This is a genomic window from Nocardia sp. CC227C (assembly GCF_030767025.1).
Classification (GTDB): Bacteria; Actinomycetota; Actinomycetes; order Mycobacteriales; family Mycobacteriaceae; genus Nocardia.
The window spans coordinates 1-52,444 of sequence record NZ_JASITE010000026.1 but is presented as its reverse complement, the minus strand read 5'-3'; the positions used below and the strand labels follow the sequence as shown (position 1 = coordinate 52,444).

The following is a 52,444-nucleotide window of genomic DNA, read 5'->3' as shown; positions in this document are numbered from 1 at the left end:
TACCTGAGATCCGCTGCTCGAACGACAAACACGGCGACACCATTCCACGCGCTGACTGGTGGTACGACCAACATGGATGCGCCGACCGACTGTTCTGCAACGCATGCGTCGAGAAGATCCGCGCTCGATTCGAGCGGTGCCTTGGCTCTGGACTCTTTCGCGCCCTCGAATGTGGCATCTGCCGCCAGGACTTCACCTCGATCGACGATCTGTATCGGGTGGTGCCGTTATGACCGCCGTTCCGGGCGTTCGACGACTGGGCCACGGCGGAGCCGCTGCGACCGTCAATTTCGGGGGCGTCGTCGGCCTCGACATCTCCCTCACCGCAACAGGATTCGCCAGCACCCACCCCGGCAACCCGCGCGTATGGACCGAACTCATCGAATCCAAAGGCTCACGCACCGACACGTGGGACGACCGCTGGAAACGTCTCAACCACCTCGTCGCGCAGATCATCAGCCTCATCCCCGAAGACGACTACCCACTCATCATCACCGAAGCACCTGCCTACTCGTCCACCACCGGCTCCGCCATGGACCGGCACGGACTGTGGTGGCTCACCTACGACGCCCTCACGAGTGAGGGCTACTGGATCGTCCCTGTCCCACCCAACACCCTCAAGAAATACGTCACCGGCACCGGTAACGCGCACAAAGACGCAGTCCTCGCCGCCACGGTCCGGCAGTTCCCGGACCTCGACATCAACGACAACAACATCGCCGACGCCGTGGGACTCGCGCGCATCGGCTGCCGACTTCTCGGAGCACCCATCGATGATCCGCATCCCGCACTTCGCGTTTCCGCCCTGGACAGGCTCGCCCTCCCCGAAGGGTTCGCCGATGCCGTCGCGTGACGACATTCCGCGCAGCAGTCTCGCCGAATGGCGCATCACCTACCGGACCCCCGGCGCCGACGACGCCTACACGACCCGCACCCGCGGCAGCGACTGGGAAGAACAGCGGTACGCGCTTTACAAGGCCGGATACCACGTCACCACCGAAGCGCGCGCCGACGCTGACAGCCCGTGGAAGGTCATCGACGTCATGGGAGCCGCCGCATGAGCACAGCTGTCCATTGCGACCGAGGCGACTGCGACACCTGGGCGCGCACCAAAACCGACCTCGCTGGCTGGCTGATCCTCCGCTTCCCCGGCTGGGACGACGAACACCACTTCTGCTCCATGCCCTGCCTCGCCGAATGGGCGGTACAGCACAACCGCGGCATTGAGACCTTCGAGATAGGAGACCGCACGTGAGCAGACTCGTCATCATCGAATCGCCATACGCAGGGGACATCGACGCGAACCTGCGATACGCCCGAGAGGCGCTGCTCGACTCGCTCAACCGCGGGGAGTTCCCAATCGCGTCACATCTGCTGTACACGCAAGTCCTGGACGATCTCGATCCTGTGATGCGCCGACAAGGGATCGAAGCCGGGCTCGCCTGGGGCAGTCACGCCGACCTAACCGTCATCTATGCCGACCTGGGTGTTTCGGAAGGTATGCGGTACGGCATCGAGCGGGCGGAATCGGAAGGGCGAGAAGTGGAATGGCGGTTCATTCGTTGAAGCGGCCATCATGACCAGCCAGAAAGAAGCACGGGAACTCATCGCCCGCGCACAGGCAGTCGGGTGGGAATACCTCGGTCGATCCGGCACCTCCCATCATCGGGTCAGGTGGCCGGCGACCGGACAGGTATTGACGGTGCCGTCGTCACCGAGCTTCCCCCTGATCAACACCGAATCCGACCTGGCCCGTATCTCCGGGCCGCTGCGCCCGAAACCGGGGGAAGGGACGCAGCAAATCCGAGCGGGCCGCCGCCCGTAAACGCCGCCAGGCCAGACGCCCGCTGGTCGTGCCTGCGGATAACCCGCCGCTAGCGCCGCCGACGTGGCGAGACCAGTTGGCCGACATCAAATCCCGTCTTGAGGACAGTGACAACGATGGATGAGATCACCCCGTATCAGGCACGCCTGTACAACGCCGTGCTGTTCGGTGAGCGGCACGCCCGGACCCGCGCGAACAAGGTGCTGCGAGTCGTGTGGAGTTCGCGGCGCTGGTGGCAGGGTCGCGCGCTCGACAGCGAATCCGAGCTGGGCGCTATCAAGAAGCGGCGCGACGCCAACCGCAACGCGCGCGTGAAACAGTCGAAGGTAATTCGGCGCCTGTGGGATTCGCGCAGACACTGGCAGACGCGAGCCCTCCACGCGGAGGACCGGTTGAAGCTGATCGAAGACCTGTGCCTCTACGAACAGGCCAAGAATCGCGCCGTGGTCGTCCAGATGAGCAGTGACGTCATCACCTACGCGATCGACCCGGACTTTTTCAACAAGCCCGCCGGATGGGACGGGAAGATCGCGACCCTGAAGCGGGCCTCGAACCGCGGCGGACCCGACGGCATCTCTGTCTGACCGCGACTGATTGGCTATTCCTGAATTCTGGTGACTCCTTTTCGCCTTTGACGCTGTCGATACTCTGAGTTCAAACGCGGCAAGGAGTCAGCAAATGCCCGAATCTGATTCGAATCCGGAGCGTCCACCCTCCGACGACTACAGCCCGTGGGAATTCCTGGAGGAGGACGAACCCGATGAACCGGATTGCGATTAGTGTCGCCGCCGTTCTCGCACTGGTGGCGGCATACGTTGGGGCGCTTACTGCGATGGCTCGCACAGTTCGTCAGGCCGGAGACATCAACGATGCCTAAACCGACCGTGCCGAAAGTCATCACCTGCGTCGCGTACGGGTGCGAAATCTGGAACGGGCCACTACCCGCCGACGACGACATCCGCGCCCTCATGCACGCGCACGCGCTCGTGCACTACAACCGGCCCATCACCATCGCCAACCTCTTCGGCGAAGACACAGGGAGTTCCGAGGAATGACAGCCGTCGACGCCGTCACGCTGATCCTGCTGGCCGCCATACTGGCGTGCGGCGCCGCGACCGTCTGGTACCTGAGGCGGGCAGATCACGAACGGACGAGAACCATTACTGCACAAGCGGTGACGGTGAAGGCGAAGCGTCCGCTGGAAGAAATCGACGCGGAGTTCGGGAAGCTGCGGACGGCATTCGGGAGCGGATTCGGCGGGCGTCGATGATGCGACTGAACCCCTGGCGGAAACGTAACCGCGAACACCGCACCAAACCGGCACCGTTCGACGTAGGCGGGATCCGTGGCGGATGGTTCCCCGCCGTGTTGCGGCCAGACGAATGCGTCTTCGACCGCCAAACACGCTGCATCCGGGAAGAACACGACCACGGAGCTACCCCCGATGAGTGACCGCACGATCTATGCCTACGACACCGAATTCCTCGAGGACGGCCGGACGATCGAGCTGATCTCCATCGGCATCGTCTCCGACACCGGCCGCGAGTACTACGCGGTGAACTCCGATATGCCAGTTGACCGGATCAAAGCAGATCCCTGGCTGTTGCAGAACGTGTGGTCGCAGCTTCCGCTGAGAGGCCACAAGTCCAGGCTTCAGTACACCGGCCAGGGCGACAGCAAGCACGGGGTGCGCCTGACCGCACCTGGCGTGCTCGATACGTCCTCGGTGCTGGTGAAGCCGAAATGGGTGATAGCCAACGAGGTGCGTGAATTCCTCCTCGCCGAGGGCACGCCGTCGCTGTGGGCCGACTACGGCGCATACGACCATGTTGTCCTCGCACAGCTGTGGGGCCGCATGATCCGTCTGCCCAAGGGGCTGCCGATGTTCACCAACGAGCTTCAGCAGGCCCTGGAGAAGGCTCCGGAGGAATTCACACCACCCGAACAAACCGAAGGCATCCACAACGCTCTGGAAGACGCCCGCCACACCATGCGGGTGCTCAAAGCGCTGCTGAAGGCGACATCGCATGGGTGAAGTCGTTGAACTAGTACACGGCGCGCACGCTGCCCTCACCGACGCCGTCCACGCACTCGTCGGCCTGCGCCCCGACACCATCCAACGAGACGACGGCCCCGAAGCGATCGTCCGCGAAAGCCTCTACACCGAACTGCTCGAGGCGCGGCATGGTGAGGACAACGGCGATACTTTCGTCCGATCGGCGCCCGCATCTTCGGTACCGGGTTGGACCGATGCACTGTCCCTGCAAGTCCGCATCGACATGCGCACCGCCACCTGGTGGCCCGCCACGCCCGCGGAACCAGCAAGCCAACCCGTCACCGTGCGGCGCCTGTACGCGCTGTCGGATCACCCGTGGCGGCCGGAAGATGTCGCCCTGCTGCGGACGATGACTCGCGAAATCGACGCATGGGTCGAACGAGCCCGCACGCTCCTGCCCACCGAAATTGCCCACACCTACGAACTACGTGCCGCCTGCCCCGCCTGCGGAGAAACCACCATGCTCGTCGACGGGGGAGCGGGGGAGCTGGTACGCCGGTACGTACTGCAAGCGACCCAAACCGCTGCCTGGTGCATAGCCTGCGAAACCAGCTGGCCCCCAGCACAGTTCGCGCTACTCGGGCGACTGATCGGCGCACCACCCATCACCGCTACCCAGCAGGAGGCGGCGTGAGCTACATCGATGACGACGAGGATTACACGATGACAGGTAGGGCGCTGAAAGAGCTGTTGAGGATCGCGTACATGGCGGGCGTCAACGCCTTCGACGACTGGGCCGACGCCTTCGAAATCGACGTGATCGAGAGTGAGCCGTCTGATGAATCCCGGTGATCGCGTTCGCGCCTTGGTCGGTCGCCGCATGGTCGAAGCTGTGACCAGCTGGCGGTCAATCCAACGGTCGATCCGTGGCCGAATCTGGATCGACTACATGGGCATGCCAAGCCGCGGGCGATGGCGCTACTACCTGTTCCCATGGTTTGGCGGCGACGAGTACCACCGGAAGACGCTCGTCCTCCCGGCCGGGCTCCACATAGTCGTCATCGCGCTCTGGGAGCACCGCGACCGCGCCGAACCAGGCTGCGATCCATACGTCAGCGACCCGATCTGGATGCGCTGGAAGGCTGTCCGTGCTCACGGAAGGCTCGAACGATGACCGACTGGGACGGGCTCAATCCCGAACGGCTCGCGTTCGTCGGCGATTGGCACGCGAACCAGCACCATGCGCGCCGCGCGATCCGCTACGCCGCTGAAGAAGGCGCACAAGCGATCCTGCATGTCGGCGACTTCGCGTTCGACATGCGACCGAACTTCTTCAAAGCCGTCCAGACGGAGCTGAAGAAGACCGGCCTCATGCTCGGCTGGGTCGACGGCAACCATGACCATCATGATCGACTCCGCGACCTTGTCGCCGAACACGGCTGCACTGCGATCCCGCTGCGCCCCAACATCTTCTACCTACCCCGCACATACCGGTGGGAATGGTCAGGTGTGCGGTTCCTGGCGCTCGGTGGCGCCCACTCCGTCGACCGGCCCTGGCGCACACCAGGTCGCGAATGGTGGCCCGGCGAAACCATCAGCATCGCTCAAGCACAAAAAGCGTCCGACGACGGACGTATTGATGTGATGCTCTGCCACGACGTGCCCGCGGGCGTGCGCATCCCCTGCATCGAAGGCAACCCACTCGGCTTCCCCCAGCAAGAGATCGACACCGCCGAACGGCATCGCGAACTCCTGCGCCGGGTCGTCGACCAGACCATGCCCCGAAGGCTGTTCGCCGGCCACTACCACTGCCGCCTCACCGCGGAACTGGACCGCGGCCACTACCGGACCGTCGTCGACATCCTCGCCGACGACTCCGCACCAGTCAGCGACAACACCACCCTCGTCGACCTCACCGACCTGTAGGAGGCTCCCTTGCCGACATGCACTGAATGCGGGCAGCTGCTGTCCATCGACGGACCCGTGACCGCCGACCAGATGGAAGAACATCGGCTGTGGCGGCATCCCACCGACACCGACATCGCTGTCGTCATGCACGAAATCCAGGCGCTCGGGCAGCAAGTCCAGGTCGCCTACGACGCCCGGGATTGGCTCTCCACCTACATGCTGCTCGAAGACCTGCACGACAAGGTGTCGCGGGCGAGAGCGTACACGCGCGGACACGCGGACGAAGGAATCGCGGCATGACCACAATCTTCAGCGACGTCGCCTCCTTCAACCGCGCCTGCGGTGTTGCCCTGCGCGACGAACCCGGCTGGCCCAGCGACGAAGAACTTGCACTGGCATTGCGGCTCATCAGCGAAGAAGTCGACGAACTCCGGGGAGCGCTCGAAGCCCGCGACATGATCGCCACCGCCGATGGCATCGCCGACGTCCTCTACGTGACCGCCGGCCTTGCCCTCCGGGTCGGTGTCGCGCGTCAGCTGGAAGGCGAGACATCCGTCCTGCGGGACGTGATCTTTTCGCCGTCGTGGGACACCTACGACCGCGAAGCGCCGAACTCGTGGCCGCGTCGCTTCGACCTCTACCGCAACCGTCTCGCCGCGGCTGTCGACGATCGCAATCTTCGGCTCACGACCGCCTACCTCGACGTGCTGATCAGCGCGACCGCGGCGTTGGGGGCGTTGCTGCACCTACCGATGAAGTCGGTGTGGGAAGCGGTTCAAACCTCGAACCTCGCGAAACTGGTGGACGGCAAGGTGATTCGACGCGACGACGGCAAGATCATCAAACCCGACGGATGGCAGCCACCCGACATCGCTGGTGCTCTCGGCAGCTACGGATGGAAGACGGCGGCGTGAAGGCCAAAGTTGTGTACGTCCTGTTTTCGCGCTTCCCGATCGACACATGCGGCTGCCACTACTGCCATGAGGAATGGCGGCGGGCAGTCGCGGCCCTCGACCCGGACGCGAGCGAGTTGCGCTTCATGCCGTTCATCGTGTGCCCGGACTGCGGCAACAAACGGTGCCCGCGCGCCGCCTACCACGACCACGAATGCACCCGCAGCAACGAACCCGGCCAAGAAGGCTCGGTGTACGGCGGATTCACCGGGGAGTGTGGCGCTTAATAACCCGCAGGATCGAACGAGATCAAATCGTTATAATCGACGGCGAGATGCGACCAGCGGTTTTGCTACTTTTTTCAGCGGAGCCTCATGCCCAAGGTAAGAAACGCCTCCGGCACTCTCCCCACAACTTCATAACGGTATCCCCGCTAGCTCAACGGCAGAGCAGCCGCGTAATCGGCAGGAACCGCGTTCGACTCGCGGACGGGGAGCAAAGCACAGCCTAGCTAGCTGTGCTGGTGGTGACAGAGTGAGCGGCTACCTGCGTGGTCGGGCCGCGAATGTGTGCGATGTCGGGAACCTGACGGCCAAGTGGCTGGTACGGGAAGGCTCAGCGGCCGGAAACCGATGCCTCAGCGGGCAAATCGCAGCACCGGGAACTACATGCCTTACGGCCCGTGCCCCGGTCGGAGCCTAGGAAACTCCCCACCCTCAGCTTCGCCGCAACCCCTAGGTTGCGGAAGTGACCCGGCAGCCACCCGGACGGTTGGCGAGCCGGGATTCGCGTAACCGCACGTCGGAAAATCAGTTGCAGCACTTCAGCGCTCCTGCGAATCTAGTTGCACCGCACGCTGAAACGGCGGCGGTGATGGAAGGTTCCGGCCTGTGGAGGCCAGCCGGTTTCGAAAGCCGGAGGCGGGCATTGAGTCCCGGGGGTTCGACTCCTCAGCTTTCCGCGCTATGAACGGTTCCGCTCTTCGAGTCCAGGGCCGTTCTTCAGTGGAAGACAAATCGGCCATGGAGGTCGAGCCGCGTTGCTAGCGCGTTCGTGCTCGTTTGGGCATGGGGTTCGAGTCCTCTGTCTTCCGCAGCGTTTCGCCGCACGGCGGAACCGAATGGGCGTAGCTCAGTGGCAGAGCAGCGGTCTCCAAAACCGCGTGTCGGGAGTTCGATTCTCTCCGCCCGTGCGAGCGCAGTCCGGCGCATGTCGGCTGCGTCGTTGCGGTGTAGTGCAGTTCGGTCGCACGCCAGCCTCATAAGCTGGAATGACGTCGGTTCAAATCCGACCACCGCATCGATCGTTTGGCCCGAACTCGCGCGTGGGAGCGGGCCGGATAATCCGGTTGAGCACATGGTGTGCACGGAGGCTGTAACCCTCCCGCCCTCGGGCACAGGTGGTTCGATTCCATCCAGCCGGACGATGGCGTAGTTGCTCTGTCGGTATGGGCAGCCTGACTTTCAATCAGGACCCTCGTCGGTTCGACTCCGATCTACGTCACTGCGACTTCGTGCTGTGCTGGTTCGGCACCCTGACTCTCACTCAGGGCGACGTGGGTTCGATTCCCACCGAGGTCACGAAGCCTCCGTAGCTCAGTTGGCAGCAGCAGCCGCCTTTTAAGCGGCGGGTCGTCCGTTCGAGCCGGACCGGGGGCACGCCTTCGTAGCTCAGTGGGAGAGCTGCCGCCTCTTAAGCGGTAGGTCGCTGGTTCAATCCCAGCCGAGGGCACGAGATGCCTTTGTAGCTCAGTGGTGAGAGCACCGCCCTGATAAGGCGGGGGTCGGAAGTTCGATTCTTCCTGAAGGCACTGTGGTCGAAGCCGAAGCGGTCGAGGCACCGGGTTGTGATCCCGGAGGAAACGGGTTCAAGACCCGTCGATCACCCCAATGGCTCGTAGCTCAGTCGGCAGAGCACCCGCCTGTTAAGCGGGGGAGCGCAGGTTCGAACCCTGCCGAGCCAGCAAACGATCCGTAGCTTAATCGGCTAGAGCACCGCCCTGTCACGGCGGAAGATGCGGGTTCGACTCCCGTCGGGTCGACGATGGGTCTTGCACTAGGTAAGAGCGGTCGCAGGGTCAGGAAACCGGGCACGCCCGGAAGTACCCAGTGGAGTGACTAGACCGGGCCGCCACCCCATACCAAGCGGCGAAGCGGAAATGTGCGCACATTTCTTCCGTGGAGCGACCCCCGCCAAGGCTCGAGCACCAGCTTCCTCAAATCGGCGGGGCTTTCGGTCTGTAGCTCAGCGGTGAGAGCGCTGCCCTGATAAGGCAGAGGCCGCAGGTTCAAATCCTGCTGGACCGACAACCCGCCCGTTGCCTTCGGCTTCGGGCTTAACTCGTCCGGATGGATGTTCCGGCACCACTTTTCAGGAGCATCCATGCGCAACATCAACATTGAACGCTACGAGCATTCGTCCATCACGAAGGACTGGTCCGGGCTGATCGAGGGCATCCGCGACGACGGCACCTCCTGGATTCTGTTCCTCAACGCGGATGGCTCCCCGGAACTGTTCTGGGGGCGACGTGACGAGGGCGGCGGCGTGATCGGCGAACCGACCGTGCTGACATAGCCACCGAGGAGTATCCCGTTGATCCGTCCGGAATCCTTCTCGGCAGAGGTTCGGGCCGTCGCTGACCGTCTCAGCGCATGTCTCGGCATGCCGTCTTTCGCCGACGCGGTGGACGCAGCGCTGTGGCCCGTCTACGAGGACGCCACTGCGGCACTATTCTTTGCGATGCATCCGGAAGTGCCCAACAAGTGACGCCCTGACCTGCGGGTTTCTATTTGCGATGTAAATGGCGGTGCGTATGGCGATGATGGTTCGCTCGAACTGCCGGTACGGATGCTGCCACCCTGATCCGCATCGGGCGGTACGCGCGCGCGAGAAGCGATCGTTGCGTGACTGGGCCGACGAGTACGAGAACCGTCCCGAGGACGAGGCGCGTGGCTGTCCCAAAGGCGGGCTCGAATGCCGCTGTCACCTCAACGACGAACCCGAGGTCGGCGACCTTCCGGATGAGGGGGTGTACAGCCTTGGTTGACCCCGACGGAAAGACCGGCGCGAGTCGAGAACTCAACGAGTACTGGACCAAAGGCGAAGGTCTCGCCAAATGGGCCAACTCCGAGCATCCCTTCCGGACTCTGCAAACACTGCTGCTGCAACACATGTCGCTACGCGAAGCGTCAGGGCTCGCTGCCCGCTACTACCGCATGGTGTTCGGCCGCTGGCCAGGCGGTGGTACACGCAAATCTTGACCACCAAGCCAGGGAGAACGAATTGCCCAGGGACCTTCCCGACTGCGCTGACATCGAGATCATCGAGCCCACACAGAACGAAAGCCGTGACGGCGCGAACGGAATCGTGATCCCGCGCGAAGTCCGCATCAACGGCAAGCCCGTCCTGATGCCGAAGGACCATCCACCGAAGTTCCACGAGATCGAAATCGGCTCCGGTTCACCGGTGCTCGTCACCTTGACCGTGTTCGCGCGCTCGGTGGTCATCCGCCACGAACATGAACCCTACGACGACGATACGCGCGAGAAGCGCTGGTCGGTATGGGATCTCACCGACAGCACGATGGTGGCGACGCTCTCCGCCCGCGAGAACCCATTCGAGTCCGTCCCGTGCACCGACTATCTCGCAGGACAGCTGCTCAAGGCGGACGACCCGGGCACCTACATGCTGACCGAGGACGACGGACCGGCACGGGTCAACTACAGCCTCGGGTCCTACACGGTCGAGAACACACCAGACGGCAAGCAGATGAAGCTTGTGTGGGCACCGATGTAGCGCATCAAGTCCAGTCTTAACTGCGCGTATCGCGTAGTGCGACCTCGATATTCGAGGTAACGCAAGTGGTAGTGGCGGTGCTGCCCAGAGAACACCTACCGCACAAGTTTCGCCACCACCCTCGTGCCCCATTCGCACCAGGGGCCGCCCGATCTCACGCGGGTCAGAGGGCATCTAGGTGGCGTCCGGTCGCGCAGCAGCCCTCGTGTGCGCCGCGACCCCAGCCCGCCGCGCCCCGGCCCTCGCTACCTCCCGGGCGCGCGGCGGGCTCACAAATTTCCCCCTATTAGTTCGGCCTGCCAGGAGGCCCCCATGTCCCGTCGTCTCCGTGCAGGCGCACTCACCGTCTCCGCTATCGGTGTCGTCTACCTCGGCCCGCTCGGCTTCCCCGCCGCCACACCCGTAGCATCCGCTGAACCAGATTGCCGCCCTTACGTTCTCGGCATCGGCGGCACCGGACAGCGCGCCGCCGAACAAACCGCCCAGCCGACCATGCTCGGTGACCACCTCGCCGCCTACGGCGACGGCTACCGCACCGAATCGCTCGACTACCCGTCCTCCATCTGGCCGACCGGCCCTTACACCAAGGACGAAAGCGTCCGCGACGGCCAGACCGCAGCGACAGCGAAGATCGCCGCCTACCGCGCCGAATGCCCGACCGGGCACGTGACCGTCCTCGGGCATTCTCTCGGTGCCGAAGTCGCCGGCAACATCCAGGACCAGGCCGATCACACCATCCTCTACGGTGACCCGCGCGCCGAAGGTGGCATCTACGACGCCCTGCCCGGCATCATCCCAGGCATCTCCTCGCCCGGCGAACGCGAACTCGGCCCGAACACGGTCAGCGTGTGCCACGAATACGACGTCGTGTGTGACGCTCCCGCCCCGTGGGTGGACCCTGTTCACTTCGTGCTCGCGGTGCAGGGCTACCTGACCGGCTGGCACGGGTACGCGCCCGGCGAAGCCAACGGCTTGGCGCCCGGCCAGCATCTCGTGGAAACACCGTCGCCGAATCCCGCGCTGCCCGAGCACACCCCGACCGGTCTACCACCGATCGAACAGACGTTGCCGCTGCCGGAGTGGACGCCCGGCCCGCTGCCATCTCTCCAAGACTTCGACAACGCCGTCGCTGCCCTCGACCCCGGCCCGTACGTGCCGACACCTGTCGCCGCGTATGTGCCCGACGAGCTGGAGCAGTACATCCCGCCCGAGGCGTTGGCGTACGTTCCGCCGCCGCTGCCCGAGATTATCCTCCCACCACTGCCCGACCTGGGGATTCGCCTGCCTTGACCTCGACACCAGAGATCACCGTCTACTCGCGCCCCAACTGTCAGCCGTGCAAGGCAACCATCAAGAAACTCGAACTTCTCGGCACGGCATACAAGAAGGTGGATGTCACCGAAGACGACCAGGCACGTGAACAGATGCTCGAACTGGGCTACAAGACAGCACCGGTCGTCGTTGTCGGCGACGTGCACTGGGGCGGATTCTCGCCCGACAAGCTCGAATGGGCCGCACAGCATGTCGCGGACGCCTGAGCAAATCGCGGCCGACAATGCCCTCACCGAAGCGATCGACGCGGTATGGCGCGCCTACGACGACGACCCTGACCCCGGCTTGCTGCTCGACTACACGATCGTCGCCACACGCCGCGGCATCGACAACGACGGCGACACCTGGACTTCGGTGGGCGCGTTCTCCCGCGACGACAGGGTGCCCGTCCATGTCCAGATGGGGTTACTGCTGCAACGCCTCACCCGCCTGAAGCAACAACTCGCCGACGAGGACTGATCGGCGCTCGACCTGGAGTGACACATGAAATTTCGACTGAAACTCTGGGTATTCGAGATCGCCATCGAGACCCCCGAACCGGTGCAGGTGTCTCCGTCGGATGTCGCTGCCGCGATGTGGTCGGCTATGACCAACACGGGAATGGTGGAGCACGTCATGGTTGTCGACGGCGACGACAGCGACGAATAACGAGTCCCCCCATGCGATCCCGCATCAAAGCGTGGCATCTGTGGCTGTTCGTCGGTGCCGCGGTCGTTGTCGCGGAGGTCGTTGCCCCCGAAGGCGAACTGCTGTCGGAGGGCGTCGACAAAGCGATGGAACACCATCCGGTCCTCACGCGCGCCGCCATCGAGATCACCGCACGGCACCTCACCAACGACCTGCCCGCCAACCTCGACCCGTTCACCTGGATCGCGCGCCTAGCGACCAGCCTCGCCCGCACATAACCCCCGCACTATCGGAGGTCAGGCCATGGCCCTCACGGTCGGCGACATCGTCACCCGCCCAGGCACCGAGACCCCATACCGAATCGCCGCGATCCGGCAAGGCCGGGCGCTGATTCTGCCGCTCACCGGCAGCGGGGCACGCGTCGTCCCTCTCAATCGGCTCGCCCAGGTGGCAGCCGACCCCATCACCACCTGATCGCGGACCGGCCAGGAGCCGCCGTGTATGGAGGTTCCGCCCAATGGCACGCAAGAAATCCAAGCCCGTCGAAGAATCGCTCGAGGTTCAACAGCGCCGCAAACGCGCCCTCGAACTACGCCTCGCCGGCAAGAAACAGTACGAAATCGCAGAGATCATGGGCCTGCACAAGTCCACCATCTCCAGCTACATCCAAGACGCGCTCGCCGACGTCACCCGCGAAAAGGCCGAGGAGTACCTAGAACTCGAACTCCAGCGCCTCGACGCGATGCTCGCCGCGATCTGGCCCGACATCGTCTCAGGTGAGCGGGGCGCGGAATGGAAAATCGACCGGGCGTTGGCGATCATGGACCAGCGCGCGAAACTCACCGGCACCTATAAGGCCGCCGAACTCAAGGCCATCGCCGATGCCAGAGGCACTGTGTCGACGGAGACCTCGTCGATGGTCGGCCGATTCTTCGACCTTCTCGAGAAAGCCTACGACGTCGACGAAGCCAGCGCGGACGCAGGCGACGACGAGTGAACCTCGACGCGCTCCCGCTCTCGCGCAAGCAGATCGCCTCCATCGTCGAATCCAGCCGACACCGCATCAGCATCTGGTCCGGCGCCGTCCGCTCCGGCAAGACCATCGCCTCGATCCTTGCCTTCTATGTGGCCGTGGTCGAAGCACCCAACACCGGGCTCATTCTGATCTGCGGACGCACCCTGCAAACCATCGAGAGAAACATCCTCGAACCCATGCAGGACGAGGCCGTGTTCGGTCCCTGGGCGCGCGAAGTCCACCACACCCGCGGCTCCAACATCGCCGTCATCTTCGGCCGCACCGTCCACTTGATCGGTGCCTCCGACGTTCGCGCGGAAGGCAAACTCCGCGGCCTCACTGCTTGCTTGGCGCTCGTCGACGAAGCGACGCTGCTGCCGGAAAATTTCTGGAACCAGCTCCTCGCCCGCCTGTCTGTTCCCGGCGCCCGCTGTCTAGCGACGACGAACCCGGACAACCCGCAGCACTATCTGAAGGTCAACTTCATCGACCGCGCGGGCGAGGCCGACATGCGGTTGGGTGCCTGGGACTTCACCCTGGACGACAACCCGTCACTACATCCGGATTATGTCGCGTCGCTGAAGGCTGAAAACCAGGGCCTGTTTTACCTCCGCAACATCCTGGGTCAATGGGTCGCCGCCGACGGCGCCGTCTACGACTGCTTCGACCAGTCCCGTCACGTCGTTCCGTGGGCGGATCTGCCGGAGATGCAGTGGTACATCGGTGTCGGCGTCGACCACGGCACCACCAACCCGACCGCGGCGACAATGCTGGGGCTCGGTGTCGACAACGTGCTGTACGCGGTCGACGAATGGCGGTACGAGCCATCGAATCGGGAAGCCCGCCGCACCAACGTGCAACTCTCGGAGGGGCTGCGTGAGTGGCTGGCTGGCCCGCACCACCCCAGCGAAGACCCCAGCAACCCGCCACGTGTGACCTGTCCCGTCGCCGTCGACCCGGCCGCCGCCGACTACCGCGTCCAACTGAAGCAGGACGGACTCAGCACTGTCCCGGCCATGAACGACGTGCTCTACGGAATCCGCACGGTATCAGCGCTTTTCAGCGTCGACAAACTCAAGATCGCCGACCGGTGCACGACCTTGTTGAGAGAGATCCCCGGCTACGTGTGGGACACCAAAGCCACCGAAGAGGGCAAAGACCAGCCGATCAAGCTCAACGACCACTCCTGCGACAGCCTCCGCTACAGCATCACCACGACCGAACGGAAGTGGCGACGCCGCATAAAACTCGCCGGAACATCGAAAGCGGATCTGGTCGCGGCATGATCAGCTGAATCGTCTTTGACCACCAGCAATACGATAGTTACTAGGCACAATGATCTAGGAGACGATCGTATGTCCCTCGCCGAAGACCTTATTCACGCTGAACAGGACGACAACGCAGCCCGACCCTGCAAGACAGCGCTGTGGCTGCAAACCCTCAGCAGTGAGGATCGTGCCGCGTTCGACGCTTATGTGGGCGCCGGCAAGCCGATCGCCATCCTGCATCGTGCCGCGATCCGTAACGGCTGCCCCGCAGCCGAGACCCGCTTCCGGCTGCACTGCCGTCACCGCTGCTCCTGCTACGGTGCTGCCGCACCCTCCAGCTTGGAGTCCGCCGCGTGAGCCTCGCTGACGACCTCGCACAGCAGCCGACCGCAACCGAGGCCGAATACCAGCCGCGCACCGAGTTCGACGGCACCGCCGGCTACGTACAAACCGGCCCACTCGACGAGCCCCCTGCCTCCTACACCGAGCTGCTGCGGCAATTCGGGTACGACCCGGATGAGGTGCAAATCGTCGGGAACCCGCGGGTCAGTCGGTGGCAGACCTACGATGAGCGCTGGTTGGCGGCGTACAGGTTCCGGATCGCGCCCCGCCGCGCCGAAGCGAACACCGACGACCTTCTCGCGCGCATCGACACCTGGCAGGCACATCAGCCGGCCGCGGCTGCCGGTCCGCACGTGTTCAACCTCCAATGCTCGGACCTCCAGATCGCCAAGGTCGACAACGGCGGCACCGACACGATCATCGACAAGTTCCTCGACACCGTCGACCGCGCAGTCCGCGAGTATCGGGTCCTCCAGATCCGCGGCGTTGCGGGCGTACACGTCTTGTTCCCCGGTGACTGCATCGAAGGCAACCAGTCCCAGGACGGTCGCAACTGGTGGCGCACCGAATACGGCGTCACCACCCAAACCCGCATCCTGCGCCGCCTGATGCTGCACACCATCGAACAGTTCGCGCCCCTCACCGACCGAATGTGGCTGTCGGTCGTCAACGGCAACCACGACCAGGCGCAGCGTTTCCAGAACACCAACCCCGGCGACGGGTGGGCCACCGAATGCGCCATCAGCGTCGCCGACGCGTTGAAAATGAACGAGGCCGCGTTCGGGCACGTCCGCGTCGAAGTGCCCGACCCTGAGCAAGGGTTCATGACCGTCGCCCGCGGCGACACCGTCTTCACCATCGCCCACGGCCACCAGTGGAAGGGCGGCGCTACCGCTAAACACTCCCACGCGTTCACCTGGTGGTCGGATCAAGCGTTCCATCAACAGAATCCGGCGGGCTCGCACATCCTCGCGCACGGGCACTTCCATTCGTGGGCGGTCGAAACCGCGAAGACCCGCACTCGTATCTGCTCACCGACCTTCGACGGCGGCAGCAACTACTACCGAGACCTCACCGGCGCCGAAGCGAAACGCGGCGGCCTGGTTTACCTCACCCGCACGGGCGAAATCTCCGCGATGAGCCTGGTTTAGCCATACGACCGCGAGGCCGTCAGCTTCCAGACCTGGCTCTGCAACTCCGGCGGAACCGGGATCTCGTATCGCTCGGAGAGCATCGCCACCGTCTTCATGATCTTCGTTCGCGTGATCGCCAGTAGAACCTCTGCCTCGGCAGGCTCAGTCTCTGGTGCGCGGAAGTCCTCGACCTGGACCTCTGCCATGAACTTCCGAGCAGCGCTCGTGATTCGACGAAGCTCCTGCTTCAGGCGATCATCGTCCTGGACGTCCTTCAACGAGGCAGTCACCTCGTCACGAAGCTGCCCGAACGCCTTCCTGACCTGCCACCACGTTTCAAGGTCGGGGTACTCGTGGAGTGAACGCTTATTCGCCAGTAGCTCGAACACGTGCTGGACGACATCAGCGTTCTGTGTTTGCGACAGGAGCTTCGTCAATACCGACTTGCGTCGGCTGGTAAGAAGTTCGCGGACCTGCCGGGTGTGTGCCGTCTTCCAGGATCTCAAGAGTTCGGCAGAATAGCCCGGCCCGCCATTGCTGTCGATGAGCTTGTGGCAGACCCGGCACAGGAGTAGCGCATTGTCGGGGCTCGCGCGTTGCTCGTCGGTCAAGGTTTCGTCATAGCGAGCCGAATTCAGCCTGCGTCCACTGATATGGGCGAATTCGCCGATGTTGGTGGACAGGTACTCCTCCGTCTCGTCGAGGAGGCCGGTGACCTCCGGCCCCACAACGAGCCTGTTGCAGTCCGGATTCGTGCACATGTAGCCAGCTCTTGCCGCGACGAGAGCCTTTGTCGCTGAACTGAACTCGCCGTTGGCCACGCTTTCCCCTATCTCGGCTGGATGTCCATGGGAATGGTAGCGGTGTCGGTGCTCGATCCTGTCGAGCGACGGGCTCGGGTTCATCAATCTCCCAAGGAGTCGAACGTGCCGCTGCCCGAGTACAGGGGCGAATGGCCACCCAAGCCACATGATGTCGCCTACGACGACTTCGCCACCTACAGCGCCTGGTGGTCCGGCGACACCGCCGCCCTGCAATCGATCTACAGCGGTAGCCGCTACCAGCTCCCCACTCCCCGTTCCTCGCAGTTACGGGGCGGGATCGTCGGCATGCTCAGCCGCCTGTGGTGGGGCCGCCCGGTCTTCCAGGACACCAAACGCCTGCACGTTCCCGCGCCCGCAGACATCGCCACCACATCAGCGGATCTGCTGTTCGGGCAGCCGCCGACCTGGCTGCTCACCGAAGGTGACGCCCGCGACGTAGACGGTGCGCAGCAGCGGCTGAACGAACTGCTCGACGACGCCGACAGCGTTGCCGCGTTCCTGGAAGCCGCCGAAATCCAAGCCGCGCTGGGCGGGGTCTTCCTGCGCCTGTGGTGGGACAAAGAAGCCGCCGACAAGGTGATGCTGTCCCCGGTCAGCCCGGACTGCGCTATCCCGCAGTGGCGGTATGGGCGGCTGTCTGCGGTCACGTTCTGGACGATCGTCGCCGAAGACAAGCAAGGCGTGTGGCGGCACCTGGAGCATCACGAACCGAGTTTCATCGAGCACGCCCTTTACCTGGGCGATGAGGGATCGATCGGGCGGCGTATGCCGTTGGATAGTCTCGACGCCACGGCATGGGCTGCGGAGTTGGTGGACGAGAACTCCTCTGTCGAGACCGGTGTCGACGGGTTGACGGCGGCGTATGTGCCGAATGTGCGGCCTGCCCGTAAGTGGCGCAATGTGCCGCAGTTGTCGGCGTTGGGGCGCAGCGATTTCGAGGGCGTGGAGCCGCTGTTCGACTCGCTCGATGAGGCGTGGTCGTCGTGGATGCGCGATCTCGATCTCGCGAAGGCCCGCCTGTTCGTTGCACAAGAACTTCTCGAGGACCAAGGCCCCGGTAAGGGTGCGTCTTTCGACCCGGAACAGGCCATCTTCACGCCTGTGCCGTCGGACAGCATGGGCATGACCGACGAGCACGGTGCTCGACTGGTGCAGCCGCAACAGTTCGCGATCCGCGTCGAGGAACACGCCAAGACCTGCGAGAAGCTCCTCAAGCAGATCCTGCGCGCCTGCGGATATTCCGCTGCGGACTTCGACGATTCGGATGCGGTGACGATGACCGCGACCGAGGTGTCGGCGCGTAAGGACAAGTCCAATCAGACCAGGAACCGGAAGGTCCTGTACTGGCAGGCAAGCGCCCAGCCGCTGGCCCGCACGATGCTCGAGCTCGACCATGTCGTGTTCGGTGGACCCGACTTCGGAGTGACCGCCGACCCGGAAATGGACTTCCCGATCCGTGTGGACCAAGACCCAGTCGCCTTGTCCACGGCGATCGCGAACCTGCGAGCGGCGCAGGCGCTGTCGGTGGAAACCGCCGTCCGGATGTACCACCCGAACTGGTCCAACCCCGAGGTCGACGAGGAAGTGGCCCGCATCCTAGACGAGAACCGGATCGACGACATCCCCGACGAATTCGGCAACAGCGGATCCGATGCGCCCGTGGGGCTGAAGGATGCCGCTTAAACCCACCTTCGGTGACCAGCTCGCCCGCCCGGTCGTCGCCCGCTACGAAGCAGCCGAGCAATCGGTGCTGAAGTGGCTCGCCCGCATCCTCGCGCCCATCCCTGGCGCCTACTGGCTGGTCAAGATGCTCGCGCGGCTGCTGCGCCTACGCCGCGGTATCGCGAAGGTCATCGAGTCGCTCACTCGCGACGCCCGCCCCTTGGTCGACGACGCAGTCTCCCAAGCATGGGAGTATGGGCACGCGAACGCGCTCACCGACCTCCATATCGACGCGAGAGACGCGGATTCCGGGCGGGCACGTGACATCGCCGACGACGTGTACGCACGTGTCGCTGCGACGCACCCGCGGATCGCCCGCTGGGCTGAAGAGGCGTTTCGTCGTGCCGTCGACGCTGCTCGCGACCCCGCGTTCACCGACGCTGAACGCGCCGCGGCGATCCAACGATCACTCAGCGGTGACGCTGCGCGAGGTGTCACCGGGTATGTGAGCGCGTCGGGCCGCCACTATTCGCTGACGTCGTATGTGGAGACCGCGATCCGGGCATCGGTCACCTACGCCGAAGTCGAGGCATACACCCAGACGCTCGCCGCGCAAGGCCACGACTTGGTCGTCGTCTCCGACGTCCCGCAAGCGTGCGTGCTGTGTACGCCGTTCGAAGGTAGGGTGCTGTCGATCACCGGGCAGACGCGTGGAACCTATACGGCGACAAACAGAGTCGGGCAGGAAGTCGCCGTGCGGGTGTTTGCCTCGATCGCCGACTCCCGCCGCGACGGACTGTGGCATCACGGCTGCCGCCACGTCGTCTCCGTGTGGACCCCGGATTCCCCGCTCCCACCAGCCGACAGCGTGCCCGACCGCGAGGGCTACCGAGACAGCCAACGGCGCCGCGCCCGCGAACGGCGCGTGCGCGCCCAAGAACGGGTCGCCGCCGTAGCACCGTCGACCACGGCGCAGCGCACAGCACGCCGCGAACTCGTCGCCGCCACCGCACGCCGGCACGACAGTGACTCCGATCGCAGCCAGCTCAGTTTCATGGCCGGCGGCGACCGCGGTTCTGGTCAACCACCCGATCAGCCGAAGCAACCGGCGCCGATTCCGCCGTCCCCGTTCGACGCTGCCACCAGCCCTCAGGAAGTCGCGGACATCCTGAGCAGTCGTTACGGGCTCAACACGGTCGGATTCGACCTTCCCGGCGTCGACCTCGAAGCCGCTCGAGAGTACGGCCGCGCCCTCCATGACATGCTCGCCAAGTACCCCGACATCGACCTCCGCACTGTCGGCATTCGCGACATCACCGAATTCCTGGCACCCGATGACGACCCCGCGGACGTGTATGCCGTCACCAAGGGGGCACGTCGCCGCAGCGACGGACATGAGTACGCGAAGGCTATCTGGCTCAACGTCATCTACGCGACCGACGCCGAACGGATGCGTGAGGCATGGGCCGGCAGTATCGCGTCGGGCAAACATCCGAAAGTCTTCGCGGCGCGCCCCTACTATGCGGCGATCGTGCACGAGTTCGGTCATGCCATCGAACACGCGGGCAAACGCCACGCCCGCGAGGTCGCCGAACAGACACTCGTCGACTACTGGCACCCCCGCAACCCTCTCGAACCGGGGGAGCGTGACGCGCAGCGGATGCTGCGATACCTGCAATGGCGGGCACGCCTGAGCTTGTACAGCTTCGAGGACGGCCCGTTCGGCAAGCTCAACCCCGCGGAGGCGCTCGCGAACGCGTTCGCGGAAGTCGAGATCGGTGGTGACCGAGCATCCGAACCCGCTAAGGTCCTGCATCAACTGCTGCTGCGGATGTCGACACCAGGAGGCGGACGGTGAGACGGTCCCAACCCAGCCTCGACCGGCTGCGCGCCATCTTCGACGCCATGCTCGCCGCGGCGCTACAGGGCGAGCCGCCCCACTCCGACAGCGGCCTGACCTCCGAGGTGGAAGATCTTCTCTTCGAACTCGCGGACGCGGCCCCGGCAGAGAAGGCTGCGCTGATCGACCGCGCTCGGGCACGGTTTGCCGAGCAGGTCCACGATCGTGAGCATCCGCCGACCGAAGAAGATGCGATCGCCTACGTGTCGCAGTTCTTTCCCGACCGGGAACAGCCCTAACAGCCCTACCTACAAGGGTCCGACCCTGTCGGACGGACTGAATAACTGATACTTCCGCGCAAGCGGATTCATAAACCCCCAGTTCTGGCCCCGTGGCCCTGGGGGTCTCGTCATATCAACACCTCGTCTGGCCAGGTCGCCGACGGGTGTTTCTCCGTGTCCAGGAGGCACATTCATGCCCGACGAAGGCACACCCCAGGAAACCACAACTGAACCCGCCGTCGAAACCACTGCTCCCGCGCAGCCGGAATCGAACGGAGCCACGGATATCGGTGGCGATGTACAGGTCACCGAAACCGAAAAAACCTCCGGCGACACCGATTCCACCAAGGAATCTGACAAGCCAGCCGAGAAGACGTACGACGAAAAGTACGTCAAGAAACTGCGCGACGAAGCCGCCGCCGCCCGAGTCAAAGGCAAAGAAGCCGCCGAACAGGCAGCGAAGGAAGCAGCGGAGAAGGCGCAGCGGGAGCTGTCCGAGCAGATCGGCCGAGCGCTCGGTTTGATCCAGGATGACACCCCTCCTGACCCGGCTGAGCTGCTGAAGCAAGCGCAGGACCGGGAAACTCAGCTGGCTTCCGAACGTGATGCCGCGGCCCAGGAGCTTCGTGCGCTGCGCATCGAGAAAGCGCTCAACGTGGCCGCCGACAAATGCGACGGCGACACCAGCATCCTCGCCCCCTACCTCGCCGGTACTGGGGCGCTCAAGAACCTCGACCCGTCTGCCGACGATTTCGCCTCCCAGGTGGAGCAAATCGTTTCTGCGGCAGTCGAATCCAATCCAAAGCTGAAGAAGATCGCCGACCGGGTGTCGGCACCTCGTAGCGGCGGTGACCTCACCGGCGGCAACGCGGCCCCTAAGCCGAACGCCGCCAAGTCGATCGATGACATTCGTGCCGAGATGCGCGCAAAGCGCGAGCGCGAACGCATCTGACGCTCACTAGGAGCACGCCCACATGGCAAACACTCTTCTCACCCCCGATGTCATCGCCAAGCAGGCGCTGGCGAACCTGTACGAAAAGCTGTGCATGGTGCCGTTGGTCTACACCGACGTCAGCCAGGAATGGCGCGGACAGAAGGTCGGTGCCACCGTCACCATCCGGCAGCCCGCGACGTTCACCGCGCAGGATTTCGATCGCCAGAACCCCGGCATCACCATCCAGAACGCCTCCGAGACCGGTATCCCGGTCACCCTCGACACTCACAAGGACGTGTCGTTCCAGGTCACCGCAGAGGATCTGACTCTGCACCTGGAGGACTTCGACAGCCAGTTCCTGACCCCGGCGGCGGAAGCTATCGCTCAGGCCGTCGACCGGTCGATTATCGCGCAGGCGAAGACTGACTTCACCCAGGTCGCGGGCACACAGACCGGGTACGAGTGGAACAAACCGGAGGTGCTGATCGAGGCCGACCGCCAGCTGAACATCCAGAATGTTCCGGCGTCGGAGCGGTCGGCGGTCATCGGCCCCAGCACTCGCGCGCCGTGGCTGAACACCGACATGCTGAAGCATGCCGACAAGTCCGGCTCCACCGAGGCGCTGCGCAAGGGCTCGCTGGGCCGCGACATCTTCGGCTTCGAAACGTTCATGACCCAGAACATCGTCCAGCCCGCGGGCAGCCCGGCCTCGGGCCAGCCCACCACCGAGGTCGGTTTGGCCTTCCACAAGACCGCTGTCGCGTTCGCGTCGGCGACTCTGGCACTGCCCACCGACAACACCTGGGCGACCGTCGTGTCCTACAAGGGCCTGTCGCTGCGTCTGGTCAAGCAGTACGACATGCAGGAAAAGGCCGAGGTCATGTCTCTGGACATCCTGTACGGCACCAAGACCCTCGACGCTGACCGCGGCGTCCTGCTGCGCGGCGCTCTGGCCCCGTAGTCACTGCACCGGTATTCGGCAGCCGTTCACTGGCTGCCGGATACCGGTAGTGCTTCAACCACTTTCGGAGACACGTGCACTATTACAAGTACCTGCATTCGGACTGGGTGATCGCCTCCGAGACCCCGCGCCCAGACCTCTTGGAGTGGGCGTACTGGACCGAGATTCCCGAATCCGAAGTGCCTCAGCCGGAACCGCACGAACACGTGCACCTAGCGGCTACGAGCGAGCCGGAACCCGAGCCGGAGCCGGAAGCTAAGCCCGCGACCAAGGCGGCTCGTCGCCCGCGCACCCGCAAGGAGTGATGAGCAGTGCTGGTCTACGCCGTCCCGGATGATCTGGCTGACTGGCTCACCGACCTCCCCACCACGGCCGCGGCCACCCATCTCATCAAATTCGCGTCCCAGCTCGTGCGCTCCGCGACCCGCTGCGACCTCTACGACACCGACCCGGCAGGGCTCCCAGTAGACCTGGACATCGCTCACGCGATGCGAGACGCCACGTGCGCGCAGGCCGCGCAATGGCACCTCGCCGGCATCGACCCCGTCGCAGGCACTGTCGGGCGTGAAGTCGCGATCAAGACCCAAACCGCCGACGGCGGCTCGGTCACCTACGCGGACGCGCCCAGCGCTCAGGAAATCGACGCCTCGCTCAAGACGCTGTCGTCGTCGGCGCTGCTCATCCTCCGCAACGCAGGGCTCGCCTCCACGAGGCCACGCACATGGTGAACTATCAGCCGCCCAGCTACCCGCAGGGCACGATGTTGACCGTGGTGCGCCGCGGCGCGGCGAACGCCAAGGACTGGCAGGGCGATCCGATCGGGCCGGAAGCAACGCATCAGATCGGTCCGTGTGACCTGAAGTGGGTGACCGATTCCGAGGACAACACCAGCGGTGAACTGCTGGTGTTGGTCGCTCAGGTGACCGCCCCCGCTGGCTCGGATGTCATTGCCTCCGACCGGATTCGGCTGCCGAACGGCAACGAGTTCGTCATCGACGGCCAAGTCCGCGACACCCCGAACAGCTTCACTGGCTGGAGCAGCGGGGTCCGCTTCCGTATCGCGAAGGACGGCGGCAGTGGAATACGACGGAACTGACAACGACCTCGACAGGCTTCTACGCGAAAGCCCTGAGCTACGCGAGTTCTTGCAGGAAGTCGCCGAACAAGGCTCCGACCGGTGGGCGCTGCGCTCGAAGTGGAGGACCGGTTTCAACGCCACCCACGTGGAAGCCGACGTCATGCCCGGTGCGGGCGGTGTCCAGGAAGGCATCGTCTACGCCTCCGGCCACTACGCGCGCTTCCGTGAACACGGCACCCGCTGGAACAAGGCTGAGCATGTCATGCACGACTTCATCCAGGACGTGAGCGACTGATGGCACTGCCGCCGTATCCCGAATTCGACGACGTCATGCGCGCCCTGCTCGAGGACATCGCCCCGGTGGTGACGTTCGAAAGCGACGAGATCGACCCGCCCTACATCTACGTCACCCGCGTCGGCGGCACCGAAGACGGCGTCACCGACAACCCGGTCATCGACGTCGAATACGTCCACAACACGCGTGCCGAATCCAAGACGTTGAAAACCGCTGGGCAGGAACGCATCCGCGCCGCAGGCAACACCGCACCGGGCGGCTACCTGATCGACACAGCCGAGGAACGCACCGGCGGCCAATACATTCCGCCCGTCCAACGCGACGCTCGCGGCGTCACCGCCACGGTCCGGCTGTCCTACCGCCGACCACGCGCCTAACACCTCTTCACCTCTCGCACACCACCCGCCGCCCATTGCTGGCAGCGGGTCTCTGGGTGTGCCTGAACCAAGGACATCTACATGCCTGCTGTCACTTTCGACCAGGTCGCGGACTGGAAGCCGTCGCTCATTCGCCGCCCGAACAAGGGCTTCGTGCTCATCGGCGACATGTCGGCCGCCATCCCTCCCGCGTTCACCTCCGGCGTCAGCGCCGAATTCCAGGCCCTCACCGGCTTCGACTCGCTCGGCTTCACCGCCAAGGACGCCCCACCGTCCTTCTCGCCCGAAATCGAATCGAGCGACGTGGAAGCCTGGGGTGCGCTCGAACCCCCGCGCACCGACATCATCTCCCGCAAGGTCACCGTCACCACGACCCTGCTGGAGACTCGCCGCCGCGCGCTCGAGCTGTACTCGGGTATCGACTTGTCCGCGATCACCGCGGACCCGACGACCTCCGAGATCCAGTACGCCGACCCGACCGCCCCCGAAACCCGCTACCACCGCCTCATTTTCGGCATGGTCGACGGCTCGGGCGCGGACCAGATCTGGATTCTGCGGATTCTGCCGCGCGCCACCGTCACCCAGGTCGGTGAACAGACCTGGTCGCAGGACGGCAGCCTGTCCTACAACCTCACCTGGTCGGCGAAGATCGACGAAGACCTCGGCTACTCGCTGAAGAACGTCATCTGTGGCCCCGGCGTCAGCGCGTTGCTCGCCGACATGGGCTTCACCGCCACCGCGTCCGCCCCGACCATCACCTCGTTCGATCCTGCTACGGCGGCGATTGCCGGTGGCGAAATCATCGAGATCTCCGGCCAGCACTTCACGGGCACGACCGATGTCACGATCGCCGGTGGCTCGGTGGCGTTCAACGTCATCTCCGACACCACTCTGACGATGGTGTCGTCCGCGCAGTCGGCCGGCTCCTACCCGGTGGTCGTCACCAACGCGACCGGCGCCTCGGCCCCGGTCAACCTCACCTACGCCTAACCCGCGTACCTGAGCAGCCGCCCCGCGCGTGTTCCTGGCCGCGCGCGGGGCAGGCTCCACTTCCTCGTTCACAGCCAGGCCAGGAGAGACCTCATGGCATTCACTCCCGTCCGCATGGTCGCCCCCGACGGCCGCGAATACACCGCCGGCTCCGCGACCGAACGCGAGCAACTGCGCGCCCAGGGCTACCGGATCGCGCCCGCGCGGACAGCGCCCAAGCCCGCCCCCAAGGCCGTCGACCGGCCCGTACTGGGCGACAAGAAACCCACCAGCAAGTAGCCCCCGTCCGCCAGGAGGACCACCATCATGGCTGCCGCCAAGAAGACCGCACCCGTCGAGGTCGAAGCGCCGAAGAAGTCGCGTTGGGCCACCCTGCGCGACGAGGCACGCGCCCAGCACAAGCCCAAGGCCCCCTACATTTTCGACGGCTGCGAACCGCCCGTGGAGATCACCGCCCCCGACAGCATCGAACGGTTGACCGCGCTGCTGGAGCTGGTTGACCGCAAGGGCGAGGTCGATCCCACTCGCATGCGTGATTTGGTGCGCACTGTCCTCGGTGACGCCTTCGACCGCGTGTGGGCGGTCATCAAAGACGAACCGGCGGAAGTGCTGCTGCCGTTCATCGGCGACATCAGCGATCACTTCGACGCCGATCCCGGTGAGGAAGCGGGCGCGCTGCCGGGGGGCGCGTAGCCCTCGTACTCCTCATCGAGGAGTACGGGGCCGAAATCGAATCCGACCTGTGGACGCACGGCCACGGGTGGGACCTGCTGGACTTCTTCCGCGGTCGCCACCCGTGGCCGCAGCTGTACCGGTTCCTTGCTCAGCTGAAGCTGCACTCGAAGTATCAGTCGGCGCTGGCGATGGACGAAGACCTCGGCCGCGAGCGCGCGAAACAGCCGCTGCCCGAGCAGCATCCGCCGTTGTCGCCGGAAGGCTACTCGCTGGAAGTGCTGCTGCTGTTGCGGCAGATCGACTTGCTGAAGGAGCTGATGCGGGTCATTCCCGCGTCGCTCTCGGGCAAGTTGCCGCCGCCGTTCCCGCCCGAACCGCGCCCGCAAACCGCTGAACAACGGTTCCGCGACCTGCAAGACACCCGCAACGTCCTCGAAGCCCTCCGCACCTTGGGCATCACCCCGTGACATCTGAATAAGGCGGTGCCACATGGCGACTTGGCCGCCCTACAAGGCAGGTTCAGCCTATCTCGCACTGAAACCGCGCCTACCCGCCACGTTCAAAACAGACGTCCGAACCCTTCTTGCGCCGATCAAGGAATCGCTGAAGGTCACGGCCACGCCCACACTGGAACGCGGTTTCAAAACCAACCTCAAGCAGGCCGTGAAAACGGCGTCCGAGGGCGTCGGCGTCAAGGTACCGGTAGAGCCGAACACTCGAGGCTTCAAAACCGCACTGAAGACCGACGTGAGGACCGCCGCCGAGGGCGTCACCGTCAAGGTGCCCGTCGAAGCGAAGATCCGCGGGCTCAGAACCGACCTGAGAAGCAAGGTCAAGACCGCCGCGACGGGCATCACGGTCACAGTCCCCGTCTCGCCCGACCTCGCCGCTGGGTTCAAGACCACTTTGACTACCGCCGTCGACGCGGTCCTGGCCGAGGTCAACCCGCATATCGAGTTCAGGCCAGGATTGCGGCAGGGGTTCACGGCGGACCTGAAGCTCGCGTTGGGTGGCGTGCTATCGAAGGTTAGGTCGCAGACTGCGATTGAGTTTCGGCCCACGCTTGCCCGCGGATTTCGGAATGATCTTCGAACCAAGCTGACCACTTCGACAGGTGGCATCAAGCCGAAAGTTCCTGTCGACGTCGACCTGACCGCTGCGACCGAACAACTCACCGCGTGGCGGGCTGCGCAGCACGCGATCCCGCTCACGCTCAATGTGAATGTAGACGCCGCGGCAGCTACAGCGCAGCTCCTCGCACTGCGCTCGCTGGTCGGCAGCCTCAACGGAGACCTCGACCGAGCCGGACGAGGATTCGGAGGGCTCGGAGGCGGCAGCGGTAGCCGTCGCCGCGGAAACATCTTCACCCGCCCCTACTACCGCATCCGCCTGCAAGTCCAACTCGACCGCGAATCCCTCGCCCGCGCGGAAGCCGACCTCGCCCAATCGCAACAGCGCGCCCAACAGGCGCGGCGCCGCGAAGAAGACGCCAGCAACCGCCGCACCCTCGCACAGTTGCGGTTCGACGAGGTCATGGCGCGCGCCAACGCGTCCGTGGCGCAACGTACCGCCGCCACACAAGCGCTCACCCGCGCGCACCGCGACTACGCCGACGCCGTCGAACGCGCCTCCCGCGCCGACACCGAAGCCAACAACGCACGGCGCCGCCGCGACGAATCCCGCGCCAACCAGGGCGGGTTCCGGCGCCTATTCCGTGCCGGACTCGCAGGTTTCGGCTCCGCTCTAGGCGACTCCATCCGCAACCTCGCGTCGAACATGCTGTCGTTCAGCAACATCGTCAACGTCGCCCTGGTCGGCTTGCTCGCGTTGGCGGCAGTGAGCCTCGTTCCACTCATCGGGCAACTCGTGCAAGCCGCCGGCGTGGTCGCGCTGCTGCCTGCCGCTCTAGCCGGCGCTGTCAGCGTGTTCGCGACCGTGAAGTTCGCCGTCGGCGGTATCGGTGACGCGTTCTCCGCGGCGTCGAAGGCCAGCGAGCAGTCCGGCCAGCAGATGGAGCAGAAAGCCAAAGCGGTCGCGTCCGCGCAGAAGCAGGCCGCCGCCGCAGCGAAGTCGGTGGTGCAGGCCGAACGCGGCATCGTCACGGCCGAGCGCGGTGTGCGTGACGCGCAGCAGGATTCGTTGGACGCGCAGAAGGACCTGACCAAGGCCCGCAAGTCCGCAGCCCGGTCGATCGACGAGATGAACCGCAGCCTGCGCCGGTCGCGGCTGGACGAGGAAGGCGCGGCGCTCAGCGTCGCCGAAGCCTACAAGACGCTCCACGAGGTTTTTGCCGACCCGGACGCGGACGGCATCGACCGGGCGCGGGCGCAGCACAACCTGAAGCAGGCGCTGGTCGATCAAGAAGACACGATCGCCCGCACCAAACAACTCGCCGAAGACACCGCTGAAACGAACGCCAAGGGCATCGAAGGGGCCGACGAAGTCGTCTCCGCCCAGGAACGCATCACCGCGGCAGCAGAAGCCGAAGCCGACGCCCAGCAAGCGTTGGTCGACGCGCACGCGACCCTCGCCGACGCGCAAGCGAACCTGGTCGAAGCCCAACAGGCCGTCTTTGAGGCGATGAACGATTCCGGCAGTGCCGCAAACGAATTCGAGAAGGCGCTCGGGAAACTTTCGCCGTCCGCTCAGGACTTCGTAAGCAAGATCCTCGCACTGAAACCAGCGTGGGAGGACTTCAAGCAGTCCGTCCAGGAACAGTTCTTCCGGGGACTTGGCGACGACATCAGTAGGCTGACGAACAACTCGCTGCCGACGCTGGAAACCGGGCTGTCTCGCATCGCGGTCGCGATCAACAAGAGCCTGCGCGGCGCGCTCGCCGACCTCGACACCGACGCGACCCGCACCAAACTCGCCCGAATCTTCCACAACGTCGAAATGTCGATCGACGGCATCATCCGCGGCCTATCCGACATCTTGCAGGGCATGCTGTCCCTCGCCGGAGTCGGCAGCGACTTCTTCCCCGGCATGTCCGACGGATTCGCCGACATGGCACGCCGGTTCCGCGAATGGGCCGAAAGCCCAGAGGGACAGAACAGCTTCCGCGAATACCTTCGCGACTCCCTCGAAACGCTCGGCAACGTCATCGAGCTGCTCAAGCAGATCGGCCGCGTCATCGGCGCGATCTTCAAGGGCAGCGACAGCCTCGGTGAGGATTGGCTGTCCGACATCACCGACAGCGCGAAACGCCTCGCCGACCACCTCAACACCCCCGAAGGCCAGCAGGGCGTCAAAGACTTCTTCACCGATGTCAAGGACGCCGCTGAAGCTGTCATCAAGGCGGTCAAGTGGACCATCAAGCTCCTGGACCGGTTGGAGGGGTACGGCAAGAGATTCGACGAGTCGCCTCTTGGCGGGCTCCTCGGATTGACCGATGACGAGAAGTCGGGCGGCGATAAGATCACCGGCCTCGGCAAGGGCCTGCTCGGAGCGTCCCCGATCGCACAGGTCGGCAAGTGGAGCTGGGACAACTTCGGCAAGCCGCAGTGGGACGCCTACAGCGGTTGGGTGACCGACGCGATGGAGGGCATCGGTCAAAGCCTGGCCGAGAAAGTGCCCGGCATCGTCTCGTGGATGGCGCAAGCCCGAAATAGTTTCTCCGACTTCGCGTCTTCCGCCAGCGAGAGTCTGACGACCGGCGTCGGTGGTGCCCTGACGGGGTTGGCGCAGAACGTTCCCGGCGTCAGCTCCGCGATCGAGTTGTTCCAGAAGGACAGCGGCACCGCGCTCGAAACCTTCAAGGCCGGCGCGACATCCGTTTTCGACTTCCTCACCAGCAGCGAGGGCTTCTCACGCCTGTCCACGAGCTTCGGCGGTGTGGTCGGCGCGATCACCGGCGAAGGCGGGCTCGGCAAACTACGGTCAGCGTTCGATTCCTTACCCGGCTATTTCAAGGGCATCGTCGGCGGGATCGGTGCGAATTGGGGCGAACTCGGGTCGAAACTGGCTGGCCCGATTAACACCGTGATCGACCTGCTGAACTCTGGTATCGGCAGCATCTGGAACAAGATCGACGATCTGCTCGGGCTCGGGAAACCGTGGACCGACATCCAGAAGATCAGCACCAGCGTCGGACAGCGAACCGACCTCGGCACCAAACCCCTGCAACGCGCCATGGGCGGCCCCATCCACGGACCCGGCGGACCCACCGCCGACAAAGTCCCCGCATGGCTGTCCAACGGCGAACATGTCTGGACCGCAGCGGAAGTGGAGGCCGCTGGCGGACACCAAGCGATGCAGCAGATGCGGCGCGCGGTGCTGACGCGTGGTGGGCAGCAGTCTCCGGACGCTAACTTCGCCATCGGCGGCGGGGTCCAATTCGGTTCCGATATCGACCGCTGGATGGCGTCCGCCATCCAGGGAGCGTTCGACAATGCCACGATCACCAGCGCCTACCGGCCCGGACATTCCGGGTTCCACGGCAAAGGCCAAGCTGTCGATATCGTCGGCCCGTACCAGCAGATCGCAGACTACATCTTCTCCGCCTATCCGCAATCAGCGCAGCTGATCTGGGGGCCGGGGCCGCTGCTGTACAACGTCGGCGGCACCGCGATCGACCCGGCCAATCAGGCGGCGCTACGTGGCGTGTACGCAGGTGACCTCGCCGGTCACTACGACCACGTCCACTGGGCGGCGAACGCGATCATGGGCAACCTGTCCGACGAGGACCGCAAGAGCCTGTTCGACCGCATCCGTTCCGGCATCGGCGGCGTCGCTTCTGGTGGCCGCGGTATTGCGGCGGACCTCATCGCCCGCCCCCTGCGAGCACTCGTCGACAAGGTCCCAACCCTCGACGGCTTCGGCGCATTCGGTGCCGTACCGCGAGCGCTCGCCGGCAAGGTCGTCGAAGCGATCATCTCGAAGATCCGCGGCGCGGCCGGGGCCAGCTCCGGGACGGCCGACTTCAACCCGTCCGCTGGCGCTGAGCAGTGGCGGCAGATGATGATCGACGCCTACCGGAATCAGGGTTACGAGCCGACTCCGGAGAAGATCGACGCCTGGGTCCGCCAGATCGATACCGAGTCCGGTGGCGATCCGGACATTGCGCAGCAGATCGTCGACGTCAACGGCACCGGCGAATCAGCCGGTGTCGGCCTTGGCCAGATGATCCCCTCCACCTGGCAGGCGTACCGGGACCCGTCACTGCCCGACGACCGGCGTGACCCGTGGGCGATGACCAACGCCATGGTGCGTTACGGCGAGCAGAAGTACGGCGATCGGCTCCTTGACGTGATCGGTCGCGGCCACGGCTACGACCAAGGCGGCATCTGGCCGCACGGCACAGCGGGATGGAACCTCTCGGGTCTGCCCGAAGCGGTTCTGACTAATCCGCAGTGGCAGCTGTTGCGGCAGCTCGCCCAGCAGCTGGGGTTCATGCCGCAGGAGGTTCAACCGCTCCCGCAGCAGACCGACACAGGCACCGACCCGTCGTTCACGATGCCGAACGTCGGGCAACAGACCCCGCACGATGCGGGCGTCGACACCCCGGAATCGTTGTGGAGCAAAACGCAAGATCGGTTCAAGAATGTCTGGGAGACCGGGCTCAACGACCTGATCGACTCCAACCTCGGAGCGCTCGGCATCCCGGACCCGCGTGACATCCCTGCCGTCACCGCAGTGCAGGGCTACGCCTCGGATCTCGATACGTGGGCGAAAGCGAAAGCCGCGACCGCGCAAGCCACTCAAGCCGCGCAACAAGCGACGATTCAAGCACAAACCGCCGGTACCCCAGTAACCGCATCCAACGTCATCACATCCGACGGCACGGGCAATCTGACGAGCAACAACGACACGATGATCGTCAACATTTACCCCGCCGATCAACAGGACGCGTACCGCAAGATGCAGCAAATCGCTGACCTGCGGTCGCTGACGAAAACGGCAAGGAAATAGGCCAATTGCGTGAGTCCGCCACGGTGGAAATCTTCGGCGTCGACGACTCGCATCACGTGGTCAACGGACCCGGCGCGTCCAATCGCCTGTACCTCGCCACCGAGGTCAAAGGTATCTATGACGCGCCGGTCACCACGCGATACAAGTCGTCTGCGTTCCAACGAGGCTCCACCTATCAAGGGAAGAAATACGAGCAACGCGACATCACCTTCGCCGTCAACCTGAAAGGCGAGACGCCGGAGGACTGGGAAGATCTCGACTCGCAGTGGCGTTCAGCGTGGGATTTCGAACCTGACCCATGGGACCCGGCGTCCACGCTGACCAAGATGTCGGTCACGACACCTCGTTCCGGCACACGGTCACTGTATGTGGCGTTGTCGGATTCGATCGTCTTCGAGTCGAAACACGATCCGCACCTGAGGAAATCGTCGGTCGTGCCGATGGCTGTCACGGCGGCGCAACCATTCTGGTTCGAAGATGCCTACGAGAATGCGCCCTACGACTACTTCGATACTGGGGCATCGGGCACATCCGAGGGGTTCGTCACTGTCTACAACCCCACTGACCAGCCCCTGTTTTTAAAGTGGGTGGTGACGCGCGGGAAGTGGACGTTGCCCGACTTCTCCTGGACCGGTAAACGCTATCAGCGTACCCCGGGCGGTGATTGGGCGAACAGGAAGATCACACTGCCTGAGCTGACAGAGGTCGAAGGTGGCGCGCGGATTGACCTCGATCCGATGAAGCTGCAAATCCGTGACTTCAACGACACCAACCTGATCGGCCGTATGAACGGCATCTGGTTTATGCACAAGATTCCGCCCTACACGCCGGAAACCGATCTTCCCGTGAAGGTGGAGTTGGCACCAGCCGGGGGAGCGCGGGTCGAAGTGTACTGTCCGCGCCGATGGTCGCGTCCATGGGGGATGTTCTAGATGACCGACATCACCACGCTCTCGTTGCAGGAGCAATGCGAAGCGATCTGGGCCGCCACGACAGCCCGAGAAGAGGCTGAAGCGCGGAAACGGCTCGAACCTCCGAAGGTCCGTATCTGGTCCGGTGACTGGGATTTGGCGGGTGTGCTCTCCACCGAGTACACGGCCGAATTCTCCTGGATCGACAACGAGACCGGTCCGGGCCTCACCGAGATTCCCTTGGCTGACCCTCTCGCGAAGTGGATTTGGCAGGTCAAGGATCGTGTGGAGGCGGGAGCAAAGCGTAACATCTACATCACTGTCGATAAAGACGGGGCGCGCTGGTCCGGTCGTCTCCACGACCACACCATCGAGAAGCGGGAAGACGGCGCCAGGGTTCTGGTGGTGCGATGGCTGCACGACTTCGACATGCTCAAGTACTACCTCGTCTGGTGCAACCCGTTCCTTCCCGACTTCGTGCAGTTTCCGCGCGTGTTTTTTCTTGCAGGGCCATCGATTTGGGGTTTGAAGACGGCTCTGTTCCTGAACGTCATGCGGGAGCAGGAGAGCCTCTGGGAGTTGCCTGACGACCCCATGGATCAAGGCGCGGTCGGCATGTCGAACTGGTCGGTCGTCGTCAAACCGACAACGTTCCTCGACGACCTGAACGCTGGCACCATTTGGTCGATCCCCAACAGCCGGTTCAAGTATTGGACCGACATGAGCAAAGACATCCTCGAGGATGCTCAACTGTCGGTCGTCTGCCGACGTTTCCTCGTCGACGACGACCCTCAACCCATTGCGGGTGAAACGCTCCGCAACGGCTGTCTCGTCATCGATATCGTCGATAAGTCGGGCTACTACACCGACACCTCCAACGGCGGCGACCCGTTCCTCGGTTTGAAACGCACCTTCGCGCAGTTCGCGGAGGATTTCATCGACGAAGTCGTCGAGGACGTTATCGATCCCGCTGTGCCGGACTCCTACAAAGTCCCTGGGCTCAAACTCACCGACAAGACGACGCCCTACGTCGTGTACATGGAGGGCGACGAAACCGGCATCGAATCGTCGAAGTTCACCTTCACGCCATCGACAGCGATCCAGGTAGTCGCGGGCGGCCATTCGATGCCGTTCGTCAACGAACTCATCTCCGCCGCAATCCAAACAGCGGGCGACCTGATCGCGATGATGATCGGCATCCCACCCGTTGGCGGTGCCGCGGATGCGGTGCTTCAGCCTCTCTATTGGGACACGCTGCTCGCCTGGATGCATTTCCGAAGTCCTGGCCGCGTCACGAATTCGGGGTGGTCGAGACCTTTCGAGTACATCGCTAGTTCCGGTGACCGCGCGTACACACTCGAAGCGCTCTTGTCGCTGCGTGAAGGTTTCCACGAGACTCGTTCTTGGTTCTCCCACGAGGTGCTGATCCGTGACGGCGCGCCGTGGTTCATCGGCGACAACGGTCACGGCCATTTCTTTCTCGGCGACCGTATCGGTGCGCAAGTGCTTGGTGATTTCGCGGCCCAGTTCGGGTTCGCCGACCACAAGATCTACGTCGACCGCGTGCGTGAACTCACCCTCGCCTGGGATCGAGATTCCTTCGCTGAATGGAAATGCACCATCGGTGAGAAGGAGAAGAACAAGGACCGCGGCCAACGAGCCCTCAGCTTGATCTCCGACCTGTTCAGTGTCGTCCGCCAGCTCGGCGTGACCGGCAAGTAGTCCAGGAGCTACCCCGTTGCCTGATCCCGAACATCCTGCCGTCGAGGTGGACACCTCACCGTGGCTGCCCGACGGCGCGTTCCCCACCCAAAACAACACGAACCCGAACTGTCCCGAGGAAGCATTCCTGTGGCAGTACGCGGGCCTGCCAGGGATGCGCGGTGCACCGTTGCCGTTCCCGATCGACTACCTGAAGATGGTGTCGCGACGCCAATGGGACTGCGGCGCACGACCGATGGGTTCGGTGATCCCGCCCGCGCAGACGATCAAGTATCAGAAGCCGAAGACCACCGATCCACACTGGCTGACCTCTCCCGGTGTGTGGGTCGACATCGACGAGCCCGACCGTGACCAGTTCGACGTCAAGGAGTTCATCGGCAGCCTGCCGCAGGACGCCAAACGGCAGCTGGCGGAAGCGCTCGGCTTCGACCCCGCCGCCGCGGTTCCCGCCGACGACCAGATCATCGCCGGATACGAGGGAGCGGCGCCGGGGCGGAAGTACGGGCGACCGTCCCGTGATGGTGCCACGGTCTCGAACGAGCCGCTGCCTTTCGATCCTGTGCGCAAGACCGTCGCCGAAGTGCTGGCCTATCTGCGTGACGCCGATCCCGACGAACGAGACCGCGTCGTGTCGATCGAACGGCACCTGGGCCAGGCACGGGCCGGGATTCTGAAGCGTTTCAAGGAGGTCGGTCTATGAGATTGATCGACCATGCCGCAGGCCGTGTCGGCGCAGATGCCTGCCGTGCAGCCGGATACGACGGTGCGATCCGGTATCTGGCGAACTCGGCGGACCGTGGTCTGCCGAACAAGATCCTGATTCCGGAGGAAGCCGCGCGCTACCTGGAACTCGGCATGCCATTGGTGTCCAATTACCAGCGCACGAAGGCTGATTGGCAGGCTGGGTTCGACGGTGGGGTCGCGGATGCGAAAGCGGCACTCGCGCAACATGTCGCGTGCGGTGGCCCGCGCAATCGGCCTATCTACTTCAGCGTCGATGGAGACGTTGATCTCGCCACCTGGAACGGTCAGGTTTTGCCCTACCTGAACGGCGCGGCCTCTGTATTGGGGCGCGAGTGGGTCGGCGTGTACGGCGGTCAGCGCTCGATGTGGTGGGCGGCTGAGGATGGCTTCCGGTGGCGGTGGCAGACGCGGTCCTGGTCGCGCTACGACTCCAACGGCCGCTGGAATGCGTCCCTGCCGGTGCAGTGGGTGGAGGGCTGCCAGATTCGTCAGGAACGCATCGACGAGGACTGGATCAATGGCATCGGCATCGATGTCAACACGACGTGGGCTGACGACTTCGGCCATTGGCAAGCCGCGCCCGCCACGACCCCCGAGGAACCCCGAGTGGATCGTCCAGAATTCCGCGAGCACTTCAGCTTCGGCGCCTCCAGCTCTCAACGCTGGGGTGCCCGTGTCCGCAATACCCTGTGGCACACCCAGGAGGGCGGCAACGCCGACGGCTCCGGCGTGTGGGGGCTCGCGGGCTATCTGAAGAACACCGCCAACGGCGTCTCGTATCACACGGTGATCGGTAACGGCGATGTCGTGCATGTGGTTGCGCTGGATCGCGCGTCCTGGTCGGTGCTCGACGCGAACCCCTACACCAACAATATCTGCTTCGCGGGTAGTCGGGCTGGATGGTCGCGGGACCAGTGGCTTGCCCGCGAACACGACATCAAGATCGCCTGCTGGCTGTCGGTGCAATACGCCCGCGAAACCGGCCACGCCATCGACGTCATCGCACCCCCGTATTCCGTACGTGACGGCATCTCCGACCACGCGTATGTGACCCGCGCGCTCAAGATCGGCACACACACCGATGTCGGCCCGAACTTCCCGTGGGATGTCGCCCGCCGCTACGTCGACATGTACGCGCGCGGCGGCGCCCCCGCCCCGCCTGTGAACATGATCGATCAGGAGTACGAGCACGCGAAGGCGTGGATCGGTGCCCGTCGTACCGAAGGCGAGTTGGTCGCTCCCGATGGCGAAGGTCGCTATGCCGAATTCGAGCACGGCTACATCTACTGGCATCCCCGTGTCGGCGCGCACGCCGTGCCGCTCAATGTGTTCGGCAAGTGGGCCGAACTCGGCTGGGAGGCCGGCCCCGTCGGTTACCCGGTCGGCGACCACACTGTCCTGAAGGACGCTGACGGCACACCTGTCGGCGACGTGCAGGGTTTCGAGAACGGCGCGATCTACCGCCGCTACGGGCAGCCGGGCGCGTGGGTGCACGGCGAGATCCGCAACCGGTGGAACCGCTCCGGATTCGAGAACGGTCCGTGGGGGTGGCCCACCTCCGACGAGGTTCCGTTCGACACCGGCGCATTCCAGGAGTTCGAGCACGGCCGCATCTATTGGACGCCGAAGCAGACGCTCGGCCTGATCAACGGTGACGGCGCGGACACGCCCGTCTCCGATGTCGCCGCCTGATTCGCGGCGAACCCATTTCGACTACCCATCGAGGTATCCCATGTCTTTTGACACTCTTCGTGACCTGTCCGCCGACGTACGCGGCCGTCTCTATGCACTCCTCGCACCCGTGCAGGTGCTGCTGGTCACCTTCGGCCTGCTCAACGATTCCGCTGCCGCTCTCTGGATTTCGGTCGCGACCGCTGTCCTCGGCTTCACGATGGCGGGCGCGAATTCCACCGCGACCTGGCGGACGTGGCTGTACGGCATCATCGGTGCCGCCCAGCCAGTGCTGATCGCATACGGCGTCTGGACCGATTCTCAGGTCTCTGCTGTCGTGGCGGTCGTGTCCGCTGCGCTCGGCCTGGGGGTGGCTGCGGCGAAGACCCCTTCGATCGGATAGGTCATGTGGGAAGCCCTTATCGGGGCAGCGAGCGGGTTCTGTGTCGCGGTTCTCGGCTATTTCGCGACGCGGACCCGCAGCTTGGATTCGCAGCGTGAGGATTTCAAGGTCACCTCGGATCTGTTGATGAAGCAGTTGACCGACCTGTTGTCGCGGGTCGACAAGCTGGAGCAGCAGCACGACGAGGATGAGCGGCGGATCGCTGTTCTGGAGGAGCAGCATCGCGCGGACACGAAGCAGCATCTGCGGGACGTGCGCCGTATCGACGCTCTCGCTGCCTATGTGCGGGAGCTGTTGGCGTTCATTCGCCAGCATGTGCCCAGCCCCGAGCCGCCGCCGATCCCGTACGAGTTCTCCGACGATATTTGATCTGGGGGTGCGCTCGTGACTGCACCGAATCAGGGAACACCAGACGGTTCGCTCGGCCCCGGTGATTTCCGGCCGCTCCAGACCGCGACCGAGCAAGACGCCAAGGACTCCATGAAGTCGGGGGCGCTCGGTGCGTTCGGCGGGGCGCAGAACACGCACAAGACCGAGGTCCGTGATCGGATCACGACCGTGGAGGGGTCTGCGGATCTCGCAGTGACGACAGCGCAGGCCGCTGCGAATACGGCGGCGACCGCAGAGTCCACGGCGGCCAGTGCTTCCGAACGGGCCTCCTATTGGGAAGCCGAGTTCGTTGTAGCTTCGGCGGCGGTCGTGCTCGGGGTGAACGAGCTTCTGATCGGCCTGGTGCAGAACGTGCCGGGCGGGCTCACTCGCACGATCACCGACATGCATGTCGCATTGCTGACCCAGCCGAACGGTATGGAGTTCGAGCTGAAGAAATGGGACGCCACCGGCACCAGCGACAGTGTCCTGGACACCTACACGCTGGCCGCGAACGTGACCCGCGCCAACTGGGCTGGCCTGAACTTCGTGATGTCGTCCCGTGAGCGCGTGTTTCTCAATGTCACATCCGTGACGGGGTCGGTTGCGCCGGTTGTGTTGCAGGTCTTGCTGTTTGGAGTGATGGAATGAGGTATTTCGAGACCCGGTACGGGGCTGGTGTCGGCATGGAAGAGGTGCGGATCGAGCCACACTATGAAGCATTGTGGGCTGCTGCTTTCGATGTCGATGACATCGGGCTGATCTTCGATCTCGACACTCCCGCACGGGCTATCCCGAAGCTGGATGCAGCGATTGCCCGATTCAACCATGACCCGGATGCGTTGCGGCCGTTGCTGCCGGAGGGGGATCGGCGGGGCTTGGTCGCGCACCGGCGTGTGATCGAGCAGATGCGATCGACGCTGGCGGACCACGCGGACGCCTCCTTGAGTGGAGTACTGGAGCGGTAGGAGATTCATGAGTTTCCTGCTGCGCCGTAACCTGCCCCTGGCGTGGGCCGGCTGGTACGACAACTTCGAACGCGACCCCGAGGACCCGGTCCAGAAACCGTGGCTTCATCTCGGTGACGGCAGCCCTGCGGACATCAACGGCCTCGGTGAGCTGCACATCCCGTCAAATTATTCGTCTACGGATGGTGGCGGAGAATCGTATGCCTACCAGCCATTCACCCCGAATTGGGGTATCGAGATGGAGCTTTGGTATCCAGTCGAAGGGTTAGCGGCGCAACACTTTCTTGTCTACTTCTCAGACAGTTGGACTCGAATTGGTGCGGCATTCGTTGATATGTGTGGGATTTGGCTACGCCACGCGCCATTGGCTGGAGGTGACGATATCAATGTTGGTGAACATGCAAACCCATACACGCCTGGCACCTCTATCGCGGCGTGGGACAGTCCAGTCAGCTTCTACGGTCAAACCCTGACTCTTCGCATCTGGATCGATAATGACGAATGGCTACGGGTGTGGCTCAACAATATCTATGTCGGCTCGTGCGTCATCAGGCCAGGTTTCAAGTTCGGCCCGGATCGCCGCTGTGTACGCTTTTTCAACAATGCGTTGTGTGATGTGTGGATGCGGTGGGTCGACCACTATGACCGGACCTCCAGCATCCCGCCGAAAACTGTGTGGACCTCAACGGTTTTCGCCGATGACTTCGACCGCGCGAACGGCGCGGTCGGCAACGGCTGGACACAAATCGGGTCGAACGCCGAAATCGTCAACAACTCGTGGTCGACAATCGGCACCACCAACGGGTCCCGTGGACTCATCCGCGATACTGGCGTAACTTCCGGCCGCATCCGAGTCGAAGCCACCGTCGGCGGGAACATCGGCCCGTCCAGCACCTCCGACTCCAGTTTGGTCATCCTGTCGAACTCCGCAGGAACCGAAGGGCTCGCCGGCCGGATTCTGTCGGGCCGACTCTACATCAGCCGCTACTCAACCGCACTGTCGGACGATCCGCCGACCTTCCACGACCTCGACACCCAAACCGACGGCGTAGCAGTCGCTTCCGGCGACAAGGTCAGTTTCTCTCTCTACGGCAACGCCCTCTGGATCGAGATCAACGACACCCCGAAGCTATACGCGCACACCACCTTCGCCACCGTGCCCGTGACCAATAGCTGGGCAGGGCTGCGAGTTGGTCGGCTGTCCGGCTCCGACTCGAACAGTTGGAACGACGTCACCATCCACCAAGGCGTCTAGCCGCACTCGCGGCACATGCCTATTTCCCCGATGGCGATACGCCCGCGGCTGAATCGTGGGCGCTCGAAATCTAGGACCTCCCATGACCATCGGCAATATCCCCATCGTCGACACGCTGCTGTTGGTGCCCGGCCAAGACCTGCTACACGAAATCCAGCCCGCGATCGGCGACCAAATCCCACCCGCCACGACCATCGACCTGGTCATCTACGACACCACCGACACCGTCCTAGCGACCTGGCCCGCGCAGGTCACCACGCAGGCTGCCCGCTGGAACGTCGCCAGCGAACTCACCGACACCATCCCGATCCCCGCCAGCTTCCGCATCTACGTCCACTACAGCGACGGCGTCGACCAGTGCTGGTTCCGCGGCCACGTTACCCGCGAGGAGTAAACATCCCATGGCAATCTCTGTACCCGCCACTCGGCAAGCCCTGGCCGATCATTTCAAGACCCTCGGTGTCACCAGCACCGACACCGTGTACGTCAGCCTGCACACCGCCGACCCCGACAGCACCGGCGCCGACGAAGCGACTGGCGGCTCGTATGCGCGCCAACTCGGCACCTGGACATCCGGCAGCGGCGGAACCCTGTCTATGGCGAAGCTGACCTTCTCAGGCATGCTGGCAGGCACCTACACCCACGCCGGACTGTGGAAAGTGTCCGCAGGCGGCACCAGCGCCGACTTCGTCGCCGGTGAAGCCTTGAACCCGAGCATCACTCTCGGTGGGACCGGCCCGATTGACGTCACCCCGTCGTTCACGATCTCGTGACCGCGTCCGCCACCCTGTGGCGGGCCAGCACTCCTGGCGTCCCGAGTCGTGTCGTACCGCTTCCGGTGGGTTCTCGGCGTCGGCTGCCGGGCGGCATCATGCACACTCCGCCGCCCGGTGGTGTCGCAGACTTCGCCGCGACCGGTGTCCTCACCATGGCCGCCACGCCTGCGGCAACCGTCGAGTTCACCGCCGACGCCACGCTCACCGCTTCCGGGATCGCCAGCACGGCACTCGATCTCACCTCGACGGGTGTCTTCCAGTTCGCGACCGCTGGTGCGGTCACCGACTTCACCGCCGTCGGGACGCTCGCCCTCGATGCGGTACCGGGTGTCACCGAGGCGATCTCGTCGATCGGTGCGCTCGCGTTCACCGCCACTCCGCACGCCACGGTCGAATTCACCAGCAGCGGTCTGCTCGCTGCACCGGCTGTCGCGGCAGCCACCGCACCGTTCACCAGTACCGGCACACTCGCTGCCGCGGCGACCTCGTTCGCGCCGTCCGGTATGACGAAGTCCGGCAGCAACTACAACATCCCGTCCTCTGCCACCGAAGTCCCGACCTGGACTGCGGACACCAGCGGATATCCGGGCTCGACATTGTCGGGCAACGGGCTCGTCGCCAATGGCAGCAAGACGTCAGCGTCGCTATCTTCTTCATGCTCGATCACCAACACCCAGGCGATCGGCGTGACCGTGACCCTGTACCTGTGGGTCAACGGTGTCCTGGTCAAGACCGGGACCGGTGCCAGCATCGCCGCGTTCTCGTCCGGAACCGCCACCGTCAGCCACACCATGGACATCTCCAGCGGTGACGTCGTCACCCTGCGTGCATCGGCGTCGGTCGCGAACTACTGCCGGATCAACACCGGCGCCAGTTCCTACGTGCGTATCACGTAGAGGGGGACAGGAATTGACCAGCCGAAGCATTGCACCGCTGCCCCATGGATCGGTGTTCCAGCTGCCGCGACGCGCGGTGTACCAGCCACCTGCGTTGCTCGAATACTCCGGCACCGGCACGCTCGGATTCGCGGTATCACCGTCCACCACAGTCGAATTCACCACCACCGGCATACTCGCCGCCCAGTCGACGCCAGGCGCGGCACCCGCGTTCACCGGTAGCGGCACAGTGGGCGCCGCAGCGGTCGCCGGGGTGTCGTTCAACGACAGCTTCACGCGCGCCTCACTCGGCTCCAACTGGACTGTCGGCGCCGATGCGCCGGTCATCGCCAGTAACCAAGTCCGGGCCGGGACGACCGGCCCGAACAGCGCCACCACCTACTACCCAGCGCTGTGGGCCACCACCCATACAACCGACGGGCAGGAATCGGTGATCGTGCTGGTCGCACCCGCCAGTGATAGCGACCTGAGCTTGGGTGGTGGAGTGATCGTCCGCGGCAATGCGGCCACCCTCGATCGGGTCGAGTTGATCGCTACCGCCACGAGCATGACCATCTACACGGTCATCGGCGGGACCCGTACGCAGCGGGCCACTGCCAGCGTGACCGTGAATAACCTTGTGACGATCCGCCTGTCCGCCGTCGACAACGTGTATCGCGGCTATCTCGGTGGTTCCGCGACGACACCTTCGGTTACCTGGACTGATGGCGGTGGTCTCATCCCGATCGACAGCACTACCCGCCGCACCGGCATCGTCGCCGTCTCCGCCAAGGATAGTGGAGGCGCAGCCACCTACGGGTGGGAGCTGGACGACTGGATCGGCCGCAACATCTGAAATAGCCCTCTGTGCCTCAACGAAACCCGCCCCGACCCCACTTCATGGGTCGGGGCGGGTTTCGCTGTTCCGGCGTCAGTATTGCGGTGGTATTGGCGGTGTGGGGGAGCCGCCACCGGTGGGTTGGGTGAATTCCGTCCATTGGCGGCCGTCGAACCATCGCAGTGCCCCAGCTCTGTCTGGATACCAGCCGGGCGGTGGGGAGGCGGTGATTGGCGTCGCCATGATGATGGGCGGTGGACGTTTGTCCCCGACGCGTTTCAGTGCGCGCACGACAAGGTAGACCAGTCCTACTGTGCCGAGTGCCAGGAACATCAGCGCGAGTTCGAACGAGCCGTACCCGGCGGACGCGGCCATCGCTACGAAAAGAACTCCGCCGGCGGCGTAGGCCCAGACTGGTGTGCCTTGCTGGTAGGGCGGAACGGGACGTGCGGACTGCGCGGCCGTTGGTGTTCGTACGGGCGGTGATTGCCCGGACTGTGCACCGTGAGGCGTGGGCAGTGGTTGTCCTGCGGGATAGGGCTGGCCTGGCGGCAGTGGGTGGTTCACGGGTACCCCTGGGCACGATCGACGGTATGCCAGACGATCGGCGGGGTGTCGGGTTGCCGTTACGTCGCTGGCTTTCGCGCAGCGTAACCGACCGCGACACCGGTTGAGGAGGGCCGAAGGTCGGCTTCCGCTATTCACGGTGGGAAGTTGGCACAGAACGTCAGTGCGTGCGCTATGCCCGCCATCGCAGGCAGCGGAACGCTTCGGCGAACCTGTGCCCGCTTTGCGCCCCACGCACCGCGGCGAGCCCACGCAACGCTTCTTCGGAACGGGTGTGTGGATGAGGCCGCCACTGGCTCGTGTGTAGGCGGAGTCCGTCGATCTTCCGGTCGAGGTCCATGGTGGTGAGACCGACGAAGAAGTTCACGGTCGGGTGGGTGGAGTGCCCAGTCCACGGGTCGCCGACTTCTTCGTAGGCGAGGACGAGGTCGGGTTGGTGGCGGTAGGTGCCGGGGCCGGGTCGTAGGGCGCTCACGGCGGCGGCACCGACGGCCGCGTGGTCTTGGTTGTAGCTGCTCGGGTCGGGGATCACGACGACGGTCGGTTCGAGCGCGGTCACAGTGAGGGGATGATCGCCGCGTTCGAGCAGGTCGACGAGTTCAGTGTCGGGCACGGTATCCAGGCGCAGGTTGTATCGATCGCCCGGAAGCGCGAGATGGGAGCCGTCCAGCGGCCAGAACGCGGCGGCGTTCGCCATCTCGCTTCTGCGCTGGTCAGCGGTGGACAGGCCCGCGGCGGAGTAGTCGCGGATATCGGCGATAGTCATCCACAGCACGAACACCTGCCCGCCGTCATGTTTGACGCGGCTGATCAACCCTCCGCACCCGATCGCTTCGTCGTCAGGGTGCGGAGCGATGACCAGCAGCCGGTGGTGGGACCAGTTCACGGCATAGTCGCCTGATAGGCCGCCCAGGCGTCGCCGATGATGTCGGCCAGGTCGGGGCGCTGCGGTTTCCAGCCGAGCACGGTGGCGGCTTTGTGGGCGGCAGCGACGGACACTATGGCGTCGCCGGGGCGGCGTCCGGCTTCGGCGACGGGGAACCGTGCGCCGGTGACCTGTTGGACGGCGTTGATGACTTCGCGGTTGGTGTAGCCGTTGCCGTTGCCGAGGTTGAAGACGTCGTAGCGGCCTGGCTGGATGTTGTCGAGTGCGGCGAGGTGGGCGGCGGCGAGGTCGGCGACGTGGATGTAGTCGCGGACGCAGGTGCCGTCGGGGGTCTCTGTGTAGTCGGTGCCGTAGAGGGTGAAGGTGTCGCGGGTGCCTGCGGCGCATTGCAGCAGAATCGGGATGAGATGAGTTTCGGGGTCGTGACGTTCGGCCAGCCAGCGGCCGTCGCTGGTTTGGACGGCTCCGGCGGCGTTGAAGTAGCGCAGTACCGCGGCACCGAGGGGTGTGTCGGGGCGTCCGCATTCGCCGGCGATCATCATGTCGATCGCGTATTTGGTGACCGCGTACGGGTTTTGAGGGACGATCAACGATTCTTCGGTGAACGGTGGCGTTCCGGAGTAGAGGCTACCGGTGGAGGAGAACACGAGCCGGGGTGTGCGGGCGGCGCGGATCGCGTCGAACAGGGCGAGCGTGCCGCGAATGTTGTTGTCCCAGAATCGTTCCGGGTGGGCTACGGAGTCGGCGACTTCGATTTTGGCGGCGAAGTGCAGTACGGCGTCGAAGCCTGCGTCCGGGGTGAGGATCTGGGCGACGTCGTGCAATGGCTTCTGGGCCAGGTCTGCGGTGGTGGGGACGTTGTCGGCGTGGCCGGAGGACAGGTCGTCGAGGACGGTCACGTCGTGGCCTGCGTCGACGAGTTGCTGGGCGACGACGGAGCCGATGTATCCGGCGCCGCCGGTGACGAGTGCGCGCATGTGTTGGTCCCCTTCGGTTAGTCGTTGTCGGTGTCTGCGGCGCATCGGAAGCCGAGGTCGAAGCATGAATAGTCGGGTGTGCACGCGATGCGTTCGGTGGTGCGGACCTGCCAGCGCAGATGCTTCCAACTGCCGCCGCGTACCACGCGGTAGCCGTGGAGCATAGCAGCGGCCAGTGCCGGGTCGTAGGTCGCTGACGGGTCGTAGGGGCGGTAGCTGCTGGCGGTCCATTCGGCGACGTTGCCGGCTATGTCGGCGACCTCGAACATGGAGTCGCCGCCGGGGGAGTAGGCGCCGACCGGGGTGGTGCCGGGTGTGCAGCCGTGCTGGTCGTAGCGTTCATGCCACCATGCCCGCCACTGGTCGAGGGTCTGGATGTGGCCGGCCCATTGTTCGACACTGTTGACCAGCAGCGGGTTCCAGTCCGATCCCCACGGGTAGGGCGTCCATGCGGGTCCGTGGGCGGCGTATTCCCATTCGGCTTCGCTGGGTAGTCGCTTGCCTGCCCAGGTGGCGTAGGCGGTGGCGTCGGCGTGGTTGACGTGCACGACGGGGTGGTCGGGCCGGTCGGTGACGGCGTCGACGCGGGGGGCGGGGGTGTGCCAGCACACGCCGGGTTCGCTCTGCCAGTAGGCGTGCCCGTAAACGAGCCCGAACCCGCGCTGTTCGGCGGCGGTGGCGTAGCCGGTGGCGTCGACGAAGTCGGCGTAGTCGCGGTTGGTGACGGGTGTGCGGTCGATCTGGAAGGTTGGGATGTCGAGAAGATGTTGGGGGCCTTCGTCTTCGAACCAGGCGCGGTCGTAGGGCTGCTGCGCGGCGATGGTGTCTAGGTGGTGGTCGGGGGCGCCGATCTCGACCGTGCCCGCCGGGATGGTGATCATGTCGCGCATGGTCAGCCTCCCATGAGGGCGGCGAGGATCTGGATGTCGCTGCCGGGATGCGTGATCGGGGTGTCGAGACCGTGGAGGGTGCGCACGTCGGTGTGGTTGAGGCACACCAGCGCCCACGGCGCGATTCCGTTGTCGGTCATGAACCGTTTCCGCAACGGCGGGTAGCGGTCGCAGAACCAGGTGAGCGCTTCACCGACTGTCGCTGCCTCGCAGGACAGTTCGGTCATGGAGGCTTCGGTGTTCCAGCTGGGTGGCACGGTGAACGCGACGGTGGTCATCGCGCGGCCTGCCCGGTGACCGACAGGATTTCGCGCATCCAGTCGAGGGTGAGACCGATTCCGTCGCGCAGAGATGTGCTGGCTTGCCAGCCGAGCATGTCGCGGGCGCGGCTGGTATCGGGGCGTCGTACCGCGACCTCGGCGGCGCGGGCGGGCACGATCTCGAGGTTGCCGGAGCCGGCGAGTTCGACGACGAGTTCGGCGAGTTCGGCGATCGTCACTTCGTCGTCGTTGCCGATGTTCACCGGCCCGAACGCGTCGTGTTCGAGGGCGCAGAACAGGGCGTCGACGAAGTCGTCGATGTAGATCAGTGACCGGGTCTGTTTCCCGCCGCCGGCGATGTGCAGGGTCTGGTGGGTCAGGGCAGCCGCGCAGAACGAGGCGACGACGCGTCCGTCGTCGGGCCACATGCCGGGGCCGTACACGTTGAACGGGCGCACGACGGCGACGTTGGTGCCTTGACGGTGGTGGGCGGCGCAGGCGGCTTCGAGGACGCGTTTGCCTTCGGTGTAGGCGCTGAACGGGCCGATGGGATCGCAGTTGCCGCGGTAGGTTTCGGTCTGGGGGTGTTCGAGCGGGTCGCCGTAGATTTCGGAACTGGACGCGCACACGATGCGGGCGTCGGAGCGGGCCGCGAGGTCGAGCATGGTGAGGGTGCCTACGGAGCTGGCGAGGATGGTGTCCAGCGGCATGCGCGTGTTGGCTTTGGGGCTGGCCGGGCAGGCGAGGTGCACGATGTGGGTGACGCCGACGAGGTCGGCGACCGCGACCGGTTGGGTGATGTCGGCGCGCCGGAAGGTGAACGACGGGTTCTCGCGCAGCGGTTGGATGTTGGCGTAGTTGCCGGTCGACAGGTTGTCGATGGCTGTGACGGTGTGGCCGTCGGCGAGGGCTTCACGGCAGACGTGGTGGCCGATGAATCCGGCGCCGCCGGTGACGACGATGTGTTTCCTGGTCATTGTTGTTCCTCGATCGGTGCTAGGGGTTAGAGGCGTTCGATGTGTGGTGCGGGGGTCAGGGCAGCGCACGCGTCGAAGACACGCGATGCGGTGCGGATCAGTGGATAGTCGAGGCCGCGGTGCGCGACGAGCAGCGCCAGCAGGTCGGTGTGGGCGACCATGTCGGGCGTCAGATCGGTGAGGACGCCGGGATGGTGTCCGAGGAGTGGGTCGACGACGGTCACGTCGGCGCCGCGGCTGCGCAGAATGTCGGTGACCTTGAGGGCGGCGGAGTCGCGGACGTCGGCGACGTCGGGTTTGTAGGTGGCTCCGACGACAACGATGCGCGGCGGATCGGCGGTCGGCGTGCAGGTGGTGAGGATGCGGTCGGCGACGTAGCCGGGCTGGGCGGTGTTGATCGCCATGGCGGTGTCGATGAGCTGGCAGGTGCGCGCGTCTTCGTGTAGCCGCCACGACAGGTAGGCGGTATCGGAGGGCAGGCAGTGCCCGCCGGCTCCGACGCTGGGCCGAAACTCCATGTACCCGTACGGTTTCGTGGCGGCCAGGCTCAACGCTGCCCAGACGTCGACACCGAGATGGCGGGCGTGTTGGGCGAGTTCGTTGACGAACGAGATGTTGAGTAGCCGGAAGGCGTTCTCGATGAGTTTGGCGACTTCGGCGGTGCGGATGTCGGGTGCGGGGACGACGGTGTCGATGAGCCCCTGCCAGAACTCGGTGACCGCGTGCAGGGACTCGCTATCGATGCCAGCGACGATCTTCGGTATCCGGGCGATGCTCGCGATCCCGGAGCCGGGGTTGAGCCGTTCGGGTGCGTAGCCGAGGTGGAAGTCTCGGCCCGCCCGTAGTCCCGAGGTTTCGAGGATCGGCGCGAATACTGTTTCGGTGGTGCCGGGGTAGCTGGTGGACTCCAACGCGACGAGGCATCCGGGGCGCAGGTACGGGGCGAGGGCTTTCGCTGCGGCTTCCACACAGGACAGGTCGGGTTTGTCGCCGATGACGGGTGTGGGGACGGCGACGAGCGCGACGTCGAACTTGTCGAGGGCGTCCGTGTCGCTGGTGGGCCAGTAGCGTCCGGATTCCTGCGCTTGGCGCAGCAGGTGGGAGGGGACGTCGCTGATATAGGAGTCGCCGGACCGCAATCGGGTGATCCGGTCGGGGTCGGTGTCGAATCCGACGACGAGGTGTCCGGCTTGCTGGGCGAGCATCGCCGCCGGTAAGCCCACGAATCCCTGCCCGATGACGGCGACTCTGCGGTGACCGGAGGTGCGTGCTCGTGTCGAGGAGGCGCTGTTCATTGTGGCTACTCGGTGCTCTCGGTGCGGGCGTGGTCGGCCAGGCGCGCCAGCAGGTCCACGGGGTCGAATCCCATGGCGCGCAGCTGGCTCGCGGGGAATGTGGCGGGGTTGTTGTGCCAGACGAGGAACAGGTGTTCGGGTCCGACGAGGCGTGTGCCTGCGGCGGCGGCGAGTTCGACGGCTGCCTGGAACAGGTGTTGCAGTTCCGGGTTGGGGGTCGAGATCTCGGAGGTGTTGTCCTCGTTGGTCATTGGGCGGGGTTCCTTTCGTGGGTGTCGCATTGGGTGTGGGGGAGTCGGCGCCAGCCGCGGGCGACGTCGTCGGTGAGGTCGCTGTAGGCGTTTTCGAGTTCGGCTAGGCGGGTCCAGGCGGCGTGGACGGTGTCGCTGCCGGGGTCGCAGGTCATCAGGACGTGGAAGGCGGTGGCTGCGGCGGCGGCCATGCGGTCGATGAGCGTTCCGACGGTTTCGGTGTGCGCGCGGGCTTGTGGGTGTGGGGGTGGGGTGTGGGTGGCGACCCAGCAGTCGACGGCGGTGACGAGTTCGCCGCGCAGGCTGTCGATTTCGGCCCGTCGGTGCGGATGTTCTTGGCGGCGGCGATGTAGTTCGGCGAGCTGTGTGGCGGCGTCACTGAGTGGGGTCTCGTCGCGGTCGCTGCGGTGGAACGCTTCGAGTAGCTCGTCTTTGCTGGGGAACCGGTTCGCCGCTGCTCGTGAGCCCTCTACGAGCAGCGGGCGTGTGCGGCGTTCGTCGAGCAGGCACATGGCTCTAGCCGCTGGTGTTGGAGCAGCGGGCCAGGGCGGTGGCGTATTGGCGGCACCGTGGGCCGTGATCGGCGTGTTCAGTCAGACTGTGCACATTCATTGACGACGATGTGTCCACGACGCGCCTCCGTTGGGCGGTGGGTAGGTGCAGCACCCGAGCATCGTTTCGCCCGGCAGGGGTTCCGGTCGGTGACGTGTCCCGCGATGAGGGAAGGACGGGAATGTCCGGTGCTCGGGTGCTGACTTCCACCTTGGTAGCGATCACCAGCGGAAAGAAGTGACTGGCGGTGTACTGCGCGAGTACTCTGCGGTACACCGAGTCGGCTTGCAGGGGTACCGATGAGCACATGCGCGCGGTGGACCGGTGTTGAAACGAAAGCGTTCAGGGAAGCGCTGCGTATGCACCAAGGGCCATTCGCTGAGTACGTCGGGGCGTCACTGGACGCTGTCAAGAAGTGGGAGGTGCGAGGCGAGACAATCCGGCTGAGTGGCCCGTACGCAGCGAGGATGGATGAGAAGCTAGCTTCTGCGGACAGCGCTGTGGTGCAACGCTTCTGGTCGATTCTGAAGTCACCAGCTACCGTGAGCCTGAGCGCGCCTGACCCTGTTCAGGCATCGCTGGAGGTGGACGCTGAGGATTGCGTCGTGGTGTCGGCGCGCACCCTCTCGGGAGAGGTGGTCTTGGTGTCGATTCCACGGCGCAGCTTCGTCCTCGGTGTCGGCGCTGGTGTGGTCAGTGCCGCAGCATCGAGCCGGGGTGTGACCGGCAAGCCGTCGCCAGGCAAAGCGATGGCTGCAATGTTCGCCGACTCGACCGTCGATCACGTCGGTCATTTCGACAACCTTCGAATGGTCCTCATCGAATCCGACAACGTGTACGGGGCCGCGGAAACGCTGCCCCATGTGCTCAGCGCACTGGATCTGCTCAAGCATTTGTCTTCCGCTAAGGTCGGTGATGCGCAGGGCCTTCTACGAATGAAGGCTATGTTCGCGGAGACTGCTGCCTGGCAGTACCAGGACCAGAGAGACTTCGAGCGCGCTCAATTCTGGGCAGCGAAGGCATTGCAGTGGTCCCATCAGCTCGCCGACGACTACTACGTCGGTCTCTCGCTGGTTCGCATGAGTCAGCTCGCCTGCGACCAAGGTGACGCCGATGAGGCAGAGCAGTTGGCGAGCGCAGCTCACCGCAGCGCTCCACACGACTCGTTGTTCGCTGCTGCTGCGCTGACGTTCCGCGCTCATGCGTTGGCGTTGGCGGATGATCGAGGCGGTTCAGGGCGTATCTACGATGAGGCGCGGGAGGTTGTTGATCGCGCTGATCATGATCCCAAATGGGGCATGTTTCTCGACCATTCCTACATCGACGCCCATCAAGCACACACGTTTAGTGAAACTGGGCAGTACGGCCGGGCCACAACGCAATTTGTAGATGCGATGGCGCGGATGCAGCCTGGATACCCTCGCGATAAGGGGGTGTATCTGGCTCGGACCGCTGTGGCCTACATGGCTGCGGGGGAGATCGAGCCGGCCGCGGCGTTGGGGAAGCGAGCGCTGGAGATCGGTGCTGGAACGCGGTCGGCACGCATCCTTCACAAGGTGACAAAGTTGTCGGGCATGATCGATCCTGCCAGTACGCAACCAGGCGTCGCGGAGTTCCGTGACGCGTTCTCACAGTGGGAGGCTCAGGAGTGCCCCGACCGTACGTAGCCCTCTCGGTCGCCGTCAGCCTTGACGGCTACATCGATGACACCGTCCCAGAACGCCTATATCTGTCCAACGACCGCGACTTTGACGGCGTCGATGCCCTGCGGGCGGGGTGCGACGCGATCCTTGTCGGTGCTGAGACGGTACGCCGGGACAACCCGCGGCTATGGCTCCGCAGCGCGGAGCGGCGCCAGGCACGCGTCGCTGCGGGTAAACCTGCAAACCTTCTGAAAGTCACGGTGACCCGTTCCGGCGATATCGACCCTGATGCGCGGATGTTCCATCACTACGTCGAGGCGGGTAAACCCTTGGTGTACACCACGATGGAGGGCGCGGAGAAGATCGGTTCTCGGCTCGATGCCGTAGGCGAGGTTGTGGGTATCGCCGACCCAGACTTCTGGGGGACGCTGCTGGAAGACCTTGGTCGGCGAGGAGTTGAACGCCTCATCGTCGAAGGCGGTACGCATATCCATACCGCGTTCCTCGAGGCGGGCTTGGCGGACGAGCTGCGATACGCGGTCGCGCCTCTACTGATCGGCCAGAGCGATGCCCCCCGATTCGTCAACCCTGCCGATTTCCCGGGGGGATCGCGTCGTCGGCTCGAATTCGTGGACGCGACTGTTCTTGACGATGTCGCCGTGCTGCGCTACCTGCCTAAGAACACGAGCCGGACCGCTCCAGGTCAGTAGCGGTCGTCTTCGAGCTGCCGTGTGCGTTCGTCAGCATCGACCCCTTCGTCATCCAACTCCGCGAGAAGGTTCCATGTCCGCGTGGCGAGGTCATCGCGAGGGATTCTGACGTATGCGCCGTGGTCGCCCGCAGCGATGCCGTCGACGAGTGGATGGGTGAGGACGTCGAAAACGGCGGACACTTCCTCCGTGGTAGGCGGCGGATCGATCAGCGGTCGGGCGGCTCGGGTGATGTCGAGGGCGGTGAAGGCGCCGTCGCAGTCGTCGAGGATGTCGAGGACGAGCCCGAGCACAGCGTCGGCGCGGTTGGCGGTCACAGGCTGTCCTCGCGGGGGCTGAGCGCGGATTCGGGGAACCATTGGCGCAGGGTCAGTTTTTCGCGGCCGTTGCCGGTGGTGAGGGTGACTTGGACGAAGCCGAGCCAGCCGCCGGTGCTGGTGCGTGCCCAGGCGTAGAGGAGGCCGGGGTGTAGGCCGGACAGGTCGAGTCCTTCAGCGCGGACGCGCAGGGGCAGGCTGTTGGCGGCGAAGCGGGTGCCGCCGGAGGGGAGGGCTTTGCTGATGTCGACGGTGACGGGGCGGGGTGGGTCGACATGGCGGCGCAGGGTGAGATCTCCGGTCGTGCCGTTGTCGAACATAGGTTCGAACTATAGCGCGAGGTTGATCGTGTCCGCGAGTGGCTGCGCGTTAGCTGGTGTGGTGATCGGTGAGTGGTGTCGCGCCGGTTGGTTGGGTGCCGTGGTCGGTGGTAGTGCGGGATACAGCGGGTTTTCGCGTGAGAAGTTGGGTGTCATGATGACACTCGAATCTGCGGGATAGAGCGGGAAAATGCGTGAGAGCAGGAGAAATGCAGGGAGAGCATAATTCCAGCTCAGGCCATCTCTTGTCCGCGTCATCCCTGCTCAGGAGGCATTTCGGCGCATCTACGAGATGATGAAGAAGGA

73 protein-coding genes and 11 tRNA genes (1 of these 84 cut by a window edge) are annotated in these 52,444 nt (G+C 64.6%); 72 read left to right on the top strand and 12 right to left on the bottom strand.

Going from position 1 to position 52,444, the window contains the following annotated elements; all coding sequences use genetic code 11:
• The 42 genes from QMO76_RS33350 to QMO76_RS33145 form a co-directional block, all read left to right on the top strand.
• Nucleotides 1–233: the 3' portion of a hypothetical protein gene (locus QMO76_RS33350; protein ID WP_306365348.1), read on the top strand. It extends 46 nt beyond the left edge of the window; 233 of the gene's 279 nt are visible here — the last part of the coding sequence; its start codon lies beyond the left edge, outside the window; the stop codon is at nt 231–233.
• Nucleotides 230–853 (top strand): hypothetical protein, encoded by a 624-nt coding sequence (locus QMO76_RS33345; protein ID WP_306365347.1) that lies wholly within the window; start codon nt 230–232, stop codon nt 851–853. Before QMO76_RS33350 ends, QMO76_RS33345 begins: the two co-directional genes overlap by 4 nt.
• Complete coding sequence (locus tag QMO76_RS33340; protein ID WP_306365346.1) at nt 840–1,061, top strand: hypothetical protein; 222 nt, start codon at nt 840–842, stop codon at nt 1,059–1,061. Before QMO76_RS33345 ends, QMO76_RS33340 begins: the two co-directional genes overlap by 14 nt.
• Complete coding sequence (locus tag QMO76_RS33335) at nt 1,058–1,255, top strand: hypothetical protein (protein ID WP_306365345.1); 198 nt, start codon at nt 1,058–1,060, stop codon at nt 1,253–1,255. The genes QMO76_RS33340 and QMO76_RS33335 overlap by 4 nt, the downstream gene beginning before the upstream one ends.
• Nucleotides 1,252–1,566: a hypothetical protein gene (locus QMO76_RS33330; protein ID WP_306365344.1), complete on the top strand. Its 315-nt coding sequence runs from the start codon at nt 1,252–1,254 to the stop codon at nt 1,564–1,566. The genes QMO76_RS33335 and QMO76_RS33330 overlap by 4 nt, the downstream gene beginning before the upstream one ends.
• Nucleotides 1,567–1,941: 375 nt before the next feature.
• The gene (locus QMO76_RS33325; RefSeq protein ID WP_306365343.1) at nt 1,942–2,409 is read left to right on the top strand and encodes a hypothetical protein; all 468 of its coding nucleotides are present in this window, start codon (nt 1,942–1,944) and stop codon (nt 2,407–2,409) included.
• Between the two features lie 285 nt (nt 2,410–2,694).
• A complete protein-coding gene (locus QMO76_RS33320; RefSeq protein ID WP_306365342.1) occupies nt 2,695–2,880 on the top strand; it encodes a hypothetical protein in 186 nt (61 codons plus the stop codon).
• Nucleotides 2,877–3,095, top strand: coding sequence for a hypothetical protein (locus QMO76_RS33315; RefSeq protein ID WP_306365341.1), 219 nt, complete (start codon nt 2,877–2,879; stop codon nt 3,093–3,095). The genes QMO76_RS33320 and QMO76_RS33315 overlap by 4 nt, the downstream gene beginning before the upstream one ends.
• A gap of 174 nt (nt 3,096–3,269) precedes the next feature.
• A complete protein-coding gene (locus QMO76_RS33310) occupies nt 3,270–3,860 on the top strand; it encodes a 3'-5' exoribonuclease (RefSeq protein WP_306365340.1) in 591 nt (196 codons plus the stop codon).
• Nucleotides 3,853–4,515, top strand: a complete 663-nt coding sequence (locus tag QMO76_RS33305; RefSeq protein ID WP_306365339.1) for a hypothetical protein — start codon at nt 3,853–3,855, stop codon at nt 4,513–4,515. Before QMO76_RS33310 ends, QMO76_RS33305 begins: the two co-directional genes overlap by 8 nt.
• Nucleotides 4,512–4,673, top strand: coding sequence for a hypothetical protein (locus tag QMO76_RS33300; protein ID WP_306365338.1), 162 nt, complete (start codon nt 4,512–4,514; stop codon nt 4,671–4,673). The genes QMO76_RS33305 and QMO76_RS33300 overlap by 4 nt, the downstream gene beginning before the upstream one ends.
• A complete protein-coding gene (locus tag QMO76_RS33295; RefSeq protein WP_306365337.1) occupies nt 4,660–4,995 on the top strand; it encodes a hypothetical protein in 336 nt (111 codons plus the stop codon). The genes QMO76_RS33300 and QMO76_RS33295 overlap by 14 nt, the downstream gene beginning before the upstream one ends.
• Entirely contained in the window at nt 4,992–5,747 is a 756-nt protein-coding gene (locus QMO76_RS33290; protein ID WP_306365336.1) for a metallophosphoesterase, read from the top strand. Before QMO76_RS33295 ends, QMO76_RS33290 begins: the two co-directional genes overlap by 4 nt.
• A gap of 9 nt (nt 5,748–5,756) precedes the next feature.
• The gene (locus QMO76_RS33285; RefSeq protein WP_306365335.1) at nt 5,757–6,029 is read left to right on the top strand and encodes a hypothetical protein; all 273 of its coding nucleotides are present in this window, start codon (nt 5,757–5,759) and stop codon (nt 6,027–6,029) included.
• Nucleotides 6,026–6,643, top strand: a complete 618-nt coding sequence (locus QMO76_RS33280; protein WP_306365334.1) for a hypothetical protein — start codon at nt 6,026–6,028, stop codon at nt 6,641–6,643. The genes QMO76_RS33285 and QMO76_RS33280 overlap by 4 nt, the downstream gene beginning before the upstream one ends.
• The gene (locus QMO76_RS33275) at nt 6,640–6,909 is read left to right on the top strand and encodes a hypothetical protein (protein WP_306365333.1); all 270 of its coding nucleotides are present in this window, start codon (nt 6,640–6,642) and stop codon (nt 6,907–6,909) included. Before QMO76_RS33280 ends, QMO76_RS33275 begins: the two co-directional genes overlap by 4 nt.
• An 833-nt stretch (nt 6,910–7,742) precedes the next feature.
• Nucleotides 7,743–7,814, top strand: a tRNA-Trp gene (locus QMO76_RS33270).
• A 33-nt stretch (nt 7,815–7,847) separates the two neighbouring features.
• A tRNA-Met gene (locus QMO76_RS33265) sits at nt 7,848–7,922 on the top strand.
• 127 nt (nt 7,923–8,049) lie between these two features.
• Nucleotides 8,050–8,125: transfer RNA gene (locus tag QMO76_RS33260), tRNA-Glu, on the top strand.
• Between the two features lie 4 nt (nt 8,126–8,129).
• A tRNA-Glu gene (locus QMO76_RS33255) sits at nt 8,130–8,202 on the top strand.
• A gap of 4 nt (nt 8,203–8,206) precedes the next feature.
• A tRNA-Lys gene (locus tag QMO76_RS33250) sits at nt 8,207–8,280 on the top strand.
• A 1-nt stretch (nt 8,281) separates the two neighbouring features.
• A tRNA-Lys gene (locus QMO76_RS33245) sits at nt 8,282–8,353 on the top strand.
• 6 nt (nt 8,354–8,359) lie between these two features.
• Nucleotides 8,360–8,432, top strand: a tRNA-Ile gene (locus tag QMO76_RS33240).
• Between the two features lie 2 nt (nt 8,433–8,434).
• A tRNA-His gene (locus QMO76_RS33235) sits at nt 8,435–8,511 on the top strand.
• A 1-nt stretch (nt 8,512) separates the two neighbouring features.
• Nucleotides 8,513–8,585 (top strand) — tRNA-Asn (locus QMO76_RS33230).
• Between the two features lie 4 nt (nt 8,586–8,589).
• A tRNA-Asp gene (locus QMO76_RS33225) sits at nt 8,590–8,663 on the top strand.
• Nucleotides 8,664–8,855: 192 nt separating this feature from the next.
• A tRNA-Ile gene (locus QMO76_RS33220) sits at nt 8,856–8,928 on the top strand.
• A gap of 76 nt (nt 8,929–9,004) precedes the next feature.
• On the top strand, nt 9,005–9,196 hold the full coding sequence (locus QMO76_RS33215) for a hypothetical protein (protein WP_306365332.1): 192 nt from the start codon (nt 9,005–9,007) through the stop codon (nt 9,194–9,196).
• Nucleotides 9,197–9,214: 18 nt separating this feature from the next.
• On the top strand, nt 9,215–9,388 hold the full coding sequence (locus QMO76_RS33210; protein ID WP_306365331.1) for a hypothetical protein: 174 nt from the start codon (nt 9,215–9,217) through the stop codon (nt 9,386–9,388).
• Between the two features lie 46 nt (nt 9,389–9,434).
• Nucleotides 9,435–9,668 carry a hypothetical protein gene (locus QMO76_RS33205; protein ID WP_306365330.1) on the top strand — a complete coding sequence of 78 codons (234 nt, stop codon included), beginning with the start codon at nt 9,435–9,437 and terminating at the stop codon, nt 9,666–9,668.
• Nucleotides 9,661–9,882 (top strand): hypothetical protein, encoded by a 222-nt coding sequence (locus QMO76_RS33200; RefSeq protein WP_306365329.1) that lies wholly within the window; start codon nt 9,661–9,663, stop codon nt 9,880–9,882. Before QMO76_RS33205 ends, QMO76_RS33200 begins: the two co-directional genes overlap by 8 nt.
• On the top strand, nt 9,863–10,417 hold the full coding sequence (locus tag QMO76_RS33195; protein ID WP_306365328.1) for a hypothetical protein: 555 nt from the start codon (nt 9,863–9,865) through the stop codon (nt 10,415–10,417). Before QMO76_RS33200 ends, QMO76_RS33195 begins: the two co-directional genes overlap by 20 nt.
• A gap of 312 nt (nt 10,418–10,729) precedes the next feature.
• Nucleotides 10,730–11,707 carry a cutinase family protein gene (locus tag QMO76_RS33190; protein WP_306365327.1) on the top strand — a complete coding sequence of 326 codons (978 nt, stop codon included), beginning with the start codon at nt 10,730–10,732 and terminating at the stop codon, nt 11,705–11,707.
• On the top strand, nt 11,704–11,955 hold the full coding sequence (locus QMO76_RS33185) for a glutaredoxin family protein (RefSeq protein WP_306365326.1): 252 nt from the start codon (nt 11,704–11,706) through the stop codon (nt 11,953–11,955). Before QMO76_RS33190 ends, QMO76_RS33185 begins: the two co-directional genes overlap by 4 nt.
• The gene (locus QMO76_RS33180) at nt 11,939–12,208 is read left to right on the top strand and encodes a hypothetical protein (RefSeq protein ID WP_306365325.1); all 270 of its coding nucleotides are present in this window, start codon (nt 11,939–11,941) and stop codon (nt 12,206–12,208) included. Before QMO76_RS33185 ends, QMO76_RS33180 begins: the two co-directional genes overlap by 17 nt.
• A 24-nt stretch (nt 12,209–12,232) precedes the next feature.
• Nucleotides 12,233–12,397, top strand: a complete 165-nt coding sequence (locus tag QMO76_RS33175; protein ID WP_306365324.1) for a hypothetical protein — start codon at nt 12,233–12,235, stop codon at nt 12,395–12,397.
• A gap of 11 nt (nt 12,398–12,408) precedes the next feature.
• Nucleotides 12,409–12,654, top strand: coding sequence for a hypothetical protein (locus QMO76_RS33170; RefSeq protein WP_306365323.1), 246 nt, complete (start codon nt 12,409–12,411; stop codon nt 12,652–12,654).
• 25 nt (nt 12,655–12,679) lie between these two features.
• A complete protein-coding gene (locus QMO76_RS33165) occupies nt 12,680–12,850 on the top strand; it encodes a hypothetical protein (protein WP_306365322.1) in 171 nt (56 codons plus the stop codon).
• A 43-nt stretch (nt 12,851–12,893) separates the two neighbouring features.
• Nucleotides 12,894–13,373 (top strand): sigma factor-like helix-turn-helix DNA-binding protein, encoded by a 480-nt coding sequence (locus QMO76_RS33160; RefSeq protein ID WP_306365321.1) that lies wholly within the window; start codon nt 12,894–12,896, stop codon nt 13,371–13,373.
• Complete coding sequence (locus QMO76_RS33155) at nt 13,370–14,677, top strand: PBSX family phage terminase large subunit (RefSeq protein WP_306365320.1); 1,308 nt, start codon at nt 13,370–13,372, stop codon at nt 14,675–14,677. The genes QMO76_RS33160 and QMO76_RS33155 overlap by 4 nt, the downstream gene beginning before the upstream one ends.
• Before the next feature lie 69 nt (nt 14,678–14,746).
• Nucleotides 14,747–15,016, top strand: a complete 270-nt coding sequence (locus tag QMO76_RS33150; protein ID WP_306365319.1) for a hypothetical protein — start codon at nt 14,747–14,749, stop codon at nt 15,014–15,016.
• Nucleotides 15,013–16,152, top strand: a complete 1,140-nt coding sequence (locus tag QMO76_RS33145; RefSeq protein ID WP_306365318.1) for a hypothetical protein — start codon at nt 15,013–15,015, stop codon at nt 16,150–16,152. Before QMO76_RS33150 ends, QMO76_RS33145 begins: the two co-directional genes overlap by 4 nt.
• Here QMO76_RS33145 and QMO76_RS33140 read toward each other — a convergent pair.
• Nucleotides 16,149–17,039 (bottom strand): HNH endonuclease, encoded by an 891-nt coding sequence (locus tag QMO76_RS33140; protein WP_306365317.1) that lies wholly within the window; start codon nt 17,037–17,039, stop codon nt 16,149–16,151. The genes QMO76_RS33145 and QMO76_RS33140 overlap by 4 nt on opposite strands.
• Before the next feature lie 21 nt (nt 17,040–17,060).
• Between QMO76_RS33140 and QMO76_RS33135 the strand changes: the two genes are divergently transcribed.
• The 28 genes from QMO76_RS33135 to QMO76_RS33000 all read left to right on the top strand — a co-directional run bounded on the left by QMO76_RS33135 (nt 17,061) and on the right by QMO76_RS33000 (nt 42,511).
• Nucleotides 17,061–18,641: a phage portal protein gene (locus QMO76_RS33135; protein ID WP_306365316.1), complete on the top strand. Its 1,581-nt coding sequence runs from the start codon at nt 17,061–17,063 to the stop codon at nt 18,639–18,641.
• Nucleotides 18,631–20,478 carry a phage minor capsid protein gene (locus QMO76_RS33130; RefSeq protein WP_306365315.1) on the top strand — a complete coding sequence of 616 codons (1,848 nt, stop codon included), beginning with the start codon at nt 18,631–18,633 and terminating at the stop codon, nt 20,476–20,478. Before QMO76_RS33135 ends, QMO76_RS33130 begins: the two co-directional genes overlap by 11 nt.
• Entirely contained in the window at nt 20,475–20,759 is a 285-nt protein-coding gene (locus tag QMO76_RS33125; RefSeq protein WP_306365314.1) for a hypothetical protein, read from the top strand. Before QMO76_RS33130 ends, QMO76_RS33125 begins: the two co-directional genes overlap by 4 nt.
• A gap of 175 nt (nt 20,760–20,934) precedes the next feature.
• Nucleotides 20,935–21,693, top strand: a complete 759-nt coding sequence (locus tag QMO76_RS33120; protein WP_306365313.1) for a hypothetical protein — start codon at nt 20,935–20,937, stop codon at nt 21,691–21,693.
• A 22-nt stretch (nt 21,694–21,715) separates the two neighbouring features.
• Nucleotides 21,716–22,636: a P22 phage major capsid protein family protein gene (locus QMO76_RS33115; RefSeq protein ID WP_306365312.1), complete on the top strand. Its 921-nt coding sequence runs from the start codon at nt 21,716–21,718 to the stop codon at nt 22,634–22,636.
• Between the two features lie 74 nt (nt 22,637–22,710).
• Nucleotides 22,711–22,941: a hypothetical protein gene (locus QMO76_RS33110; RefSeq protein ID WP_306365311.1), complete on the top strand. Its 231-nt coding sequence runs from the start codon at nt 22,711–22,713 to the stop codon at nt 22,939–22,941.
• A 6-nt stretch (nt 22,942–22,947) separates the two neighbouring features.
• Nucleotides 22,948–23,364, top strand: coding sequence for a hypothetical protein (locus QMO76_RS33105; RefSeq protein ID WP_306365310.1), 417 nt, complete (start codon nt 22,948–22,950; stop codon nt 23,362–23,364).
• Nucleotides 23,358–23,732: a hypothetical protein gene (locus QMO76_RS33100; protein ID WP_306365309.1), complete on the top strand. Its 375-nt coding sequence runs from the start codon at nt 23,358–23,360 to the stop codon at nt 23,730–23,732. The genes QMO76_RS33105 and QMO76_RS33100 overlap by 7 nt, the downstream gene beginning before the upstream one ends.
• A complete protein-coding gene (locus QMO76_RS33095) occupies nt 23,713–24,009 on the top strand; it encodes a hypothetical protein (RefSeq protein ID WP_306365308.1) in 297 nt (98 codons plus the stop codon). Before QMO76_RS33100 ends, QMO76_RS33095 begins: the two co-directional genes overlap by 20 nt.
• The gene (locus QMO76_RS33090; protein WP_306365307.1) at nt 24,009–24,386 is read left to right on the top strand and encodes a hypothetical protein; all 378 of its coding nucleotides are present in this window, start codon (nt 24,009–24,011) and stop codon (nt 24,384–24,386) included. Before QMO76_RS33095 ends, QMO76_RS33090 begins: the two co-directional genes overlap by 1 nt.
• A gap of 81 nt (nt 24,387–24,467) precedes the next feature.
• On the top strand, nt 24,468–25,376 hold the full coding sequence (locus tag QMO76_RS33085) for an IPT/TIG domain-containing protein (protein ID WP_306365306.1): 909 nt from the start codon (nt 24,468–24,470) through the stop codon (nt 25,374–25,376).
• Between the two features lie 93 nt (nt 25,377–25,469).
• Nucleotides 25,470–25,655, top strand: coding sequence for a hypothetical protein (locus tag QMO76_RS33080; RefSeq protein ID WP_306365305.1), 186 nt, complete (start codon nt 25,470–25,472; stop codon nt 25,653–25,655).
• 27 nt (nt 25,656–25,682) lie between these two features.
• Nucleotides 25,683–26,069 (top strand): hypothetical protein, encoded by a 387-nt coding sequence (locus tag QMO76_RS33075; RefSeq protein ID WP_306365304.1) that lies wholly within the window; start codon nt 25,683–25,685, stop codon nt 26,067–26,069.
• 170 nt (nt 26,070–26,239) lie between these two features.
• Nucleotides 26,240–26,518, top strand: coding sequence for a hypothetical protein (locus QMO76_RS33070; RefSeq protein WP_306365303.1), 279 nt, complete (start codon nt 26,240–26,242; stop codon nt 26,516–26,518).
• Between the two features lie 22 nt (nt 26,519–26,540).
• Complete coding sequence (locus QMO76_RS33065; RefSeq protein WP_306365302.1) at nt 26,541–31,961, top strand: hypothetical protein; 5,421 nt, start codon at nt 26,541–26,543, stop codon at nt 31,959–31,961.
• 5 nt (nt 31,962–31,966) lie between these two features.
• Entirely contained in the window at nt 31,967–32,893 is a 927-nt protein-coding gene (locus tag QMO76_RS33060; RefSeq protein ID WP_306365301.1) for a hypothetical protein, read from the top strand.
• Nucleotides 32,894–34,594, top strand: a complete 1,701-nt coding sequence (locus QMO76_RS33055; protein WP_306365300.1) for a phage tail protein — start codon at nt 32,894–32,896, stop codon at nt 34,592–34,594.
• Nucleotides 34,595–34,640: 46 nt separating this feature from the next.
• Nucleotides 34,641–35,294 (top strand): DUF2744 domain-containing protein, encoded by a 654-nt coding sequence (locus QMO76_RS33050; protein WP_306365299.1) that lies wholly within the window; start codon nt 34,641–34,643, stop codon nt 35,292–35,294.
• 2 nt (nt 35,295–35,296) lie between these two features.
• On the top strand, nt 35,297–37,030 hold the full coding sequence (locus QMO76_RS33045) for a glycoside hydrolase domain-containing protein (protein ID WP_306365298.1): 1,734 nt from the start codon (nt 35,297–35,299) through the stop codon (nt 37,028–37,030).
• 40 nt (nt 37,031–37,070) lie between these two features.
• Entirely contained in the window at nt 37,071–37,412 is a 342-nt protein-coding gene (locus QMO76_RS33040) for a hypothetical protein (RefSeq protein ID WP_306365297.1), read from the top strand.
• 3 nt (nt 37,413–37,415) lie between these two features.
• Nucleotides 37,416–37,781, top strand: coding sequence for a hypothetical protein (locus tag QMO76_RS33035; RefSeq protein ID WP_306365296.1), 366 nt, complete (start codon nt 37,416–37,418; stop codon nt 37,779–37,781).
• Between the two features lie 15 nt (nt 37,782–37,796).
• Entirely contained in the window at nt 37,797–38,432 is a 636-nt protein-coding gene (locus QMO76_RS33030; protein ID WP_306365295.1) for a hypothetical protein, read from the top strand.
• On the top strand, nt 38,429–38,749 hold the full coding sequence (locus QMO76_RS33025; protein WP_306365294.1) for a hypothetical protein: 321 nt from the start codon (nt 38,429–38,431) through the stop codon (nt 38,747–38,749). Before QMO76_RS33030 ends, QMO76_RS33025 begins: the two co-directional genes overlap by 4 nt.
• 7 nt (nt 38,750–38,756) lie before the next feature.
• A complete protein-coding gene (locus QMO76_RS33020) occupies nt 38,757–40,004 on the top strand; it encodes a hypothetical protein (protein ID WP_306365293.1) in 1,248 nt (415 codons plus the stop codon).
• Nucleotides 40,005–40,086: 82 nt separating this feature from the next.
• Entirely contained in the window at nt 40,087–40,398 is a 312-nt protein-coding gene (locus QMO76_RS33015) for a hypothetical protein (protein ID WP_306365292.1), read from the top strand.
• 7 nt (nt 40,399–40,405) lie between these two features.
• Nucleotides 40,406–40,777, top strand: a complete 372-nt coding sequence (locus QMO76_RS33010; RefSeq protein WP_306365291.1) for a hypothetical protein — start codon at nt 40,406–40,408, stop codon at nt 40,775–40,777.
• A 65-nt stretch (nt 40,778–40,842) separates the two neighbouring features.
• A complete protein-coding gene (locus QMO76_RS33005; RefSeq protein ID WP_306365290.1) occupies nt 40,843–41,676 on the top strand; it encodes a hypothetical protein in 834 nt (277 codons plus the stop codon).
• Between the two features lie 52 nt (nt 41,677–41,728).
• Nucleotides 41,729–42,511 carry a hypothetical protein gene (locus QMO76_RS33000; protein WP_306365289.1) on the top strand — a complete coding sequence of 261 codons (783 nt, stop codon included), beginning with the start codon at nt 41,729–41,731 and terminating at the stop codon, nt 42,509–42,511.
• Nucleotides 42,512–42,586: 75 nt separating this feature from the next.
• Here the strand turns inward: QMO76_RS33000 and QMO76_RS32995 are convergent, their stop codons facing one another.
• The 9 genes from QMO76_RS32995 to QMO76_RS32955 all read right to left on the bottom strand — a co-directional run bounded on the left by QMO76_RS32995 (nt 42,587) and on the right by QMO76_RS32955 (nt 49,108).
• Entirely contained in the window at nt 42,587–42,736 is a 150-nt protein-coding gene (locus QMO76_RS32995) for a DUF2510 domain-containing protein (protein WP_306365412.1), read from the bottom strand.
• A gap of 496 nt (nt 42,737–43,232) precedes the next feature.
• On the bottom strand, nt 43,233–43,946 hold the full coding sequence (locus QMO76_RS32990; RefSeq protein ID WP_306365288.1) for a PIG-L deacetylase family protein: 714 nt from the start codon (nt 43,944–43,946) through the stop codon (nt 43,233–43,235).
• Nucleotides 43,943–44,923, bottom strand: a complete 981-nt coding sequence (gene galE / locus QMO76_RS32985; RefSeq protein ID WP_306365287.1) for a UDP-glucose 4-epimerase GalE — start codon at nt 44,921–44,923, stop codon at nt 43,943–43,945. Before galE ends, QMO76_RS32990 begins: the two co-directional genes overlap by 4 nt.
• A 17-nt stretch (nt 44,924–44,940) precedes the next feature.
• On the bottom strand, nt 44,941–45,813 hold the full coding sequence (locus QMO76_RS32980; protein ID WP_306365286.1) for an SUMF1/EgtB/PvdO family nonheme iron enzyme: 873 nt from the start codon (nt 45,811–45,813) through the stop codon (nt 44,941–44,943).
• Nucleotides 45,814–45,815: 2 nt separating this feature from the next.
• Nucleotides 45,816–46,091, bottom strand: a complete 276-nt coding sequence (locus tag QMO76_RS32975; RefSeq protein WP_306365285.1) for a hypothetical protein — start codon at nt 46,089–46,091, stop codon at nt 45,816–45,818.
• Nucleotides 46,088–47,050: an NAD-dependent epimerase/dehydratase family protein gene (locus QMO76_RS32970; RefSeq protein ID WP_306365284.1), complete on the bottom strand. Its 963-nt coding sequence runs from the start codon at nt 47,048–47,050 to the stop codon at nt 46,088–46,090. Before QMO76_RS32970 ends, QMO76_RS32975 begins: the two co-directional genes overlap by 4 nt.
• A gap of 26 nt (nt 47,051–47,076) precedes the next feature.
• Complete coding sequence (locus QMO76_RS32965; RefSeq protein ID WP_306365283.1) at nt 47,077–48,345, bottom strand: nucleotide sugar dehydrogenase; 1,269 nt, start codon at nt 48,343–48,345, stop codon at nt 47,077–47,079.
• 5 nt (nt 48,346–48,350) lie between these two features.
• The gene (locus tag QMO76_RS32960) at nt 48,351–48,596 is read right to left on the bottom strand and encodes a Clp protease N-terminal domain-containing protein (RefSeq protein WP_306365282.1); all 246 of its coding nucleotides are present in this window, start codon (nt 48,594–48,596) and stop codon (nt 48,351–48,353) included.
• Nucleotides 48,593–49,108 (bottom strand): DUF4254 domain-containing protein, encoded by a 516-nt coding sequence (locus QMO76_RS32955; RefSeq protein WP_306365281.1) that lies wholly within the window; start codon nt 49,106–49,108, stop codon nt 48,593–48,595. The genes QMO76_RS32960 and QMO76_RS32955 overlap by 4 nt, the downstream gene beginning before the upstream one ends.
• A 507-nt stretch (nt 49,109–49,615) precedes the next feature.
• Here QMO76_RS32955 and QMO76_RS32950 point away from each other — a divergent pair.
• Together QMO76_RS32950 and QMO76_RS32945 are read left to right on the top strand one after the other, a co-directional pair.
• Nucleotides 49,616–50,815: a M48 family metallopeptidase gene (locus QMO76_RS32950; protein WP_306365280.1), complete on the top strand. Its 1,200-nt coding sequence runs from the start codon at nt 49,616–49,618 to the stop codon at nt 50,813–50,815.
• The gene (locus QMO76_RS32945; protein ID WP_306365279.1) at nt 50,797–51,501 is read left to right on the top strand and encodes a dihydrofolate reductase family protein; all 705 of its coding nucleotides are present in this window, start codon (nt 50,797–50,799) and stop codon (nt 51,499–51,501) included. Before QMO76_RS32950 ends, QMO76_RS32945 begins: the two co-directional genes overlap by 19 nt.
• On the opposite strand, the gene QMO76_RS32940 is transcribed toward QMO76_RS32945, so the two are convergent.
• Both QMO76_RS32940 and QMO76_RS32935 read right to left on the bottom strand, forming a co-directional pair.
• Nucleotides 51,495–51,818 carry a hypothetical protein gene (locus QMO76_RS32940; protein ID WP_306365278.1) on the bottom strand — a complete coding sequence of 108 codons (324 nt, stop codon included), beginning with the start codon at nt 51,816–51,818 and terminating at the stop codon, nt 51,495–51,497. The two genes, QMO76_RS32945 and QMO76_RS32940, sit on opposite strands and share 7 nt — an antisense overlap.
• Complete coding sequence (locus tag QMO76_RS32935) at nt 51,815–52,138, bottom strand: hypothetical protein (protein ID WP_306365277.1); 324 nt, start codon at nt 52,136–52,138, stop codon at nt 51,815–51,817. Before QMO76_RS32935 ends, QMO76_RS32940 begins: the two co-directional genes overlap by 4 nt.
• Between the last annotated feature and the right edge of the window lie 306 nt (nt 52,139–52,444).

Bases quoted from the DNA above. Each gene is read 5' to 3' on its own strand.
- QMO76_RS33345 (WP_306365347.1), top strand. From the start codon at position 230: ATGACCGCCGTTCCGGGCGTTCGACGACTGGGCCACGGCGGAGCCGCT.
- QMO76_RS33340 (WP_306365346.1), top strand. From the start codon at position 840: ATGCCGTCGCGTGACGACATTCCGCGCAGCAGTCTCGCCGAATGGCGC.
- QMO76_RS33335 (WP_306365345.1), top strand. From the start codon at position 1,058: ATGAGCACAGCTGTCCATTGCGACCGAGGCGACTGCGACACCTGGGCG.
- QMO76_RS33325 (WP_306365343.1), top strand. From the start codon at position 1,942: ATGGATGAGATCACCCCGTATCAGGCACGCCTGTACAACGCCGTGCTG.
- QMO76_RS33320 (WP_306365342.1), top strand. From the start codon at position 2,695: ATGCCTAAACCGACCGTGCCGAAAGTCATCACCTGCGTCGCGTACGGG.
- QMO76_RS33315 (WP_306365341.1), top strand. From the start codon at position 2,877: ATGACAGCCGTCGACGCCGTCACGCTGATCCTGCTGGCCGCCATACTG.
- QMO76_RS33310 (WP_306365340.1), top strand. From the start codon at position 3,270: ATGAGTGACCGCACGATCTATGCCTACGACACCGAATTCCTCGAGGAC.
- QMO76_RS33305 (WP_306365339.1), top strand. From the start codon at position 3,853: ATGGGTGAAGTCGTTGAACTAGTACACGGCGCGCACGCTGCCCTCACC.
- QMO76_RS33295 (WP_306365337.1), top strand. From the start codon at position 4,660: ATGAATCCCGGTGATCGCGTTCGCGCCTTGGTCGGTCGCCGCATGGTC.
- QMO76_RS33290 (WP_306365336.1), top strand. From the start codon at position 4,992: ATGACCGACTGGGACGGGCTCAATCCCGAACGGCTCGCGTTCGTCGGC.
- QMO76_RS33280 (WP_306365334.1), top strand. From the start codon at position 6,026: ATGACCACAATCTTCAGCGACGTCGCCTCCTTCAACCGCGCCTGCGGT.
- QMO76_RS33215 (WP_306365332.1), top strand. From the start codon at position 9,005: ATGCGCAACATCAACATTGAACGCTACGAGCATTCGTCCATCACGAAG.
- QMO76_RS33205 (WP_306365330.1), top strand. From the start codon at position 9,435: ATGGCGATGATGGTTCGCTCGAACTGCCGGTACGGATGCTGCCACCCT.
- QMO76_RS33190 (WP_306365327.1), top strand. From the start codon at position 10,730: ATGTCCCGTCGTCTCCGTGCAGGCGCACTCACCGTCTCCGCTATCGGT.
- QMO76_RS33180 (WP_306365325.1), top strand. From the start codon at position 11,939: ATGTCGCGGACGCCTGAGCAAATCGCGGCCGACAATGCCCTCACCGAA.
- QMO76_RS33175 (WP_306365324.1), top strand. From the start codon at position 12,233: ATGAAATTTCGACTGAAACTCTGGGTATTCGAGATCGCCATCGAGACC.
- QMO76_RS33170 (WP_306365323.1), top strand. From the start codon at position 12,409: ATGCGATCCCGCATCAAAGCGTGGCATCTGTGGCTGTTCGTCGGTGCC.
- QMO76_RS33165 (WP_306365322.1), top strand. From the start codon at position 12,680: ATGGCCCTCACGGTCGGCGACATCGTCACCCGCCCAGGCACCGAGACC.
- QMO76_RS33160 (WP_306365321.1), top strand. From the start codon at position 12,894: ATGGCACGCAAGAAATCCAAGCCCGTCGAAGAATCGCTCGAGGTTCAA.
- QMO76_RS33150 (WP_306365319.1), top strand. From the start codon at position 14,747: ATGTCCCTCGCCGAAGACCTTATTCACGCTGAACAGGACGACAACGCA.
- QMO76_RS33140 (WP_306365317.1), bottom strand. From the start codon at position 17,039: ATGAACCCGAGCCCGTCGCTCGACAGGATCGAGCACCGACACCGCTAC.
- QMO76_RS33130 (WP_306365315.1), top strand. From the start codon at position 18,631: ATGCCGCTTAAACCCACCTTCGGTGACCAGCTCGCCCGCCCGGTCGTC.
- QMO76_RS33120 (WP_306365313.1), top strand. From the start codon at position 20,935: ATGCCCGACGAAGGCACACCCCAGGAAACCACAACTGAACCCGCCGTC.
- QMO76_RS33115 (WP_306365312.1), top strand. From the start codon at position 21,716: ATGGCAAACACTCTTCTCACCCCCGATGTCATCGCCAAGCAGGCGCTG.
- QMO76_RS33100 (WP_306365309.1), top strand. From the start codon at position 23,358: ATGGTGAACTATCAGCCGCCCAGCTACCCGCAGGGCACGATGTTGACC.
- QMO76_RS33090 (WP_306365307.1), top strand. From the start codon at position 24,009: ATGGCACTGCCGCCGTATCCCGAATTCGACGACGTCATGCGCGCCCTG.
- QMO76_RS33085 (WP_306365306.1), top strand. From the start codon at position 24,468: ATGCCTGCTGTCACTTTCGACCAGGTCGCGGACTGGAAGCCGTCGCTC.
- QMO76_RS33080 (WP_306365305.1), top strand. From the start codon at position 25,470: ATGGCATTCACTCCCGTCCGCATGGTCGCCCCCGACGGCCGCGAATAC.
- QMO76_RS33075 (WP_306365304.1), top strand. From the start codon at position 25,683: ATGGCTGCCGCCAAGAAGACCGCACCCGTCGAGGTCGAAGCGCCGAAG.
- QMO76_RS33070 (WP_306365303.1), top strand. From the start codon at position 26,240: ATGGACGAAGACCTCGGCCGCGAGCGCGCGAAACAGCCGCTGCCCGAG.
- QMO76_RS33065 (WP_306365302.1), top strand. From the start codon at position 26,541: ATGGCGACTTGGCCGCCCTACAAGGCAGGTTCAGCCTATCTCGCACTG.
- QMO76_RS33055 (WP_306365300.1), top strand. From the start codon at position 32,894: ATGACCGACATCACCACGCTCTCGTTGCAGGAGCAATGCGAAGCGATC.
- QMO76_RS33040 (WP_306365297.1), top strand. From the start codon at position 37,071: ATGTCTTTTGACACTCTTCGTGACCTGTCCGCCGACGTACGCGGCCGT.
- QMO76_RS33035 (WP_306365296.1), top strand. From the start codon at position 37,416: ATGTGGGAAGCCCTTATCGGGGCAGCGAGCGGGTTCTGTGTCGCGGTT.
- QMO76_RS33025 (WP_306365294.1), top strand. From the start codon at position 38,429: ATGAGGTATTTCGAGACCCGGTACGGGGCTGGTGTCGGCATGGAAGAG.
- QMO76_RS33020 (WP_306365293.1), top strand. From the start codon at position 38,757: ATGAGTTTCCTGCTGCGCCGTAACCTGCCCCTGGCGTGGGCCGGCTGG.
- QMO76_RS33015 (WP_306365292.1), top strand. From the start codon at position 40,087: ATGACCATCGGCAATATCCCCATCGTCGACACGCTGCTGTTGGTGCCC.
- QMO76_RS33010 (WP_306365291.1), top strand. From the start codon at position 40,406: ATGGCAATCTCTGTACCCGCCACTCGGCAAGCCCTGGCCGATCATTTC.
- QMO76_RS32995 (WP_306365412.1), bottom strand. From the start codon at position 42,736: ATGGCGACGCCAATCACCGCCTCCCCACCGCCCGGCTGGTATCCAGAC.
- galE (WP_306365287.1), bottom strand. From the start codon at position 44,923: ATGCGCGCACTCGTCACCGGCGGCGCCGGATACATCGGCTCCGTCGTC.
- QMO76_RS32980 (WP_306365286.1), bottom strand. From the start codon at position 45,813: ATGCGCGACATGATCACCATCCCGGCGGGCACGGTCGAGATCGGCGCC.
- QMO76_RS32975 (WP_306365285.1), bottom strand. From the start codon at position 46,091: ATGACCACCGTCGCGTTCACCGTGCCACCCAGCTGGAACACCGAAGCC.
- QMO76_RS32970 (WP_306365284.1), bottom strand. From the start codon at position 47,050: ATGACCAGGAAACACATCGTCGTCACCGGCGGCGCCGGATTCATCGGC.
- QMO76_RS32965 (WP_306365283.1), bottom strand. From the start codon at position 48,345: ATGAACAGCGCCTCCTCGACACGAGCACGCACCTCCGGTCACCGCAGA.
- QMO76_RS32960 (WP_306365282.1), bottom strand. From the start codon at position 48,596: ATGACCAACGAGGACAACACCTCCGAGATCTCGACCCCCAACCCGGAA.
- QMO76_RS32955 (WP_306365281.1), bottom strand. From the start codon at position 49,108: ATGTGCCTGCTCGACGAACGCCGCACACGCCCGCTGCTCGTAGAGGGC.
- QMO76_RS32950 (WP_306365280.1), top strand. From the start codon at position 49,616: ATGGATGAGAAGCTAGCTTCTGCGGACAGCGCTGTGGTGCAACGCTTC.
- QMO76_RS32935 (WP_306365277.1), bottom strand. From the start codon at position 52,138: ATGTTCGACAACGGCACGACCGGAGATCTCACCCTGCGCCGCCATGTC.